This is a genomic window from Lentzea rhizosphaerae (assembly GCF_042649515.1).
Classification (GTDB): domain Bacteria; phylum Actinomycetota; class Actinomycetes; order Mycobacteriales; family Pseudonocardiaceae; genus Lentzea; species Lentzea aerocolonigenes.
The window spans coordinates 232,743-290,099 of record NZ_JBHRZI010000057.1 but is presented as its reverse complement, the minus strand read 5'-3'; the positions used below and the strand labels follow the sequence as shown (position 1 = coordinate 290,099).

Annotated in this window: 45 protein-coding genes and 1 tRNA gene (2 of these 46 running past the window's edge); 20 read left to right on the top strand and 26 right to left on the bottom strand. The window is 68.5% G+C overall.

The features are described from left to right. On the bottom strand, nt 1-42 hold the 5' end (the start) of the coding sequence (locus ACFOWZ_RS45925) for a DoxX family membrane protein (RefSeq protein ID WP_382380677.1). 387 nt of this gene lie to the left of the window's left edge; 42 of the gene's 429 nt are visible here — the first part of the coding sequence; the start codon lies at nt 40-42; the stop codon falls past the left edge of the window. A 220-nt stretch (nt 43-262) separates the two neighbouring features. On the opposite strand from ACFOWZ_RS45925, the gene radA reads away from it, so the two are divergent. From radA to ACFOWZ_RS45910, 3 genes are all read left to right on the top strand, one after another. After that, on the top strand, nt 263-1,648 hold the full coding sequence (gene radA / locus ACFOWZ_RS45920; RefSeq protein WP_382380675.1) for a DNA repair protein RadA: 1,386 nt from the start codon (nt 263-265) through the stop codon (nt 1,646-1,648). Between the two features lie 138 nt (nt 1,649-1,786). Continuing rightward, a complete protein-coding gene (locus ACFOWZ_RS45915) occupies nt 1,787-2,344 on the top strand; it encodes a hypothetical protein (RefSeq protein ID WP_382380673.1) in 558 nt (185 codons plus the stop codon). Then, the gene (locus ACFOWZ_RS45910; RefSeq protein ID WP_382380671.1) at nt 2,317-2,850 is read left to right on the top strand and encodes a hypothetical protein; all 534 of its coding nucleotides are present in this window, start codon (nt 2,317-2,319) and stop codon (nt 2,848-2,850) included. The genes ACFOWZ_RS45915 and ACFOWZ_RS45910 overlap by 28 nt, the downstream gene beginning before the upstream one ends. A 64-nt stretch (nt 2,851-2,914) precedes the next feature. Here ACFOWZ_RS45910 and otsB read toward each other — a convergent pair whose 3' ends face one another. The 3 genes from otsB to ACFOWZ_RS45895 all read right to left on the bottom strand — a co-directional run bounded on the left by otsB (nt 2,915) and on the right by ACFOWZ_RS45895 (nt 8,342). After that, a complete protein-coding gene (gene otsB, locus ACFOWZ_RS45905) occupies nt 2,915-5,446 on the bottom strand; it encodes a trehalose-phosphatase (RefSeq protein ID WP_382380669.1) in 2,532 nt (843 codons plus the stop codon). A 45-nt stretch (nt 5,447-5,491) separates the two neighbouring features. Then, a complete protein-coding gene (locus ACFOWZ_RS45900) occupies nt 5,492-6,925 on the bottom strand; it encodes an alpha,alpha-trehalose-phosphate synthase (UDP-forming) (RefSeq protein ID WP_382381308.1) in 1,434 nt (477 codons plus the stop codon). A 70-nt stretch (nt 6,926-6,995) separates the two neighbouring features. Beyond that, nucleotides 6,996-8,342 carry a threonine/serine exporter family protein gene (locus ACFOWZ_RS45895; protein ID WP_382380667.1) on the bottom strand — a complete coding sequence of 449 codons (1,347 nt, stop codon included), beginning with the start codon at nt 8,340-8,342 and terminating at the stop codon, nt 6,996-6,998. Nucleotides 8,343-8,602: 260 nt separating this feature from the next. Between ACFOWZ_RS45895 and ACFOWZ_RS45890 the strand changes: the two genes are divergently transcribed. Continuing rightward, a tRNA-Thr gene (locus tag ACFOWZ_RS45890) sits at nt 8,603-8,675 on the top strand. 62 nt (nt 8,676-8,737) lie between these two features. Here the strand turns inward: ACFOWZ_RS45890 and ACFOWZ_RS45885 are convergent. Next, nucleotides 8,738-10,414, bottom strand: a complete 1,677-nt coding sequence (locus ACFOWZ_RS45885) for a hypothetical protein (RefSeq protein WP_382380665.1) — start codon at nt 10,412-10,414, stop codon at nt 8,738-8,740. Between the two features lie 40 nt (nt 10,415-10,454). On the opposite strand from ACFOWZ_RS45885, the gene mgrA reads away from it, so the two are divergent. Beyond that, complete coding sequence (gene mgrA / locus ACFOWZ_RS45880) at nt 10,455-11,483, top strand: L-glyceraldehyde 3-phosphate reductase (RefSeq protein ID WP_382380663.1); 1,029 nt, start codon at nt 10,455-10,457, stop codon at nt 11,481-11,483. A gap of 127 nt (nt 11,484-11,610) precedes the next feature. Here the strand turns inward: mgrA and ACFOWZ_RS45875 are convergent, their stop codons facing one another. Together ACFOWZ_RS45875 and ACFOWZ_RS45870 are read right to left on the bottom strand one after the other, a co-directional pair. Beyond that, nucleotides 11,611-13,008, bottom strand: coding sequence for a sensor histidine kinase (locus ACFOWZ_RS45875; protein ID WP_382380661.1), 1,398 nt, complete (start codon nt 13,006-13,008; stop codon nt 11,611-11,613). Beyond that, nucleotides 13,005-13,721 carry a response regulator transcription factor gene (locus tag ACFOWZ_RS45870; protein ID WP_382380659.1) on the bottom strand — a complete coding sequence of 239 codons (717 nt, stop codon included), beginning with the start codon at nt 13,719-13,721 and terminating at the stop codon, nt 13,005-13,007. The genes ACFOWZ_RS45875 and ACFOWZ_RS45870 overlap by 4 nt, the downstream gene beginning before the upstream one ends. A 117-nt stretch (nt 13,722-13,838) precedes the next feature. Here ACFOWZ_RS45870 and ACFOWZ_RS45865 point away from each other — a divergent pair, with 117 nt between their 5' ends. From ACFOWZ_RS45865 to ACFOWZ_RS45855, 3 genes are read left to right on the top strand one after another with little or no spacing between them, the layout of a single operon-like run. Beyond that, complete coding sequence (locus ACFOWZ_RS45865; protein ID WP_382380657.1) at nt 13,839-15,197, top strand: ferredoxin reductase family protein; 1,359 nt, start codon at nt 13,839-13,841, stop codon at nt 15,195-15,197. Nucleotides 15,198-15,209: 12 nt separating this feature from the next. Beyond that, the gene (locus ACFOWZ_RS45860) at nt 15,210-15,704 is read left to right on the top strand and encodes an FMN-binding protein (RefSeq protein ID WP_382380655.1); all 495 of its coding nucleotides are present in this window, start codon (nt 15,210-15,212) and stop codon (nt 15,702-15,704) included. A 2-nt stretch (nt 15,705-15,706) separates the two neighbouring features. Then, a complete protein-coding gene (locus ACFOWZ_RS45855) occupies nt 15,707-16,447 on the top strand; it encodes an FAD:protein FMN transferase (protein WP_382380653.1) in 741 nt (246 codons plus the stop codon). A gap of 170 nt (nt 16,448-16,617) precedes the next feature. On the opposite strand, the gene ACFOWZ_RS45850 is transcribed toward ACFOWZ_RS45855, so the two are convergent. Beyond that, nucleotides 16,618-18,129, bottom strand: a complete 1,512-nt coding sequence (locus ACFOWZ_RS45850; RefSeq protein WP_382380651.1) for a purine-cytosine permease family protein — start codon at nt 18,127-18,129, stop codon at nt 16,618-16,620. Nucleotides 18,130-18,318: 189 nt separating this feature from the next. Continuing rightward, nucleotides 18,319-19,353, bottom strand: coding sequence for an ADP-ribosylglycohydrolase family protein (locus ACFOWZ_RS45845; RefSeq protein ID WP_382380649.1), 1,035 nt, complete (start codon nt 19,351-19,353; stop codon nt 18,319-18,321). A 102-nt stretch (nt 19,354-19,455) separates the two neighbouring features. On the opposite strand from ACFOWZ_RS45845, the gene ACFOWZ_RS45840 reads away from it, so the two are divergent. Then, entirely contained in the window at nt 19,456-22,221 is a 2,766-nt protein-coding gene (locus ACFOWZ_RS45840) for an AfsR/SARP family transcriptional regulator (RefSeq protein ID WP_382380647.1), read from the top strand. A gap of 141 nt (nt 22,222-22,362) precedes the next feature. Here the strand turns inward: ACFOWZ_RS45840 and ACFOWZ_RS45835 are convergent, their stop codons facing one another. Continuing rightward, entirely contained in the window at nt 22,363-23,127 is a 765-nt protein-coding gene (locus ACFOWZ_RS45835; protein WP_382380645.1) for an SGNH/GDSL hydrolase family protein, read from the bottom strand. Nucleotides 23,128-23,431: 304 nt separating this feature from the next. Between ACFOWZ_RS45835 and ACFOWZ_RS45830 the strand changes: the two genes are divergently transcribed. Beyond that, nucleotides 23,432-23,746, top strand: coding sequence for a hypothetical protein (locus ACFOWZ_RS45830; RefSeq protein WP_382380643.1), 315 nt, complete (start codon nt 23,432-23,434; stop codon nt 23,744-23,746). Here the strand turns inward: ACFOWZ_RS45830 and ACFOWZ_RS45825 are convergent. The 7 genes from ACFOWZ_RS45825 to ACFOWZ_RS45795 all read right to left on the bottom strand — a co-directional run bounded on the left by ACFOWZ_RS45825 (nt 23,743) and on the right by ACFOWZ_RS45795 (nt 34,995). Beyond that, nucleotides 23,743-27,732, bottom strand: coding sequence for a DUF4082 domain-containing protein (locus tag ACFOWZ_RS45825; protein ID WP_382380641.1), 3,990 nt, complete (start codon nt 27,730-27,732; stop codon nt 23,743-23,745). The genes ACFOWZ_RS45830 and ACFOWZ_RS45825 overlap by 4 nt on opposite strands. A gap of 339 nt (nt 27,733-28,071) precedes the next feature. Continuing rightward, complete coding sequence (locus ACFOWZ_RS45820) at nt 28,072-29,085, bottom strand: N-acetylglucosamine kinase (protein WP_382380639.1); 1,014 nt, start codon at nt 29,083-29,085, stop codon at nt 28,072-28,074. A 5-nt stretch (nt 29,086-29,090) separates the two neighbouring features. Next, nucleotides 29,091-30,359: a 6-phospho-beta-glucosidase gene (locus ACFOWZ_RS45815; protein WP_382380637.1), complete on the bottom strand. Its 1,269-nt coding sequence runs from the start codon at nt 30,357-30,359 to the stop codon at nt 29,091-29,093. Between the two features lie 205 nt (nt 30,360-30,564). Beyond that, complete coding sequence (locus ACFOWZ_RS45810) at nt 30,565-31,458, bottom strand: carbohydrate ABC transporter permease (protein ID WP_382380635.1); 894 nt, start codon at nt 31,456-31,458, stop codon at nt 30,565-30,567. Beyond that, the gene (locus ACFOWZ_RS45805; RefSeq protein ID WP_382380633.1) at nt 31,455-32,429 is read right to left on the bottom strand and encodes a carbohydrate ABC transporter permease; all 975 of its coding nucleotides are present in this window, start codon (nt 32,427-32,429) and stop codon (nt 31,455-31,457) included. The genes ACFOWZ_RS45810 and ACFOWZ_RS45805 overlap by 4 nt, the downstream gene beginning before the upstream one ends. Nucleotides 32,430-32,441: 12 nt before the next feature. Continuing rightward, a complete protein-coding gene (locus ACFOWZ_RS45800; RefSeq protein ID WP_382380631.1) occupies nt 32,442-33,767 on the bottom strand; it encodes an ABC transporter substrate-binding protein in 1,326 nt (441 codons plus the stop codon). A gap of 16 nt (nt 33,768-33,783) precedes the next feature. After that, on the bottom strand, nt 33,784-34,995 hold the full coding sequence (locus ACFOWZ_RS45795) for an ROK family transcriptional regulator (RefSeq protein ID WP_382380629.1): 1,212 nt from the start codon (nt 34,993-34,995) through the stop codon (nt 33,784-33,786). 126 nt (nt 34,996-35,121) lie between these two features. Between ACFOWZ_RS45795 and ACFOWZ_RS45790 the strand changes: the two genes are divergently transcribed. Then, nucleotides 35,122-35,766, top strand: a complete 645-nt coding sequence (locus ACFOWZ_RS45790) for a DUF3159 domain-containing protein (protein WP_382380627.1) — start codon at nt 35,122-35,124, stop codon at nt 35,764-35,766. Here the strand turns inward: ACFOWZ_RS45790 and ACFOWZ_RS45785 are convergent. From ACFOWZ_RS45785 to ACFOWZ_RS45770, 4 genes are all read right to left on the bottom strand, one after another. Next, nucleotides 35,763-36,260 carry a DUF3558 domain-containing protein gene (locus ACFOWZ_RS45785; protein WP_382380625.1) on the bottom strand — a complete coding sequence of 166 codons (498 nt, stop codon included), beginning with the start codon at nt 36,258-36,260 and terminating at the stop codon, nt 35,763-35,765. The two genes, ACFOWZ_RS45790 and ACFOWZ_RS45785, sit on opposite strands and share 4 nt — an antisense overlap. Further along, nucleotides 36,257-36,448: a DUF397 domain-containing protein gene (locus tag ACFOWZ_RS45780; protein ID WP_382380623.1), complete on the bottom strand. Its 192-nt coding sequence runs from the start codon at nt 36,446-36,448 to the stop codon at nt 36,257-36,259. Before ACFOWZ_RS45780 ends, ACFOWZ_RS45785 begins: the two co-directional genes overlap by 4 nt. Then, on the bottom strand, nt 36,445-37,281 hold the full coding sequence (locus tag ACFOWZ_RS45775; RefSeq protein WP_382380621.1) for a helix-turn-helix domain-containing protein: 837 nt from the start codon (nt 37,279-37,281) through the stop codon (nt 36,445-36,447). Before ACFOWZ_RS45775 ends, ACFOWZ_RS45780 begins: the two co-directional genes overlap by 4 nt. Before the next feature lie 89 nt (nt 37,282-37,370). Beyond that, complete coding sequence (locus tag ACFOWZ_RS45770; RefSeq protein ID WP_382380619.1) at nt 37,371-38,609, bottom strand: hypothetical protein; 1,239 nt, start codon at nt 38,607-38,609, stop codon at nt 37,371-37,373. A gap of 61 nt (nt 38,610-38,670) precedes the next feature. On the opposite strand from ACFOWZ_RS45770, the gene ACFOWZ_RS45765 reads away from it, so the two are divergent. From ACFOWZ_RS45765 to ACFOWZ_RS45755, 3 genes are all read left to right on the top strand, one after another. Continuing rightward, a complete protein-coding gene (locus tag ACFOWZ_RS45765; RefSeq protein ID WP_382380617.1) occupies nt 38,671-41,889 on the top strand; it encodes a DEAD/DEAH box helicase in 3,219 nt (1,072 codons plus the stop codon). An 899-nt stretch (nt 41,890-42,788) separates the two neighbouring features. Continuing rightward, nucleotides 42,789-43,037, top strand: coding sequence for a hypothetical protein (locus tag ACFOWZ_RS45760; RefSeq protein WP_382380615.1), 249 nt, complete (start codon nt 42,789-42,791; stop codon nt 43,035-43,037). A gap of 25 nt (nt 43,038-43,062) precedes the next feature. Then, entirely contained in the window at nt 43,063-43,749 is a 687-nt protein-coding gene (locus ACFOWZ_RS45755) for an HNH endonuclease (protein ID WP_382380613.1), read from the top strand. Nucleotides 43,750-43,758: 9 nt separating this feature from the next. Here ACFOWZ_RS45755 and ACFOWZ_RS45750 read toward each other — a convergent pair whose 3' ends face one another. Genes ACFOWZ_RS45750 through ACFOWZ_RS45740 form a run of 3 tightly spaced genes read right to left on the bottom strand, consistent with a single transcriptional unit; the run spans nt 43,759 to nt 46,968 of the window. Then, nucleotides 43,759-45,099, bottom strand: a complete 1,341-nt coding sequence (locus ACFOWZ_RS45750) for a class I adenylate-forming enzyme family protein (protein ID WP_382380611.1) — start codon at nt 45,097-45,099, stop codon at nt 43,759-43,761. A gap of 1 nt (nt 45,100) precedes the next feature. Continuing rightward, nucleotides 45,101-46,174, bottom strand: coding sequence for a 3-dehydroquinate synthase II family protein (locus tag ACFOWZ_RS45745; protein WP_382380609.1), 1,074 nt, complete (start codon nt 46,172-46,174; stop codon nt 45,101-45,103). Then, a complete protein-coding gene (locus ACFOWZ_RS45740) occupies nt 46,171-46,968 on the bottom strand; it encodes a 2-amino-3,7-dideoxy-D-threo-hept-6-ulosonate synthase (RefSeq protein ID WP_382380607.1) in 798 nt (265 codons plus the stop codon). The genes ACFOWZ_RS45745 and ACFOWZ_RS45740 overlap by 4 nt, the downstream gene beginning before the upstream one ends. 206 nt (nt 46,969-47,174) lie before the next feature. Here ACFOWZ_RS45740 and ACFOWZ_RS45735 point away from each other — a divergent pair, with 206 nt between their 5' ends. Then, a complete protein-coding gene (locus ACFOWZ_RS45735) occupies nt 47,175-48,083 on the top strand; it encodes a LysR family transcriptional regulator (protein WP_382381306.1) in 909 nt (302 codons plus the stop codon). A gap of 85 nt (nt 48,084-48,168) precedes the next feature. Here the strand turns inward: ACFOWZ_RS45735 and ACFOWZ_RS45730 are convergent, their stop codons facing one another. Then, complete coding sequence (locus ACFOWZ_RS45730; protein ID WP_382380605.1) at nt 48,169-49,086, bottom strand: N-acetylglucosamine kinase; 918 nt, start codon at nt 49,084-49,086, stop codon at nt 48,169-48,171. A gap of 51 nt (nt 49,087-49,137) precedes the next feature. Next, complete coding sequence (locus ACFOWZ_RS45725) at nt 49,138-51,657, bottom strand: S8 family serine peptidase (RefSeq protein ID WP_382380603.1); 2,520 nt, start codon at nt 51,655-51,657, stop codon at nt 49,138-49,140. Between the two features lie 409 nt (nt 51,658-52,066). On the opposite strand from ACFOWZ_RS45725, the gene ACFOWZ_RS45720 reads away from it, so the two are divergent. The 5 genes in view from ACFOWZ_RS45720 to ACFOWZ_RS45700 are tightly spaced (at most 14 nt apart) and all read left to right on the top strand, a layout consistent with a single transcriptional unit that may run on beyond the window. Further along, entirely contained in the window at nt 52,067-52,921 is an 855-nt protein-coding gene (locus ACFOWZ_RS45720) for a fumarylacetoacetate hydrolase family protein (protein ID WP_382380601.1), read from the top strand. A gap of 2 nt (nt 52,922-52,923) precedes the next feature. Continuing rightward, the gene (locus ACFOWZ_RS45715; protein ID WP_382380599.1) at nt 52,924-54,234 is read left to right on the top strand and encodes an enolase C-terminal domain-like protein; all 1,311 of its coding nucleotides are present in this window, start codon (nt 52,924-52,926) and stop codon (nt 54,232-54,234) included. Continuing rightward, entirely contained in the window at nt 54,227-54,979 is a 753-nt protein-coding gene (locus ACFOWZ_RS45710; RefSeq protein WP_382380597.1) for an SDR family NAD(P)-dependent oxidoreductase, read from the top strand. Before ACFOWZ_RS45715 ends, ACFOWZ_RS45710 begins: the two co-directional genes overlap by 8 nt. Before the next feature lie 14 nt (nt 54,980-54,993). Then, a complete protein-coding gene (locus ACFOWZ_RS45705) occupies nt 54,994-56,028 on the top strand; it encodes a sugar ABC transporter substrate-binding protein (RefSeq protein WP_382380595.1) in 1,035 nt (344 codons plus the stop codon). Beyond that, nucleotides 56,028-57,357 carry the 5' portion of a sugar ABC transporter ATP-binding protein gene (locus ACFOWZ_RS45700; protein ID WP_382380593.1) on the top strand. 173 nt of this gene lie beyond the right edge of the window, so only the first 1,330 of its 1,503 coding nucleotides appear in the window; its start codon is at nt 56,028-56,030; its stop codon lies off the right edge, out of view. The genes ACFOWZ_RS45705 and ACFOWZ_RS45700 overlap by 1 nt, the downstream gene beginning before the upstream one ends.

The window sequence follows — 57,357 nt, the reverse complement described above, 5'->3', positions numbered from 1 at the left end:
GAGGGCGAACTTGCGGGTCTGGGTCGCGGTTGCGGTGGTCACTGTGTCCTCCAGGCTGTCGTGTCCTTCCACTGATGCGTCGAACGGGCTGCGGGGTGGATCGACAATCTGCCGAGAAAAATCTTGGAAAGTTTCTGGTCGTGGTCTGACCTGGCCGGAGATCGCGAGTTCGTGTCGGATGACCGACTTGAAGACGATCTCGCCGCCGTCTGCGAAGCAGCGGCCATCAGAACTGTCGGTGGTGTCCTCTAACGTTCGCGTCGTGGCGAAGACAGCGCGGCCGATCTTCCGGTGTGCCGAGTGCGGGCACGAGCTGGCGAAGTGGTTCGGCCGCTGCCCCGAATGTCAGGCGTGGGGCAGCATCGAGGAACGCGGCACCGCGTCGGTGACGCGCGTCGTGGCCGGCGCGCCCACGTCGGCGGCCCGGCCGATCGGCGAGGTCGACATCGAGTCGGCGCGGGCGCTGTCGACGGGCGTCGGTGAGTTCGACCGCGTGCTGGGCGGCGGACTCGTGCCGGGTGCCGTCGTGCTGCTGGCGGGCGAGCCGGGCGTCGGCAAGTCGACGTTGCTGCTCGAGACCGCGCACCGCTGGGCCGAGTCGCACGGGCGCTGCCTCTACGTCACGGGCGAGGAGTCGGCGGGCCAGGTGCGGCTGCGCGCCGAACGCACCGGCAACCTCCACCCCGAGATGTACCTGGCGGCCGAGAGCGAGCTCAGCGCGTTGCTGGGCCAGGTCGACCAGGTGAAGCCGTCGATGCTGATCGTCGACTCCGTGCAGACCATGTCGACGGTGAGCGTCGTGGGCACGCCCGGCGGCGTCACGCAGGTGCGAACCGTCGCGTCGGGCCTGATCGCGATGGCCAAGGAACGCGGTCTGCCGGTAGTGCTGGTCGGCCACGTGACCAAGGACGGATCCGTTGCGGGACCACGAGTCCTGGAGCACCTGGTCGACGTCGTGCTGCAGTTCGAGGGCGACCGCCACTCGTCGCTGAGGCTGCTGCGCGGCATCAAGAACCGGTACGGCGCTGCGGACGAGGTGGGCTGCTTCGAGCTGCGCGACGACGGCATCGTGGGCGTGCCGGACCCGTCGGGCCTGTTCCTCACGCGCCGCGAGAAGGCCGTCGAGGGCACCTGTGTGACGGTGATCGTCGAAGGCAAGCGGCCGATGCTGGGCGAGGTGCAGGCCTTGGTGGCCAAGACGAACCTCCCCGCACCCCGCCGCGCCGTCAGCGGCCTCGACTCCGCACGGATCTCGATGGCGCTGGCCGTGCTGGAGAAGCGCGGCAAGGTCAACCTGTTCCAGAAGGACGTCTTCACCGCGACCGTGGGCGGCATGCGACTCGTGGAACCCGCCGCCGACCTGGCCGTGGTGCTGGCGGTGGCCTCGGCGGAACGGGAGATCGCCCTGCCCGCGGACCTGGTGGTGCTCGGCGAGGTGGGCCTCGCCGGCGAGATCCGCCGGGTCAACGGCGTCGGCAAGCGGCTCACCGAGGCGGCCAGGCTGGGCTTCAAGAAGGCGCTGGTGCCACCGGACCACGGCCCGCTGCCGGACGGGGTGCGGGCGCTGGTGGCGAACGACCTGGTGTCGGCGTTGGAGGTGCTGGGGCTGAACCGGCGGATGCGGGCGGTCAAGAACGAGGACGAGTGAGCTGCTGTGTCGTGCAGTCGCGCTGGTGTCCGGTACCGCGCGATCATGTGGCCGCGCTGATACCCGGCGAGGCGCGCAGCGATGCCCCAGGTGCTGCGGAGGCTGTGGGCTTGACCCGGCGGATGCGCGTGAACGCCGATGACTGAGCTGCTGCGTCGTGCCGCCTCGCTCGTGCCCGCCGACGCCCGCAGCGATGCCGGGTGTTCCGCCGCGGACATCCTTGAGTACCTCGACCAGGACGAGTGGGAGTTCGCGCTCGACCTCCTCGGCGACTTCGACGGCATCGCCTGGCAGACCCCGGAGTACTGGAAGCTGCTGGCGGCCGCGGCAGAAGAGTTGTACCTGCCGTCCAAGTGGTTCCACTGGCGCGAGGCCGAGACGCGGAACGGTCTGATCCGCGTCGATCTCCAGCTGGTGCCCGGCGCGCGGAAGATGCCGATCTCCGGCGCGGGCGTGCTGCGGCCGTTGTGGGACGTGGGTGGCGGTGACCTGCGGACGGCCGTGATGTGGGTCGAGTCGAAGCCCGAGCTGGAACCTGGCGGGCGGGCGGTGGTGAGGCTGCTGCCGCTGTCGCCGGAAGCGTGGCGGCATCTCAAAAAAGGGGACGTGCTCACCATGCACGAGGCGCCGCCCGTGGCCGGTGAGGCGACCGTGATCCAATATCACGGGTGTTGGGGAGACACGACCGCGAGATAGGCGAGTTGTTGCGGTTCGCCGCGCGCATGGTGCCGGCGGAGGTGCAGAGCGAGGACGTGCTCGACCACCTCGACCACGAGGAGTGGGAGCTGGTGCTCGACCTGCTGGGTGAGTTCGACGGCAACACCTGGCAGACGCCGCGTTACTGGGCCCTGCTGGCCGAGGCGGCGGTTCAGATGGAGGCGGACGAGGCCTGGTTCCAGTGGCGGTGCGTGGAGTCGATCCAAGGGCTGCTGCGGGTCGAGCTGGTGCTGTCGCGTGACGCGGAACCGTTGCAGGCCAGGGGAGAGCGGCCCACTTGGGACCTGACGGGCAACGACCGGCGGGTGGCTGCGCTGTGGATCGAGTCCAAGCCCGTGCTGGGGCCTGGGGAGCGCGCTACGGCACGGTTGCGGCCGTTCGTGCCGCCGGCGTGGGTGCACCTCTTCAAAGGCGACGTGATCGCGCTGGAGGGCAGTTCGCCGGGCACCGCGAAGATCATCGAACGCGTCCCGCCGCGTCCCTGAAACGTCACGCGGGGGCCCCACATTTCCTCCAGGGAAACGCGGGGCCCCCGCGTGACAGGAAAATTTACTGCGAGAGCAGCTGGGCGCAGCGGATCAGGCCCAGGTGCGAGTACGCCTGCGGGTGGTTGCCCAACGAGCGCTCCGCCACCGGGTCGTACTCCTCGGGCAGCAGGCCGGTGGGGCCCGCGGCCGCGACGATCTGGCCGAACAGCTCCTCGGCCTCGGTGCGGCGGCCGGTCAGCAGGTAGGCCTCGATCATCCACGCCGCGCACAGGTGGAAGCCGCCCTCGTCGCCCGGCAGGCCGTCGTCGCGGTGGTAGCGGTACACGGTCGAGCCGGACCGCAGCTCCGCCTCGATGGCGGTCACCGTCGACTGGAAGCGCTCGTCGGTCGGGTCGATCAACCCGGACAGGCCGACGAACAGGGACGCCGCGTCCAGGTCGTCGCCGTCGTAGGCCGTCGTGAACGACTGGACCTCGTCGTTCCAGCCGTTCTTCAGCACGTCCGTGGCGATCGTGTCGCGCAACGGCACCCACGACGGGTCCAGCTCGCGGCCGAACTGCTCGCCGAGCTTGATCGCGCGGTCGATGGTCAGCCAGCACATGACCTTCGAGTACACGTGGTGGCGCGGTGCGTGCCGCTCCTCCCAGATGCCGTGGTCGGGCTCGTGCCAGCGCCGTGAGACGGCCTCGGCCATCGCCTGGACCATCGCCCAGTCGTGGTCCGACAACGAGCCGCGCGCGGACGCCAGCTGCACGACCAGGTCGACGACCGGGCCGAACACGTCGAGCTGCACCTGCTGGTTCGCGAGGTTGCCGACGCGGACCGGACGCGAACCCGCGTAGCCCGGCAGCGTGTCGATCACGGCCTCGGCGCCGAGCTGGGTGCCGTGCAGCGTGTACAGCGGGTGCAGGCGCTCCGGGCCCGGGATGGTCTCCAGGACGCCGTGCAGCCACGCCAGGAAGCCGTCGGCCTCCGCGAACGAGCCCACGGACACCAGGGCGGCGGCGGTCATCGCGCCGTCGCGCAGCCAGCAGTAGCGGTAGTCCCAGTTGCGGACGCCGCCGAGCTCTTCCGGCAGCGACGTCGTGGCCGCGGCCATGATCGAGCCGGAGTCCTTGTGCACCAGGCCGCGCAGCGTCAACGCCGAACGCAGCACCAGGTCCGTCTGGACCGTCGGCAAACGGAGGCCCGCCGCCCAGTCCGACCAGTAGCCGGCCGCGCGGTCACGGCGCACCGACTCCGGAGAGGCGTGCTCGGAGATGTCGTCGGTGCCGCAACGCAGCTCCAGCAACACCGGCGCACCCTCGCGCGGACGCACGACAGCGCGTGCGGTCTCCTGCACGCCGTCGGAGGTGATCTCCCAGTCGACGCCCGGCGACCGCAGCACCATCGGGTCCGAGGTGCCGACGACGCGCAGGCCGTCGCGCTCGCGGATGAAGCGCACCGGCACCTGGCCGAACTCCGGCCGCGGCGCGAACGTGATCACCGCGTTGGTCGAGCCGGAGATCCGGCGCACCAGGTCCGTGCGGTGCGAGGCGAGGTCGTGCTCCAGGTAGTCGGTGACCAGGAGCCGCGACCAGCGGGTCTCGACGATCATCGTGCCCGGCAGGTAGCGCTGGCCCAGCGGCAGCGAACCGTGCTCCGGCTTGATCGAGAAGTGGCCCGCGGCCGGACCGCCCAGCAGGTCCGCGAAGATCGCGGCCGAGTCCGGTTCCGGGTGGCACAGCCAGTTGACCTTGGCGTCCGGCGTGACCAGCGCGACCGAACGCTCGTTCGCGAGCATGGTCAGCCGCTCGATCGGCACGGCCTGGTCGCCGTGCAGCCACGCCCGGCGCTCCTCCAGGAGGAACGCCAGCACCGTGGCGACGTCGGCCGGGTCGTTCACGTAGTGCTCGGCGAGCGACTCGCCGGCACCGACGCGGATGCCCAGGTCGGGGCCGGACAGGCGGGCGAACGCCTTCTCGTCCGTCACGTCGTCGCCCAGGAAGATCGCCGCGGTGGCGCCGACCTGGTGACGCAGGATGTCGAGGGCGTGGCCCTTGTCGGTCTCGACGACGGCGAGCTCGATGACGGCCTTGCCCTCGGTGACCTGCACACCTTCCCAGGTGCACGGGCCGGAGCGGACGGCGTCGAGCACCGCTTCGCCGACGGCCTCGCTCACGGCACGGCGCACGTGCACCGCGACCGACGCGGGCTTGACCTCGAGGTGCACGCCCTCGCGGCCGTCGACGATCTCTTCGAGCTCGGCCTCGATGCGCCGCAGCAACGCCTTGGCGCCTGCGTCGAGCGCGTGGACGAAGCCGACGTCGAACTCGGAGCCGTGCGAGCCCACCAGGTGGACCTCGCCCGGCAGGCGGGAAAGGGTGGCCAGATCGCGCAGCGCACGGCCGGAGATCACGGCTGAGGTGGTCTCGTGCAGGCTCGCGAGCGAACGCAGCGCGTTCACGGACTCGGGCAGCGGGCGGGCCTGCTCCGGGTCGCTCACGATCGGCGCGAGTGTTCCGTCGTAGTCGCTGGCGACCAGAAGTCGCGGGGTGCGGGCGATCTGGCAGATGGCTCTGCGCAGTTCGGCGGGGAGGGCCTCGGCGGTCAACGCCCCTCCTGGAGCACTCGTCGGGTCAATGGGATCTGAAAGGATTCAGACCGAGGTCTGCGTGCCCAACGCCTCCAGGAACGACCTCGCCCAGCGGTCGACGTCGTGGGTGAGGACTTGGCGGCGCAGCGCGCGCATCCTACGGCGGCCTTCAGCAGGATCGATGTCGAGGGCGGCCTGCAGAGCGTTCTTGACACCGTCCAGATCATGGGGGTTCACCAGGAACGCACTGGTCAGTTCTGCGGCAGCGCCGGCGAACTCGCTGAGCACCAGAGCTCCACCAAGATCATATCGGCAGGCCACGTACTCCTTGCACACGAGGTTCATTCCGTCCCGAACAGGCGTGACGACCATGACGTCCGCCGCGCTCATGAACGCGACGAGCTCCTCGCGGTTCACCGACTGGTGCAGGTAGTGCACGACGGGCTTGCCGACCCGGCCGAACTCGCCGTTGATCCGGCCGACGGACTGCTCGATGTCCTGGCGCATCGTCTTGTAGTGGTCGACGCGCTCACGGCTGGGCGTGGCGAGCTGGACCATCGTGACGTCCTCCGGGTCCACGCGTCCGTCCGCGATCAGCTCGTACAGAGCGCGGATCCGGACGTCGATGCCCTTCGTGTAGTCGAGACGGTCCACGCCCAGCAGGATGCGCTTCGGGTTGCCCAGGTCCTCTCGAATCTGCCTCGCGCGGGCCTGCGTCTCCTTGCGTCGCGCCACCGCGTCGAGGCCCGCGCTGTCGATCGAGATCGGGAACGCGCCCACGCGCACGGTGCGGTCGCCGACCTGCACGACACCGGGCCGGGTGCGGACGCCGACGGTGCCGCGGCTCGGCTCCAGGCCGACCAGGCGCCGGGCCAGCCAGAGGAAGTTCTGCGCGCCACCGGGCCGGTGGAAGCCCACCAGGTCGGCGCCGAGCAGGCCGCGGATGATCTCCGTGCGCCACGGGAGCTGCATGAACAGCTCGACCGGCGGGAACGGGATGTGCAGGAAGAAGCCGATCTTGAGGTCGGGCCGCTGCTCGCGCAGCATCGCCGGGACGAGCTGCAGCTGGTAGTCCTGCACCCACACGGTCGCGCCCTGGGCGGCGACCTTCGCGGTCGCGTCGGCGAACCGCTGGTTGACCCGCACGTAGGAGTTCCACCAGTGCCGGTGGAACGCGGGCTGCGCGACGACGTCGTGGTAGAGCGGCCACAGCGTGCCGTTGGAGAAGCCCTCGTAGTAGTCCTCGACCTCTTTCGCGGACAGCTCGACCGGGTGCAGCAGCAGGCCGTCGTCCTCGAACGGAGCGACCTCGGCGTCGGCCACACCCGGCCAGCCGACCCACGCGCCGCTGTGTGAGCGGAGGAACGGTTCGAGCGCGCTCACCAACCCGCCGGGGCTGTGCTTCCACCGTTCTGTTCCGTCGGGCAAGCGCTCCAGGTCAACCGGCAGCCGGTTGGCCACGACTACGAATTCCGCCCCGTTCTCGCCAATGTCCATGCTCACAAACACCGAGGCTAGTGCGGACGCGTGTCCGGGGCGTGTCGTGTAACCCCCGTCACAGCCAGGTTCACTCCAACCGACGCTTGGTGGGTTTGAGCGGCCCGGACATGCGCGGACCAGCGAACTTCCGCTCCAGGCGACCCAGTCCGGTGCGCACCGGCTGGGCCAGGTACTCGCCGAACACCACCCCTCCGGCCAGGGCGAGAGCAATACCACTCGCGAACACCAAAGTGCTCAAACCGGCCGGATCGCCCTCCGCGGTGAGCTGGAACAGCCCCCGGTAGGTGGTCCAGCCGGGCAGCAGCGGCACGACCCCTGCCTGCACGACGACCAGCGTCGGGATGCGCAACCGGCGGGTCATGGTCGCGCCGCCGAACCCGGTGATCGCGGCGGCGACGGCGGACCCGAGCAGCGCGTCGAGACCGAACGAGGTCACCAGGCCGTAGGCGGCGGTGCCGATCGCGCCGGAGATGGCGGCGGCGACGAGCGCACGGGGCCGGGCGTAGCAGGCGAGCGCGAAGAACGCGCTGGTCGCCGCACCGGCCGCGAACTGCATCGGCACCGCGGAGATCAACGGTGGCAGCGGGTCGGTCAGCTTGATCTGGAGTCCGAAGTGGACGGCCGTGCGGATGGCGAGCGCGACGCCCGCGATCAGACCGGCGCTGAGCAGCACGGTCTCGACGGTGCGGCCGGCGGCGGTGACGTTGTAGCCGGAGATCGCGTCCTGCACGGTGCTGACCAGGGCGAGCCCGGAGAGCAGCACGACGATGCCGACGGCGACCAGCAGGCTCGGGCGGACGTTGGGCAGCAGTCCGGTGGCGAACACGGTGAGCGCGGCGCCCGTGGCGAGCGCACCGCCGACGACCTGCTGGAAGAAGAAGGGCAGCGCACGGCGGTTGAGGATCCGGCCAACCCGGTCGATCACGGCGGTGACGACCCCGGCGGTGATCGCGAGCTCCAGCCCGCCGCCGACGAGGAACGCGACGGCCGCGGCCATGCCCGCCCAGGCGACGGTGGCGACCCAGCGCGGGTACGGGTGCTTGGCCGTGGTGATGTTCTCGAGCTCGGCGTGCGCGTCCTCGATGGGCCCGAGGTTCCGCACGAGGTGCTCGACGGCGGCCAGCCGCGTGTAGTCGAGACTGCGCTGCCGGACGACCCGGACCGCGGTGATCGGCGGCGCGTCCGTCCCCCTGTGACAGGAAACGCTGATGGAGGTGTAGATCACGTCGACTTCCGTGTGCGGAAGTCCATAGCTCTCGGTAACGGAAAGAATCGTCGCTGTCACGTCGGCCGCACCGGCCCCACTGGCCATTTGGACCTCGCCGATCTTCAGTGCGAGATCGAGTACCAGGTGAACAGTGGTGTCGTCGGGCAGCGCGGGGCCGTGCAGGTTGTTCGTGGAAATCTCGTGCACCTCCGTCGTGTGATCGTGAGGAGTCCTTCGACTGTTGCTGTGTCGTCGACCACCTCCGATCGGGCGACCCGAAAAGGAGGACATGATCACTGTCTGTTGGTTACCCTCCTGACCTGGTCAAGGCGGCCTGCCGGGCGCTTTGAGCCACTCAGTTGGTTGGTCCGACTCCGGTCGGAGCAATCCGATCACACTGAGAGCAGACCGTTCGCCGCAGGTAGCACCCGCAACGGGCGCTTACCATGTTCGCGAACACGAGCCAGGCCGGCGTAGCTCAATTGGCAGAGCACTCGCCTTGTAAGCGAAAGGTTAGGGGTTCGATTCCCCTCGCCGGCTCTTCAACAACGAGGGTTCGCCCAGGTGGGCGGGCCCTCGTCGTCATTCGGTGTGACAGCTCGTCATGTTTTGCGAACGAGTCCGGTGAACCCCGCGACGCTCAACGTGGCGAACGACCACCCGAGGATCTGCACGACCCAGCCTGCTCCGGTCGCCCACTGCCCGGCTGGTCCGTTCGCCAGTTCGCATCTCGGTGTGCCGCCGAGCTTCACGAGCGGGATCGCGAGGTCCGCCGCAAGACTGATTCTGTTCACAGATGAACAGGAGTCCGCTGGGCGGTCCTTGGCCGGGGTGAGGCCGTTGTTCTCACCGGCTGTCCACACCAGACCGATCGCGAGCAGGAACGTGATCAGCAGTCCCGCCACGGCCCTGGACGGCTTGTAGCCGTAGCCGAGGGTGGCGCCGAGGAACCAGTGCCAGAGCTTGTTGCCGGGGTCGCCGCGGTGGCGGAGGTCTTTCTGCTGGGCGATCAGGACCTTGCGGGCGGTGTGCTCGTGCCCGGCGGCGCGGTGGACGGCGGCGAGTTGTTGGTAGGGCTGGGCTTCGTACCTGAACGTGTGATCTCGCAGCATGGTGAGCCAGGCGCCGGTGTCGGCGGGAGGTTCGGGGTAGGTCAGGCCGTTCACCGACGCCGCGAACATCGGGTCGCTGATCAGCTTCGTGACGTCGAGCCGGAGCGCCCGGCCGACTCGCGTGCTGAACAGGTCGGCAGACAGTCCCCGGCCGTGGTTGACGATCTTCTCGGGGCGGAGGGTGGCCTCGCCACCGACATCGGTGTCGCTCACCTCCACTGCGGGGAACGGGCTCGAGGCCTCGACGCGCTCTCCGCCGATCAGCAGGTTGCCGTCGACGGACGCCCGGTGCACGGAAACGGCCTGACCGCCCCGGCTGCGGACCGACCCCTCGATCACGAGGGCGCCGCCCAGTCTCGCGTTGGTGATTCGAATCGTGGAGTCCGCGCTGTTCGACAGAGCGTCGAAGTCCCCGAAGAGGCCGATGCCGGCGCGGATGTGCGCGCCGTCGGCACACAGGGCGTTGCCCGCATCACTGCGCAGCACGGTGCCGATCATGTTCAGCCCTCGTGTCGTCGCGTCGACGAAGGTCACCGCATCGCCTTCACCACCTGCCCGCAGAAAGGCGTCGTGGAGCCGGACCATGCCGCCGATCTGCGCGCCGTTGAGGTTGAGCGCGGTACCGACGGCATCGACGACCGCGTCGTTGAGGATCAGGTCGATGCCGATCTCGCAGCTGTCGAGCCAGCACCCGACTCCTTCAGCGGCGATGAACACGCCGGACATCCACACGTCGCGGCTGATCCTCATGCTTCCGCCGGAGAGCGCCCCGAGGCTGCTTCCCTGGAGCAGCAGTGGGCCGTCGATCCTCGCGTTGTCCAGGTCCAGGACACCGGTGCAACGGGCGTCCCGCATGGCGAAATAGCTGGTGCGCAGGCCTTCGGCGTTGATACCGGGCAACGTCGAGTCGTCGAGCGACAGCCCTGGCAGGTCCGTGTGGAACAGCGACAGCGGCTCTTCGAAGAAGCAGTTGTCCAGCAACAACGGTGAGGACGACTGGAAGAAGTCGAGAGCGAGCTGGCCAGTGATCCGGGCGCCGCCCACCTGGAGCCCGACCGGGCCGAGGTCTCCCGTCTGCAACAGACGGTGGATCGACTCGGCGCGCACCACGTTGTTCCCACGACGTGAGAGGTCGAGGACTTCGCCCGCCTCAGCAGCGCGTTTCATGTCCTGCTCTGTCTCACTAGGACGTGACATCGTGTGCACCATGTCCTACCTCGCGGATAGCGCGCGCTACGACCAGATGACGTACCGGCGGACGGGTCGCAGCGGTCTCAAGCTGCCGGCCATCTCGCTCGGTCTGTGGCACAACTTCGGCGGCGACCGGCCGTACGAGCTGGGTCGCGGGATCGCGCGCAGGGCGTTCGACCTCGGTGTCACGCACTTCGACCTCGCCAACAACTACGGTCCGCCGTACGGCTCGGCGGAGGTCACGTTCGGGCAGATCCTGTCCGATGATCTCAGGCCGTACCGCGACGAGCTGGTGATTTCGACGAAGGCGGGCTACGACATGTGGCCGGGGCCGTACGGGGAGTGGGGCAGCCGCAAGTACCTGCTGAGCTCGCTCGACCAGTCGCTGACGCGGATGGGGCTCGACTACGTCGACATCTTCTACTCGCACCGGTTCGACCCCGAGACGCCGCTCGAGGAGACGATGGGCGCGCTGGTCAGCGCGGTGCAGCAGGGCAAGGCGCTCTACGTCGGCATCTCGTCGTACTCGCCCGCCAAGACGCGTGAGGCGGCTGAGCTGCTGCGGTCCGCAGGTGTGCCGCTGCTGATCCACCAGCCGTCGTACTCGATGCTGAACCGCTGGATCGAGCCGGAGCTGCTGGACACGTTGGAGGAGGTCGGCGCGGGCTGCATCGCGTTCTCGCCGCTCGCGCAGGGCATGCTGACCGACCGGTACCTCAACGGCATTCCGGAGGGTTCGCGCGCGTCGCAGGGCAAGTCGCTGTCGACGGACCTGCTGACCGAGGAGAACCTCGGCCGCATCCGGGCGCTGAACGAGATCGCGAAGTCCCGCGGGCAGTCGCTGGCCCAGCTCGCGCTGACGTGGACCATCCGCGACCCGCGCGTCACGTCGGCGTTGATCGGCGCGTCGTCGGTGGGGCAGCTGGAGCAGAACCTCGCGGCGTTGCAGGCGCCGCCGCTGACCGACGACGAGCTCGCCGAGATCGACAAGTACGCCGTCGAGTCGGGCATCGACCTCTGGGCGACGAGCTCGCAGGCCGAGTAGCGAAGTGCACGCGGGGAGCTTTCGTTCGCACTGAGCGCACGCAAGGGCCCCGCGTGCCGTCAGGCGGAAAGTACGCGGGGAGCTTTCGTACTTTCCTGGAGGACGCGAGGGCCCCGCGTGCGGTCAGCTAAGCGTGGCGGGGGAGGCGGATCGTGAAGGTTGTCGAGCCGGGGCGGCTGGAGACGGCGATCGTGCCGCCGTGGGCGTGGACCAGCGACTGGACGACCGCGAGGCCGAGGCCGCTGCCACCGCGCTGACGGGTTCGCGAGTCGTCCACGCGGTAGAACCTGTCGAAGATCCGGGCCTGGTCCGCCTCCGGGATGCCGGGTCCGGTGTCGCTCACCTTCACGACCGCCCAGTCGCCCGACGCCGTCACCTGCACCGACACCGAGGTGCCCGCCGGGGTGTGCACGGCGGCGTTGGTCAGCAGGTTGTCGAGCACCTGCCGCAGCCTGGTCGGGTCCGCGGTCATGGTCACCGTGTCGGCGTCCACCTCCAGCGAGTGCGACGGGCGCGCGGCCCGGAACGCGTCCGCTGCCGCCTCCGCGATCACTGCCAGGTCGAGTTCCTCGGGGCGCAGCGGTGGTTCGGACTCGGCGGAGTCCAGGCGGGCCAGCAACAACAGGTCGTCGAGCAGCACGCTCATCCGCGACGCCTCCGACCGCAGCTTCTCCAGGTGCTTCTCGCGTTCACCCGGCTCGTTGGCCGCCGCGTACCGGAACAGGTCGGCGTAACCGCGCAACGACGTCAACGGCGTGCGCAGCTCGTGTGAGGCGTCGGCGATGAACCGCCGGAGGCGTTGCTCTGCTGCTGTGCGTGCGGCCAAAGAAGAGTCGATGTGCGCGAGCATCGTGTTGAACGCCTCGCGCAGCTCTTCGACCTCGACGCCGCCGCCCTTGCCGTCCACGCGCACGGCGAGATGGGCGGAGTCGGTCAGGTCGTGTGACGAGATGCCGTGGGCGGTGTCGGCCATGTTCGACAACGGCTTGAGACCCTTGCGGATCAGCGCCTGGCCGCCGACGACCAGGACCACCAGCGCGGCCAGGATCGCGATCACCCCGACCGTGATCAGCTGCGAGAGCGTGCTGTCCCTGTCGGCCATCGGAGCCGCGCTGACCAGCACGATCTCGTTGGCCTTGATCGGGCACGCGCGGAGCCGGAACTTGCCCTCGCCGCGCAGGTACTCGGTCTCGAACTGCTCGGTGACCAACGCCCTCTTCGCGATGGCGTCGAACTCCTCGCGGTCCTCCGGTTGCGGCTGCTCGCCCGGCTGGGCGCGCAGAGCACCGTCCTCCATCTTGTAGACGACGGCGAACCAGGTCGGCGGGAGCTTGGTGACCTTGTAGTAGTACTCGACGTCGTGCGCCGCGCCGGTCTGGCTGATCGCCATCTGGTCGTCGAGCCGGTTGTCGAGGAACGTCTTCATCGACGCGAAGGTGACCGCGCCGACGATCGCGAACACGGCGAGCACCAGCGCGCCGAGACCAAGGGTGAGCCTCGTGCCGAGGCGGAGCTGCCTCCTCATTCCGCTGCTCGGCGGAGCACGTACCCCACACCGCGCACGGTGTGGATCAACGGCTCGTGGCCGTCGTCGAGCTTGCGGCGCAGGTGGGAGATGACGAGCTCGACCACGTTGGATCGGCCGCCGAAGTCGTACTCCCACACGTGGTCGAGGATCTGCGCCTTCGTGAGCACGGCCGGTGAGCGGCGCATCAGGTAGCGCAGCAGCTCGTACTCGGTCGGGGTGAGGGTGACGAGCTTGCCGCCGCGCCGGACCTCGCGCGTGTCCTCGTCCATCAGCAGGTCGGAGACCTTCAGCACGGAACGCTTCCACGACGGACCCGTGGAGCGGCGCAACACGGCCCGAAGGCGCGCCATCAGCTCTTCGACGGAGAACGGTTTCACGAGGTAGTCGTCGCCGCCCCGCGTGAGACCCGCCACACGGTCCGCGGTGCCGTCACGAGCCGTCAGGAACACCACGGGCACCATCGCCCCGGCCGCGCGCATTCGATCAAGAACGGTGAATCCGTCCAGGTCAGGCAGCATGAGGTCGAGCACGACGATGTCCGGCTGGAACTCGGCGGCTTCTCTGAGCGCGTCCTCGCCGCTGAGGGCTGTGGCGGCCTGCCAGCCCTCGTACCGGGCGACCGTCGCGACCAGGTCAGCGATGTGCGGCTCGTCGTCCACGACGAGCAATCGAACCGAGTTCCCCTTGTCCACGTGCTCATGGTGCGTCACCTGGTGCTCCGCCCGCTCGATCGACAGGAAGTCGACAGCCCGTGCAAAGCGGAGCCACAGCTGGAGCACCAAGGATCGAGAAAGACCGACAGAGACCGCCTGACCGAGGAGCCCGCCGTGACGACCACCCTGCAGCAGACCGCGCGACCGGCCGCGGCCGGCCGCGCGACGCCGCACAAGGTGCTGGCCAAAGCCGGCCTCTACGCGTTCCTCCTGGCCAACGCGGCTTTCGTGACCTACCTCTTCAACGCGGCGGGCGTCGGGTCGAACAAGCTCGTCAACTTCGGCAGGCTCGCCGGCCTCTACGGCGCGCTCGCGATGGCGTTCCAGCTCCTGCTGGTCGCGCGCCTGCCGTGGCTCGACCGCCGGCTCGGCATGGACAAGTTGACGTCGTGGCACCGCTGGGTCGGCTTCACGATCTTCTGGATGCTGGTCGGGCACCTGGTCCTGATCGCGTTCGGCAACGCGGGCGACGACGGTCCGATCGCCGAGGTCATCAGGCAGGCGACCGAGCTGGAGGGCATCCTCCGCGCGCTGGTGGCGTGGGTGATCATCATGGTCGTCGGTGTGGTCTCCGCCCGTTTCGCGCGGCGTCGCATGGCCTACGAGACCTGGCATTTCATCCACCTGTACACCTACATCGCGATCTTCCTCGCGTTCACGCACCAGATCGTCGTCGGCAGCACGTTCCGCAAGTCCGCGCTCGCGACCGGGTACTGGTGGGGGCTCTGGGCGTTCGCGATCGGGTCCGTCGTGATCGGACGGCTGGTGCTCCCGTTCTGGCGGAACTGGCGCCACCAGTTCCGGGTCGCCGCGGTCGTGCCGGAGGCGCACAACGTCGTCTCCGTCTACATCGAGGGCAAGGACCTGGACCGGCTCGGCGCCAAGGCCGGTCAGTTCTTCCTGTGGCGTTTCCTGACCAAGGACCGCTGGTGGCAGGCCAACCCGTTCTCGCTGTCCGCAGCGCCGAACGGCAAGTACCTGCGGCTCACCGCGAAGGCGCTCGGCGAGGGCAGCGCGGACGTCCGCAACATCAAGGTCGGCACCCGTGTGTTCGCCGAGGGCCCGTACGGCGCCTTCACGACCATGCACCAGACCAGGCCGAACGCGCTCCTCGTCGCGGGTGGTGTCGGCGTCACGCCGATCCGCGCGCTGCTGGAGGAGATCAAGGGTCACGTCGTGGTGCTGTACCGGGTGAGCGACCCGAGGGAAGCCGTGCTGCTGCGCGAGCTCGAAGGCCTCGCCCAGGCCAAGGGCGCGGTGCTGCGGCTGGTCACCGGTTCCTCGAAGACCATCACCGCGAACGGGCCGTTGCTCGGGCCGGACAACATCGCCGCGCTCGTGCCGGACGTGGAGGACCGCGACGTCTTCATCTGCGGCCCGAACGGCATGACCGACGCCGTGGTGCAGAGCCTGTCCGAACTGGGAGTGCCCAGCAACCAGATCCACGCCGAGCGCTTCGCGCTGGCCAACTGAGAGGGCGACGACGTGAAGAGGGCAATTCCCGTTCTGGCGCTGAGCGTCGCCGGCCTCGTGCCGGTGTGGCTGTACTCGCCGGGCGCGGCGCACGAGGGCGAGATCAACGAGGCCGCCGCCGCGCCGGAAACCCAGCAGCAGAAGCAAACCCCGGCTCCGCAGACGACCGCGCCCAAGACGACCGGGTCCGCGCCCAAGGCGAACGGAACCGCGCCGACGACCCAACAGCAGCAACAGCAGCAGGCCCAGACCAGGAACGTGTCCGGTCCCGCGGTGAACACGTCCGAAGGCACCGTGCAGGTGCAGGTGACGCTGCAGGGCAACAAGATCACCGACGTGAAGGCGTTGCGGGCACCGAACAGCAACCCGACCAGGATGGCGCTGCCGCTCCTGCGGGAGTCGGCGTTGAAGGCGCAGAGCGCGGACATCGACACGGTGTCCGGCGCGACGGCGACCTCCGAGGGCTACAAGCAGTCGCTGCAGGCGGCCCTCGACGGGGCGAAGTAGCCATGCCGGTGCGGCGCGTCGAGCACATCATGGGCCTGCCGATCTCGGTGGACCTGCGTGACGGGGACGCCGCACTGGCCGAGCGCGCGTTCGCGTCGCTGAGGCAGGCGGACGCCCAGTTCTCGCCGTTCAAGCCGGACAGCGAGGTGTCCAGACTGGACCGGGGTGAGCTCACCAGGGAAGAGCTCACCCCGGACCTGGTCGAGGTGCTCTCGCTGTGCGACTGGTACGAGGACTCCACGGGCGGCGCGTTCACGGCGCGGGTACCGGGACGCGGACTCGACCCGTGCGCGGTGGTGAAGGGCTGGGCCGTGCAACGCGCCGCGGACATCCTGCGGGAGGGTGGCGCGTCGTCGTACTGCCTCAACGCGGGGGGCGACGTCGTCACGGCCGGTGAGCCCGAACCCGGAAAGCCTTGGCGCGTGGGCGTTCGGCATCCCGACCTCGCCGACCAGGTCTGCGTCGTGCTCGGCGTGCGGGACGGAGCCGTTGCCACGTCGGCGTTGTACGAACGCGGGCAGCACATCCTGGACGGCCGTACCGGTCAGCCGGTGACGGGAATCCTGTCCGTCACGGTTTTCTCCGACGACCTCGCGATCGCGGACACCACTGCCACAGCGGCATTCGCGCTGGGCAGGGACGGGATCGAGTGGGCTGCGTCGCAAGAGGACTGCGAGGTCTTCATCGTCGACGAAGATCGCAAAGTCTTTTCGAGCCCTGGACTTCCGGTACACATCTGTTAACATGCCCGCCCAACGGAGCTTGACTCCGCGGCACGTTTCTCGTTGATCAAGAGCTGGATCGGAGCTCGCGCTCGGGGCAAGTCCCGGCCTGCTGTCGACCAACTACTCGTGCGAGAGAGCCTGTCGGTGCGCGAATTCGGGAGCGCGCACCGACAGGCTCTTTCTGTTTCCTACGCCGGAACCGGTACAGCAGGGCTGGTGATCGGCAGGACCGGGACGTCCGCGGCGCGCACCAGCCGTGGCCCGTCGGGGCCGTAGACCGCGCGAGGCTCCGGGAAGACGAGGAGCAGCGCCAGGAACAGCACGGCGGCGACGGCGATCGACAGCGGCAGGCTGACGTCCACACCGCCGGCGAGACCGCCCAGCGGCCCGACGAACTGGCCGGGGATGTTGGTGAACAGCACGCCCACGACCGCCGCGACCCACCACGCCGTCATGCCGCGCCAGTTCCAGCCGTGCGCGAACCAGTACCGGCCACCGCGCTGACGCCGGTTGAACACCTGCAACGCCTCCGGGTCGTACCAGCCGCGCCGGGTGAACAGGCCGAGCATCATCACGACCATCCACGGCGTGGTGCACGTGATGATCAGCGTGGCGAACGTCGAGATGCTGCGCACCAGGTCGAACCCGAAGCGGCCGACGAAGATGAACACGACGGCGAGCGCGCCGACGAGCACCGTCGCCTGCACGCGGGACAGCCGCGGGAACACCGAGGAGAAGTCCAGGCCGGTGCCGTAGAGCGCGGTCGTCCCGGTGGACATCCCGCCGATCAGCGCGAGCAGGCAGACCGGCAGGAAGAACCACTGCGGCGCGATCGCGAGGAGCCCGCCGACGAAGTCCTGTCTCTCCAAATAGGACGGTGCGGCGGACGCGATGATGCTGGCGGTGGCCAGGCCGAACACGAACGGTACGAGCGTGGCGACCTGGGACAGGAACGCGGCGGCGACGACCTTGCGGTGCGGGGTGCTCGCCGGGATGTAGCGCGACCAGTCACCGAGGAAGGCGCCGAACGACACCGGGTTGGCCAGCACGATCAGCGCGGACCCGATGAAAGCCGGCCAGAACGCGTCCTGGGCGATCGTGCCGGCGTACGACGGGTCGAAGTCACCCGCGAAGGCCACGACGCCGAGCACGAAGAGCGCCGTCGCCGAGACGACCGCGATCTTGTTGACGAAGAGCATGAACCGGAACCCGTAGGTGCACACGACGAGCACCAGGCCGGCGAACACCGCGTACGCGATCGCGTAGGAGAGCGTGCTGCGAGGCACCCCGAACAACCGGTGCGCACCGCCGACCAGAGCGTCGCCGGAGCTCCACACCGCGAGCGAGAAGAACGCCACCGCGGTCAGCAGCGAGAGGAACGAGCCGACGATCCGGCCGTGCACGCCCAGGTGCGCCGACGACGACACCGCGTTGTTCGTGCCGTTGATCGGTCCGAAGATCGCCATCGGGCAGAGGATCAGCGCCCCGGCGAGCACTCCGAGCAGCGTCGCGGCCAGGCCCTGCCAGAAGGACAGTCCGAACAGGATCGGGAACGCCCCCAGCACGCAGGTGGAGAACGTGTTGGCGCCACCGAAGGCCAGCCGGAACAGGTCGAACGGGGTCGCCGTGCGTTCTGCGTCGGGGATCCGTTCGATGCCGTTGGTCTCGACCCGGGTGAGCGGCGGCGGTTGCTCGACCATGAGATCTCCTTGCAGGTCAACGGCTGGTGCCGCCGACGCTACAAACCCACGAGTGACCCAGACCACTGGACGTTTCGCCCAATCTCGCCCACCCAGTTGTGCAAACCATCCTGCCGCTGAGTGCACGCGGGGAGCTTTCGTACTCTCCTGGCGCACGAAAGGGCCCCGCGTGCGGTCAGCAGCAGGGGGTTAGGCGTAGCGGTCCTCGTTGAAGTCGAGGTTCACGGCGGAGGCGCCCAGGTCGCGGCCCATCGCGTCCAGCACGTCCACCAGCTCCAGGCTGCTCAGCCAGTCCCGCGGTAGCGCCTCGGTGCCGTGCAACGCGCCGAGCACGTTGCCGGTCAACGCCGCCGTGGCGTCACTGCCGCCGGAGTGGTTGGCAGCAGCGCGCATCGCGTCCACGAACTGCGACGGCTTCGGGTGCGTCAGCACGGTGTAGACCGCGATCGCCAACGCCTCCGGACCGGTCCAGCCGCTGCCGAGCCGGTCGACGCGCACGGACGACTCGCCGTCGTGCTCCTCCGCCAGCACCACGGCCCGCGTCAGCACCGTCGCCGTGTACGTGTCGTCGCGCAGCACCCGGCCGATGACCTGGTCGATGGCTTCGCGCACCGGCCTGCCCTTCACCGCGAGCAGGTGGATCAGCAACGCCAGCGCGCCGCCGGAGACCCAGCCGCCCGTGCCGCCGTGCGTCAACGCGGCGAACCGGCAGCCCAGGTCGTATGCGATCGCCGCGGACGGTGCGAAGCCCGCCGGTGCGGTGCGCGTGACGCCGTTGCAGCCCGACGACTCGTTGTGCGGTTCCTGCGGTGTGGACATGGTGTCCGCGGCCAGCGCGCGCAGGCACGTCAAACCCGGCGAACGGCTCTCATACAGCCGTTCGTCTGCGAGCAGGCCCACCGCGCCCCGTTCCGGGGCCGGCTGCTGCTGGGTGACCAACCAGCGCCGGTAGCTGTGCCACACCATCTCCGACGGTTCCCACTCACCGGTCCGCTTCCCGCGCACCCACGCGCGGAGGTAGCCGTCGGCGGTGAAGAGCGTCAGCTGGGTGTCGTCGGTGAACAGCGCGGGCTTCGGTGGTGCGACAACGCCCTCGGGGCCGTGTTCGCGCTGGATGTCGGCCCAGCCGAGGTACTGCACAGGAGCGCCGAGCGCATCACCGAGAGCGCCGCCGAGGAGGCACCCGGCGCCGCGGTCAACCACGGAGTCACGATCTCGCGGCACGCGTGAACAGTAGCGTCCCGCGAACTTGAACCGCACTTGTATCTGAGACGGCCCCTCCCGCACCTGTTGAAGTGACGAGGTCAGCGCAGGAGAGGGAGGGGCATGCGGAGCAAAACCGGACTCGAGTTCGGCGTGCTCGGTCCACTCCAGGTGCTCGCGGACGGCAGGCTGATCCAGCTCGGCCGCCGCGGCATGCGCGGACTGCTCGCCATGCTGGTCGTCGAGGCGAACCGGCCGGTCTCGATCGACCAGATCGTCGACGCGTTGTGGACGGACGCGCCGCCCGCCACCGCGCGGACGATCGTGCACGGATACGTCTCGCGGTTGCGCAAGATGCTGGAGGAGGCCGACCCGACGGGCTCGGCGACGATCCGCACGACACCGACCGGGTACCAGCTGGCCGTTGATCCGTGGCGTCTCGACCTGCACCGCGCGCGGCAGCTCGTGACGTCTTCTCGCGGCAAGCCCGCCGCCATCCGGGCGGGCTTGCTGCGCGAGGCGCTGGGGCTGTGGCGCGGGCCGGTGCTCGCCGACGTGCCGGGCGACCCGATGACCTCCGACCTGGAGGAGCTGCGGCTGTCGGCGCTGGAGGAGCGCATCGACGCCGAACTGGAGCTGGGCCGGCACCTGGAGCTCGTGGGCGAGCTGCGAGGGCTCTGCACCGAGTACCCGTTCCGCGAACGGCTGGTCGCGCACAGCATGCGCGCGCTGTACCGGTCGGGTCAGCGCGCCGACGCTCTGGAAGCCTACCAACGGTTCCAGCGCCGCGCGGCGGACGAGCTGGGCATCGATCCCGGCCCACAGCTGCGGTTGCTGCACGAACAGGTGCTGCGCGACGACCCGGCGCTGAGCGTGATCGGTTCCGTCGAAGCCCGTCCCGTCGCACCGCGTGCGGGGATCGTGGCACCGGCGCTGCTGCCCGCCTCCGCCACCCGTCTGTTCGGCCGGGACGACGACCTGTCGTGGCTCGACGGCGTCTGCGCGGCCAGGAACCTGCTCGCGACGACGGTGGCCGTGCTGACAGGGGCGCCCGGTGTCGGCAAGAGCGCCCTCGCGATCACGTGGGGGCACGAGCACTCCGAGATGTTCCAGCACGGCGTGCTGTTCGCGTCGCTCGGCGACACGGAGCCCGGTGAGGTGCTGACCAGGTTCCTGGTGGCGCTGGGCGTTCCCGCGGACGGGGTGCCGGTCGCGCTGGACGACCGGGTCGGGCTGTACCGGTCGTTGCTCAACCGCCGCCGCGTGCTCGTGGTGCTCGACGACGCGACGGGCTTCGAGCAGGTGCAGCCGTTGCTGCCGCCGGGTTCCGGGTCGGTGGTGCTCGTGACGTCGCGCAGCCAGATGGAACGTCTCGTCGTCACGAACAGCGCCCGCGTGCGCAAGCTGGGCCCGTTGGACGAGGGGGCCGCGCGCGAACTGCTCGACGACGTGCTGGGCAAGCCGTTGTCCGAGGAGGACCCCATGGCCGCCCGCAAGCTCGCCGAGCTGTGCGGTGGCCTGCCGCTGGCGCTGCGGGTGGCCGCGGCGAAGCTGGTGATCAGTCCGGAGTGGACGGTCGAGGAGCTCGTGGGCGAGCTGGCCGACGACGGGCAGCGGATGCGTGGCCTGGACCTACCTGAGGCAGGCGTGGGAGTGTCGAGGGCGCTGGACCTGTCGACCCGCGACCTGCCGTCCGATCTCGGTGAGGTCTTCCAGTCCGTCGGCATGGCGCCCGGCCGGTGGATGTCGTCGCACGCCGTCGCCGCGCTGACCCGCACGCACGTCGAGTCGGCGCGCGACCGCCTGGCGCAGCTCGTCGAGGTGAACCTGCTCGTCGAGCCGTGGCCGGACGGGTTCACGATGCACGAGCTGGTGCGCCTGTACGTGCGGGGAGCGGGCCGGGCGGACAAGGACTCGTTGCGGCGCCTGGTGAACTACTACCTCGTCGCGTGCGACCACGTCCGCCGCGCCATCCGACCGGCGCGTGACGGACTGGACTTCGCGTTGGGGGACAACGGGTCCACGTCGCTGCCGCCGTTCGGCGACCCGGTGGCGTGGTTCGACGAGGAGTGGCCCAACGTCGTCGCGATCGTGCACGCGGCCGCCGAAGCGGGCCTGCACGACCAGGTGTGGCAGCTCGTGAGGCTGTTGCACCCCTATGCGACCGTGCGCGCGCTCACCGGGGAGTGGGTCGCACTGGTCGGGTTCGGCCTGGCCGCGGCCGAGGTGACGGGGAGCCGCCTCGGTCAGATCCTGATGCTGGACACGACCTACACGACGAACGCCAGGCTCGGACGCCCCGTCCTGCTGCCCGACGCTCGCCGCGCGCACCGGCTCGCGACCGAGCTGGGTGAGCGCCAGTATCTGGTGCTGACGCTCGCCCAACTCGCCGACGTCCTGTTCCGGCTGGAGCACCACGACGAGGCGCTGCTGCACTTCTGGGAGTCGGTGCAGCTCGCGCAGCAGTCCGGTGACGTCGTCGGCGAGGGCCACGGGCTGAACAACGTGGCACAGGTCGAACAGGCCCGCGGCCGCGTGGAAGTGGCGCTGCAGCACCAAGCTCACGCCGTCGAGGTGTACCGGCGCTCAGGCGACCAGGTCGCGCTCGTCCGCGGTCTCGCCAACCTCGCCGAGCTGTACCTGCAGGCCGGTTCGCTGGACCAGGCGGAGTCGCTCGCACGGCAGGTCGTGGACCAGGCTGCCGCGGCCGAGATGACCTACCTCGAAGGTTTTGGCCGCCAGGTGCTCGGCGGAGTGTTGCTCCGGCGGGCGGAATGGGTTGCTGCGGCAGCGGAATTGACCGAGGCGCTGCGGCTGTACGCGCAGGTCAACTCGGCCCGTGCGGTCGAGGTGCGTGCGGCACTGGATTCGCTGTCGTCCGAGGTTTAGCGGACGTTTAGTCGTCTGGTCCCAAAACATGGGAACGTTGAACTAGCAGCCGCCGAGTGGGGGATTACCGAGGGGGTAAGGCGACTGCGTTCGGAGGGTCCGACCGGCATTCGGGGGAGAGTGCCGGTCGGACCCTTCACCTCACCCGAAGTTCTCTTCGGTGCAGCGCGCCAACGGCAACAGCTCCGGCCGCTTCGGCGCCATCCCGTCGCCCATCGACTCACCCCGCAGCGTGCGTCCGATCCACGGCACGACGTGCTCGCGCGCCCACTTGAGGTCGGCCTTGCGCTGGGTGACCCAGTCCGTCTGCTCCAACGCCGGCCACGGCTCGTTCCACGAGTGGTCGTCGCTGAGTCCGAGCACCTGGTAGGCCTTGAGCGCGACCCGCTGGTGCCCCTCGGGCGACAGGTGCAGCCGGTCCTCGCTCCACGCGCGCTTGTCGTGCAGCACGTGCATGGACCACAGGTCGACCATCCGGCAGTGGTAGCGCTCGGCGATCGACCACAGGTGGCTGTTGTAGATGGCGATCTTGCCCCGCAGGCTCCGCAGCAGAGGGGTGGACCGCGTGTCGAAGCCGGTGAAGATGACGACGTCGGACCCGGCGGCGCGGAGGTCGGCGACCGCGACCTCGTAGACCTCGGCCAGCGCGTCCGGGTCGCTGTTCGGCAGCATGATGTCGTTGCCGCCCCCGCAGAACGTCACCAGGTCCGGTTTGAGCGAGATCGCGAGCGGCACCTGGTCGTCGATGATCTCCTGGAGCATCTTGCCCCTGATCGCGAGGTTGGCGTACCTGAACTCCGGCGCCTGTGCGGCCATCAAGCCCGCGAGCCGGTCCGCCCAGCCGACGTAGGTGTCGCCAGGGCCCGGATCGTCCATGCCTTCAGTGAAGCTGTCCCCCAGGGACACGAGACTGTTCCATCGCAGCAGCACAACATCCCCCTAACTTCCACGTGCCCGCGGCTCCCGTTCGCAGGCGACTGGTCAGCATGCACAACCAGGCGCTGGTTACGCCACCGTCGGTTACGGCATCGTAGGTTTTGTCGCTGTGGGTGACGATTCTTTTACCACTCGATCGAGCGAAGCTTGAAGGCGTTCCAGGGGATTTGTCCCACTCGGCCGCTAACTTCTGCCGGTGCGTTCTGGTTTGCCGCTTCCCTCACTTTCTCTGGGTGTCGCGCTCGTCACAATCGGGGTGCTGGCCGGTGTGGCCATGAGCACCGGTGTGGTCCCCGTTCCCGGCCCTTCCGACGCCTCGCCGAGCGAGCCGGAGGTGGCGAACATCGGCGGTGATCAGCCGCCGATGGAGTTCACGCCGGTGCCGTCCGCGGTGAAGGTCGCGCCGGTGCGTCCGTCCTCCACCCGGCCGGCGGTGACGCCGCCGCCGCACTCGAACCCCGTGGTGACACCGGAGGCCGTGCAGGCCCCGACGAGCACGGCGGGCACGACGGTGGTGCCGTCCGTGTCGCTGCCGTCGCTCTCGTCGTCGGCCGCGACCTCCGCTGAGTCGAGCGTGCCGGTTCCCTAGCTCGGTTCGAAGACCACGTCGACCCAGTAGTTGGAGTTCGCGTAGGTGTTCGAGGGAAAGCCGGAACCGTAGGCGAACACGCCGTTCTGCTCCGCCGGGGCGATCAGCGTCGGCGAGGTGACCGGACCAGCCGTGAAGTACCCGACGTTCACGGCGTAGTGGCCCGTTGTGGTCGTGTAGGACGCGGTGTAGGTCTGGCCCGCGGTGACGGTCACCGGCTGGGCGAAGGTCAACGTCTGCCAGCCCGTGGCGGTCTCGTTGGTGAACGTGCCGGTCGCGAGACGCTGACCGGAGGAGTTCCACAGCGACCCGGTGTGGGTGCCGGTGTTGCCCGCGCCCTTGTAGAACCGCACGCCGGTGATCTGGCCGGAACGCGTCGGCGAGAACCGGATGCCGAGCTCGTAGGCGTTGCTGTCGTCCGCGGACGTCTTGGCGGGCACGGTCGCCGTGCTGAACAACGAGCACGGGCAGGCAGGCGTCGTCGTGGTGGTGAAGGCCCAGTCGAGCGGTGGGTCGCCGCTCGCGTCGCCCAGGTCCAGGTGCGCCTGGTAGCGCGTGCCCGGTGCGAGCGGACCGGCTGGTTGCCAGGTCACGGTCTTCCGGTCGGCCGACAGCGAAACCGTGCCGGTCAGCCGGTCACCTCTGGGGTCGGTCAGCCAGATCTGGGCGGAGCCGGCCGAGACCGGTCCGCTGAACGTCGCCGTCAGCGGCGCCGTCAGGCCCGCGTTCGTCGTGCCGGCGCCCGGCGAGCGGTGCGTCAGCGTCGGCGGCGGTGGTGGGGCTTCACCGTCCCCGTCGGTGGCGCTGCGGTAGATGACGTCGACCCAGTAGTTCGCGGCGTTGTACGACGAGGTCGGGAAGCCGCCGCCGTAGCGGTAGACGCCGTTGCCGCCGTCCGTGCCGTTCGGCAAGGCGTGCAACGACTTGTAGCCCGCGCCCTGGCCGTTGAAGTAGCCGGAGCTGACCGAGTACCTGCCGTTCGGGGCGTGGTACGACACGACGTAGGTGGTGTTCGGCTGCACCGTGATCGGTGAGGCGAACAGCAGCTTCTGCCAGCCGGACGAGGTCTCCGCGGTGAACGTGCCGGTCGCGAGCTGCTGACCGGTCGAGGACCACAGGGTTCCGGTGTGGGTGCCGGTGTTGCCCGCGCCCTTGTAGAACCGGACGCCGTGGACCTGGCCCCTGGCGTCGAAGCGGACCTTGGTGCCGACCTCGACCTGGTTGGTGTCACCGGAGTCCGCGACGGCCGGGGCGGTGAAGTCGTCCCAGATCGTGCACGGGCACGCCGCCGGACGTGGCGAACCGGTGGTGAACTTCCAGGTGGTCGCCGCGGACAGGTTGCCGGCGGCGTCCGCGGCACGCACCGACGCGCTGTAGGTCGTCGCTGCGGCCAACGGAGCCGCCGGTGTGAACGTGGCCGTGTGCGCGTCCGCGGACAACGAGGTCGTGCCGGAGATGGCGCCGTTCGGACCGGTGACGGTGAACTGCACGGAGTTCGGCGTCACCGCCTCGTCGAACGTGCCCGACACCGTCGTGGTCAGTGCGACCGAACCGGCGTCCGGGAGGGGTGAACTGGTCGTCCTGACCGGTGCGCGGGTGTCCGAGCCGGGATCCGGCGCCCACACCACGTCGACCCAGTAGTTGGTGTGGTTGAACGTGCTGTTCGGGAAGCCGCCGCCGTAGCGGAAGACGCCGTTCGGTCCGTCCACATCGGACGCGAGGCCGGTCAGCGGTTCCAGCAGTTTGTTCCTGCGGAAGAAGTACTCGGAGTCGTAGGAGAACCGTCCGGTCGGGGTGAAGTACGAGACGACGTAGGTGGTGTTCGCCCGCACCGCCACCGGGGCCGCGAACAGCAGGGTCTGCCAGCCGTTCGCCGTCTCGCCGGTGAACGTGCCGGTGGCCAGCTGCTCACCGCTGCTCGACCAGAGCGAACCGGTGTGCGTCCCGGTGTTGCCGTCGCCCTTGTGGAACCGCACTCCCCGCACGTAGCCGGAAGTGGTGGCACGGAACTTCATGCCGAGTTCCAGCGCGGAGTTGTCGGCCGCCGAGGCGACCGCCGGTGTGTCGGCGGAGCTGAAGACACCGCACGGGCACACCCGCGAGGCCACGCCGGGGTCCGCGCCGATCGGTGCGGAGAGGTTGGCCGAGTCGTCGACGGCGCGAACCCGCAGACGTGCCGGGCCCGACTGCGCGGGCGTGTAGGTGTAGCTCCAGGTCGTCTGCCCGGCCTGCCACGTCGCCGGGTGCCAGCGGGTCCCGCCGTCGGTGGACACCTCGACCCCCGCGACCTGGCCGGCGGCGTCGACCACCGTGCCGGAGAACGTGTACGGCTGGCCGACGGTCGACTGCCCCGGCACCGAGGTCATCGACACGCCGGGCGGCGCGGTGTCGGTGCTCGGGGTCGCCGCGGTCAGGCCCGGTTGCAGCGAGGCCGGGAGAACGCCCATGTCCGCCAGGAAGTTGACGGTGGCCTGCTTCATCCGGACGTCGGACGTCGGCGTGGTGGTGCGGTACGCGTGCTCGTCGTCGACGCCCCACGCCCACTGCACCGTCCCGGCGGCGAACACGAGCGATCCGCTGGAGTGCCGGTAGTAGGTGATCGCGTGCGTCTTGGTTCCGGAGCCGTACTCGTCGCCGTGGTTCTTCAGCACGAAGTAGCCCTGCATGTCGACCGTCGTGCGCGAGAGCTGCGCGACGCCCGCGGGCTGGAAGCCGTTGTCCTCCACGCTGTTCCACTCGTAGCCCAGCGTGCCGGGCTTGAACGAGTACGTGGCACCGGACGCCAGCGACTGCAGGTCGGTGTGGCGCCAGAGCCGCATCTTCCCGTACGCGGCCGGCACCTGCAGCGCGTCGTCGCGGCGGCCGTTGACGGTGAAGAGGTTGCCCAGCAAGGCGTTCTCGGGGCGGCCACCGTCCTGCGGCGGGCTGTACCGCGGGTCGCGCCACGTGCCGGTCCAGTCGCTCAGCCCGTCGCTCTGGGTGCCCTTGGTCTCCTTGAAGCAGGCGATCGTGCGCCAGTCGGTTCGCGAGGAGTCGATGCCGGGTTCCCAGCGGGTCTTCCAGAAGAACTCGTTGCCGGTGAGGAACGCCATGTGCACACCGGCGTCACGGGCGGCCTCGATGTTGGCGCGCTGTTCGTTCGACCAGTACTCGGGGTGCCCGACCGGCATGAACACGCGGTGGTTCTTGATGAGCTGGCCGCGGCGCGCCGTGTCGACGTCGGTCGTGTAGCTCACGTCGTACCCGTTCGCCTCCAGGAAGCGCAGCATCGGGTACTCGGCGTTGAAGACGAAGTTCTCGTCGCCGCCACCGCCGGTGATCGGGCGGTTGTAGCTCACCTTGTACGCCGAACCGCCCTGTCCGGGACCGTCGCCGTAGTAGAGGCTGTTGCCGCCGTAACGGTTGTAGGCCACCCACGTCGCGTCGGCCGTCTGGAAGAGGATCTTGGACCGGGAGGCGTCGTCCCGCACGACGAACACGATCTCGTTCTGGGCACCGGTGTCGGTGCGCCGGACACGGGCGTAGTAGATGCCGGACACCGCGTCGGACGGCACGTCCCAGCTCACCGAGACCGCCCAGTTGCCGCAGTCGATGAGCGCGGTCGGCGTGTCCCGCAGGCAGGACGGCTGGGTCTGGGGCGTGTCGCGGCCGATCTGGCCGACCAGCCGGGCACCGAGGCCGCCGTACCAGCCCATCCGGTAGATGTCGATCGTGTAGGCCGGCGCGGAGGTCAGCACCTTGAAGTTGACGCGACCGCCCGGTGTGCTGCTGATGTCGGTGGTGAAGCCGACGATCGAGTTGTCCCGCGAGGGCACCAGCCAGCCGGGCGTACCGGGTTTGGTGTTCTCGCACAGGACCGCGTTGGTCACCGGTGCGTCGCACGGAGCCGCGTTGGCCGCGGCGGGTGCGGAGGCGAGGACGAAGGGAAGGACCACACCCGCACCGACCGCGAAGGACAACATCGTGCGGGACAACCGTCTCAACACACTACGGACCTTAGTAGTGCTCACGCTCTCACCCATGCTCCGGTCTACGAAGCACGGCGACGTGCGGCTCACACCGGACGCAGGGCATTACCCGAACGTTATCCGCGGAAGGTCGTTCGTCAAACGGGAAACCCCCGCAGCGGCCTCGGCGCGTGAGGTCGCTGCGGGGGCCGGTGGGACCCTTTCCGAGGGGGAGCGCCGCCGCCGATCAGCTCCCCCTCGGAAAGGGGTTGGGTCCACTGCCCGGGACGCCGCCGCCGATCTGCCCCGAGCAGTGGGGTTTGGGACCGTCTCAGGGGGCGCCGCCGCCGATCTACCCCCTGAGACGGGGCTTTCACCTCACCCGCTGGCCGCCACGTCGAGGGCGGCGGCCGGCAGGTGGTCGTCGTAGGCCGAGCGCAGCCTCAGCTCTGCGCCCGGCGAGGCTCCGATGAAGTCGAGTCCGGCCAGCGCGGCACCCACCACGGGAGGCACGTCCACCACGCGGACCTGGGCGAGTGGTGCGGCTGCCAGCACCTTCTCGCGGACCGGGCCCACCACGACCTCGCCCGTGTTGGTCAGAACACCGCCGCCGAGGACCACGTCCACCGGCTCGTCCATCAGGTCGAGCTTGCGCAACGAGACCGTCGAAAGCAGCACGATCTCCTCGACCAGACGGTCGATCTGGGCCAGGGCAACGGCATCACCGCGGGCGGCGACGTCGAAGACCAGCGGGCAGAGGGCGTGCGGGTCGAGCGCGATCTCCTCGAAGTGGATCTTCTCGACCACGCTGAAGATGGACGTCTCGCCGTAGTGCTCCAGCAGGGCGCCCAGCAGCTCGGTCGGCTGGCCGCGGCCGTCCTCGGCGCGCACTGCGTGCCACAGGGCGTCGTTGCCGAGCTGCCCGCCGCCGCCCCAGTCGCCCGAAATGGCGCCCAGAGCGGGAAAGCGGTGCGTGCGGCCGTCGTGGGCCACACCGACGGCGTTGATGCCGGCGCCGCACACCACGGCCACACCCACGCCGGACGTGGTTCCGGCGCGCAGCAACGCGAACGTGTCGTTGCCGACGAACGTCGTCGTGGACCAGTTCCGCTCGGTGATCGCCCGCGTCAGGTCCTCCTCCTCGCGGGGCAGGTCGGCCCCCGCGAGGAAAGCGGCCGTGTGCGCGGCGATCGGCTCGTCGGGGGACAGTCCCGCCTGAGCTGCGGCCTCGCGTGCCAGTGCCTCGAACACGTCGAGCCCGCGCTGCATGCCCACGGTCTGCGGCGGGGCACCGGGCCCGCGCACCTGCGCGAGCACCTTGCCGTCCGCGTCCACCAGGAGCACCGCGGTCTTGCTGTTCCCGCCGTCGATGGCGAGGACCCGGTCCGTCATTGTTGTCAGGCTCCCTTCACCCACGGCAGCAGATCGCGGTTCTGCGCGATCAGCTCGTCGGCCAGCTGGTCCGCGATGGCGTGCTGGCCGATCAGCGGGTGGGCGAGCAGTGCGTTCGCCACTCGGTCGCGACCACCGTGGATCGCGGCTTCCAGCGCCAGGTACTCGTACGCGGTCACGTGCGAGATCAGGCCGGAGATGGTCGGCTCCACCGGGCGCACCGGCAGTGCGACGCCACCCTTGGAGTCCACAGTGGACGAAACCTCGATCACGGCGTCGTCGGGCAGGAACGGCAGCGAACCGTTGTTCTGCACGTTCACCACGTGCTTCTCGGCACCGGCGCCACCCGTCAACGCGTGCACGAGCTGCACGGCTGCCTCCGAGTAGTACGCGCCACCGCGCTGCGAGAGCTGCTCGGGCTTCGTCACGACCGACGGGTCGCCGTAGATGTCGAGCAGCTCCTTCTCGACCGCCGCGACGACCTCGGCGCGCGGCGGCTCGTTGCGCTGCTTCTTCACGACGGCGTCGTGGTTGTAGAAGTAGTTCAGGTAGTACGACGGCACCATGTTCAGGCGCTGGATCAGCGACGCGTCGATGCCGACGTGCTTCGAGAGGCCCTCGAGGTGCTGCGAGAGCAGCTCCGGCAGCCGGTCCACGCCGTCGACGTACACGCCGCGTTCCCACGTGAGGTGGTTCAGGCCGACGTGCTCCAGCTCCACAGTGGACGGATCGACGCCCAGCAGGCCGGACGTCCAGCGCTGGAACGTGATCGCCACGTTGCACAGGCCGATCGCCTTGTGCCCAGCCTGGAGCAACGCCCGAGTCACGATGCCGACCGGGTTCGTGAAGTTCACGATCCACGTGTCCGGGCCAGCGAGCTCCCGGACCGTCTCCGCGATGTCCAGGACCACCGGCACGGTCCGCAGAGCCTTCGCGAGGCCTCCCGCGCCGGTGGTCTCCTGGCCGACGCACCCGCAGGTCAACGGGAACGTCTCGTCCGAAGCGCGGGCCTTCTGACCACCCACGCGCAACTGCAGCAGCACCGCGGACGCGCCCTCGACACCGTCTTCGAGCGACGTGGTGGTGCGCGCCTTCGCCGGGTGACCCGCGTGCTGGAGCAGGCGCTGGCTGAACGGACCGACGAGAGAGAGGCGGTGCTCGTCCGGGTCGACCAGGACGATCTCGTCCACCGCCAGGCTGGTGCGACGGCCGGCGATGCCGTCGATCAGCTCCGGCGTGTAGGTGGACCCGCCACCGACGACGGTGAGTTTCATCTGAAGTCCTCCGAGCAGATCCCGTCCGTCAGGGCGGGGATGAATCGAACCTCTGCGGAACAGGGCGCGGATCGCTGGTTCGCCGCCAAGGCGCGATGAAGGGAACCTTCATGGCGAACTTGCGTGGCGTGCAAGTTCGGGATGAAGGGAACCTTCATCGACCCCACGTGGATGAAGGTTCCCTTCATCAAGATCAACGAGGGGGTCACCCCTTGACCCCCGTGAACGTGATTCCCTTGACGAACGACTTCTGGGCGAAGACGAAGAGGACGACGGCCGGGATCATCGTCAGGAACGTCACCGCCATCGACGAGTTCCACTGGACGATGTGCATGCCCTTGAACGTCGCCAGCGCCAGCGACAACGTCCACTGGTCCTTCACCTCGCCCGTGTAGAGCAACGGGCCGAAGTAGTCGTTCCAGGTGAAGAGGAAGCAGAACAGCGCGGTGGCCGCGATGCCCGGCTTGGCCATCGGCACGATGATCCGCACCAGCGCCTGGAACTCCGAGCAGCCGTCGACGCGGGCAGCGTCCACGTAGGACTGCGGGATCGTGAGCATGAACTGGCGCAGGAGGAAGATGCTGAACGCGTCGAAGAGGAAGTACGGCACGATCAACGGCCACAGCGTGCCCGTCAGGCCCAGCGACGACCACGTGTCGTACAGCGGCACGGCCACGACCTGCGGCGGCAGCATCATCGCGCCGATGACGAGGATGAACGCCACGTTCCGGCCGCGCCACTGCAGTTTCGCCAACGCGTAGGCGGCGGGGATCGACGAGATCAGCATGCCCGCGGTGGCGAGCAGCGAGTACGTGAGGCTGTTGACGAGGTACTGGAAGAGCGGGGCCTTGTCGAAGACCTCGACGAAGTTCTCCCAGTGCCACTCCGTCGGCCACAGGTTCGAGGTGAACGCCTGGTCGTCCGACATCACCGCGGTGAGGAAGACGAACACGACGGGTGTGGCGAACATCAGGCCGAGCGCGAGGCCGAGGGCGTGCGTGGCGACCCAGTTGAGGAAGCCGCCGACGTTGCGCTTGCGGCGCGGCTGTTCCGGTTCCCAGGCGATGTCGGCCGGTGGTTTGGCCAGCGTGGCGGTCATGCTCCCGGACCCCCTTCCTCGGCGCTGGAGTTTTTGCGCATCCGCTGGACCAGCACGATGGTGACGGCGAACGAGATGATGAACAGGACCGTGGCCATCGCGGCCGCGTAGCCCATGTCGAAGTAGCGGAAGCCTTGCGTGTACAGGTAAACCGGGAACGTCAGCGTCGAGTTGTCCGGATATCCCAGGTATTTGGTCGATCCCGTCGCGTCCGCTGCTCCCGAGCCGGCCGACCCCGCGACGACCGCCTGCGTGAAGAGCTGCAACGCGAGGATCACCGAGTTCACGATGCCGAAGAGCAGCACCGGGGAGATCGTCGGCAACGTGACGTGCCACCAGCGCCGGATCGGGCCGGCGCCGTCGAGCTCCGCCGCCTCGTACTGCTCCTGCGGAACGTCGAGGATCGCGGCCAGGATGATGATCATCAGGTCGCCCGAGATCCACAGCATGATCGCGGTGATGCCGGGCTTGGCCCACGCCGGGTCGGAGAACCACAGCGGCGAGTCGACGCCGAACCAGCCGAGGATGCTGTCCACCGGGCCGCCGTTGGGGCGCAACACCATGAAGAACACCAGCGTTGCGGCCACCGGCGGCGCCAGCGACGGCAGGTAGCAGAGCGTGCGGATCAATCCGACGCCAGACTTCAGACGAGCGATGACCGATGCCACGCCCAGCGCGAAGACCGTTCGCGCGATCGTGAGCACCACGACGAACCACAAGGTGTTCGTGATCGCCTTGGTGAGCAAGGGATCCTTGAACATGAACTCGTAGTTGGCGAGGCCGTTGAACTCCGGCGCGTTGATCAGGTCGTACTTCGTGAAGCTGAAGATGACCGTGGCGACCAGCGGATAACCGAAGAACAGGACGAAGCCGATGATTGCCGGGGCCATGAACCCGAGCACGGCGAGACGGTGGCGGGCACGTGCCCGCCCCCTGCCGGGGGCGGGACGGGCGCCGAGCGTGGCGGTCATCTCAGGGATTCCCTACTTGCCGCTCTTGGCGATCTGGTCGTCGATGTTCTTGTCGACTTCCTTGAGACCGGCTGCGAGGTCCGGGACCTTGCCGGAGGTGTACGACACCGCGAAGTCCGTGACTGCCTTGATGTGCGCGTCACCGATCGGGGTGACCGGGTTGCCCTTGAGCTTGTCGCTCTTGGCCAGGTCGATGAACGTCTTGAACTGCTCGTCGACTTCCAGCTTCGGGCTCTCCATGGCGGCCTTGGTGCTCGGCACGTTCTTGATGGCGTTGGACAGGTCGACGATCGTGTCGGTGTCGAACGACAGGTGCTTGATCAGCTCCCACGCGGCGCCGGGGTTCTTGGCGCCCTTGGGAATGCCCATGATCGTGCCGGTGGTGAAGGCCGTGCCGTAGTCGGCGGGCTTCCAGGTCGGGAACGGAGCCGTGCCGAACTTGATCTGCGGCGCCTGGGCCTTGAGGAAGGCGGTGCGGTACTCGCCGTCCATCATGATCGCGACCTTGCCCTGGTGGAACGCGTGGTCAGCCGAGTACTCCTGGCCGAGACCGGCGCGGAAGCGCTCCAGCGCGTCGAAGCCGTAGAAGTCCACGAGCTTCTTCTGGAACGTCATCATCTCGGTGAAACCGGGCGAGGACGCGAGCGCCGACTTGCCGTCCTTCTCCCACTCCGCGCCGAACGACGGAGCCAGGATGGTCGGGCGGTTGGCGTAGAAACCCATGGTGGGCAGGTAACCCGCGACCTCGATGTCGCCGTTCGGCGCCTTCTTGGTCAGCTTCTTCGCAACCTCGAACAGCTCGTCCAGCGACTTCGGCGGGGCCGAGACGCCGGCCTCGCTGAACATGCCGGTGTTGTAGTACATGGCGTAGACGTCGGTGAGCATGGGCATCGCACAGCGGTTGCCCTTGTACTCGGTGTACTCCCGCACCGCGGGGGAGATCTGGTTCAGGTCGACCTTGTCGCGGTCGATGTAGGCCTTCAGCGGCTGGAACGCGCCGGAAGAGCAGAACTGGCCGATGTTGTCGGTGGTGAACGACAGCGCGACGTCAGGCGTGTTGCCCGACCGGATGCCCGCGGTGATCTTGTCGTCGTCCTGCGAGCCCTCGTGCTTGATCTCGATGTTCGGGAACTTCTTGTTGAACGTCTTGAGGGCCTTCGTGACCTCTTCCAACTCGCGGTCGGAGTAGTTGCTCCAGACCGTGAGGGTGAGCTTGTCGTCCTTGCCAGGAGCGGCGGCGGCGTCGGAATTGGCGCCGCCACCCTTGCCCGCCGCACATGCGGTGAGGGTCAGCGCTGCGGCGACACAGAGCAAGGCAGCACGGGTGTGCTTGCGCATGTGCACTCCTTCTCGATCAACGTGGGGACCCGGCGACCACTGGGCCGCGGAATGGAGCCGTGGTGGCTGCCGGCAGGCCGAACACCTGCTCGCGTGCGACGGCCAGGGCCGAGTGCAGTGCGCCGCTGCGCACCGGCTTCCCGGTCACCAGGGCCAGTTGGAGAGGTGTCCTCGGCACCACCAGTTGCCGCAGTTCCGCGGCAACGAGGTCGTTCAGCGTGGTTCCCCCTGCCTGGGCGATGTCGCCGGACAGGAGGATGAGTTCCGGGTCGAGCACCGCGACGACGCTGGCCACGCCCGTGGCGATGCGCCTCGCGAGATCGACCATGAACTCCCTGCCCGCCGGGCCCGCGGCCAACGCCTTGCGCACGGCACCGTGACCGTTGCGTGCGGAGAGCCCGTGAGCCTTGGCGAGCTTGCAGATCGACGCGTTGCTGAGCAGCTCACCGAACGTGCCGCCGGCGCGGTCCGTGTCGGTGTCGGCGGCCGCGCGGTCGGGGATCATCAGCCCGTCGATCTCGCCCGCACCACCGGAAGCGCCCTTCAGCAGCACTCCGTTGATCACGACGGCGGCACCGACGAGGTCAGCGGGCCAGATGACGACGAAGTCGCGCACCTGCGTGGCCCGTCCCGCGACCATCTCCTCCAGCGCGACCAGGTTGACGTCGTTCTCGACGCTCACCGAGGTCGCGAGCTGCTCCCGCAACCGGCCGGGAACGTCGAAGCCGCTCCAGCCGGGCAGATGTGGTGCGTAGGCGAGCTCGCCGTTCGCGGGATTCACCGCTCCCGGACAGCCCACCACGACGTGCAGCAACTGGTCGGCGGTCAGTCCCGCCTGCCCGCACGCCTTGCCGACCGCGCTCACGAACGCCTCGAGCACGCCGTGCTTCGCGGGCATCGGGGCCTTGTGCTCGGTGAGCACGGCACCGGAGATGTCCGCGATCGCGATGTCGACGGTCTCGGGGGTGAGGTCGACAGCGGCGATGTGCGCAAGGGTTCCGTTGACCGACCACAGCTGGGCACGAGGCCCGCGTCCGCCGCCGCGCAGTCCGTTGCGGACCACGGTGTCGGCGGTTTCCAGCCGGGTGAGCAGCTGTGCGGTCGCCGGCTTGGAGAGGCCGATCAGGCCCTCCAACTCCGACCTGGTCAGCGGCCCGTTGCGCAGCAAAGCCTCGATGGCTGCGCGGTCGTTGATCTCCCGCAGCAGTCGTGGGCTTCCGGCACGCATTAGGTCCGCTCCTGTCTGTTAACTTTCCAGACGATTTCCGCAGACGGTAGTGACCTGGTTCACCGGGGTCAATCCCCGATACGGGTCCGTTACCTGACTTAGGTTCACCTAAGGCAATCTGGAAGCATGACCGACGTGCGCCAGGAGTCGCTCGCATCACTGCTCGGAGGCCGGGGCGGCGCCCTCGACGCCTCCCTGCCTCCACTGGCGTTCGTCGCAGGCTGGCTGCTCTGGGGTCACTCCATCGGCGCGGGCGCCGTGGCCGCCGTCCTGTGCGGAGTGGTGATCGGTGTCGTGCGCTTCGTACGCGGCGAGAAACCCCGTGCGGTCGTGTTGTCCGTGCTGCTGGTGGTGGCCGCCGCTCTGGTGGCGCTCTACACCGGCCGTGTCGAGGACTTCTTCCTCATCCAGCTGCTGTCCAACGTGGCCTCGGCCCTGGCGTGGGCGGGCTCGATCGCGGTGCGCTGGCCGTTGCTCGGCGTGGTGGTGGGGACGCTCCTCGGGCAGAAGACCCGGTGGCGGCGCGATCCTGCCCTTTTGCGCGCGTACTCAGTCGCGTCGTGGGCGTGGGTCGGGCAGTACGTGCTGCGGGTGGCCGTGTTCACGCCGTTGTGGCTCGACGCGCAGGTCGTCTGGCTGGCCACGGTCCGTGCGCTGCTGTCGTGGCCGTTGCAGATCGTCTGCATCCTGGTGTCGGGGTGGCTGCTGCGGCGTGCGCTGCCGTCGGGCCATCCCGGGTTCCGGCACCCGCAGGTGCCGGAGCAGGCTTAGGCCTTCAGCTTCCCGACGACCCGTCCGGCGAGCTTCTCGCTGAGTTCGCAGACGATCGGGTATTCGGGTTCTGCCCGGAAGTTGGTGGTGATGCGCACTTCGACGGCAGCCCCGTCCGACGCGCTGATGGTGGTGTCGCAGGTTCCCTGGCCATCGCCGACGTTGCTGACGAAAGCCGGGTATCCGGCGACCTCCGTCTCCCGGAACGTCTTGCCCTTGCCGGCCTTCTCCTTCAGCGCGTCGAACGTCTTCTTCGTCGAGAAGGTGATGATGTAAGCGGGCCGCGTCATGGCCACCGGATCCCAGAAGCAGGACGGCCCCTGCGAATTGTCCTTCAGCTCGGGGGTCTTGAACTCGTCCTCGGAATTGAGTTCGTTGCCGGTGAACAGCCGGCACGGATCGTCCACGAACTTGCTCAGGTCGAGGTCGGACGAGGTGGAGCAGCCGGAAACGACAGCCGCGGTCGTCAGCAGGATCAGAGCATTGAGCTTCACAGTTCCCGTAGACGATCACGGGAGGGCAGCGGTTCCGTCGTCAGACGAAACAGGAACGCCGACCACGCTTCCGCCGACACGGGGAGGTAGGTCGCGGGGGCCTTGCTGTCGCGGATGCCGACGCTCCGGCCCACTTCGACGCAGTTGTTGCCACTGCCGCTGTAGCTGCTCTTGCGCCAGGCGGTCATTGGAGCCCCTCCAAGATGTTGTCGATCACCGCCCTCGATTCTTCCTCACTCAGGGCGACGGCGGCGAGAGCCGCAAGGATGTCGTCGTGGGCCTTGATGGTGTCGGCGTCGTCGAAGAACAAGCAGTAGTTGACGCTCTCGACGTAGACGACGGTCGGGTACTTCGGGAACTTCATCATCCGGAAATCGCCGGCCGTTCCCGCGTGCATGCCCGCTGAACGAGGAACGATCCGCAGGCTGATGTACTTCCGCACGGACATCCTGAGCAGATGGGCCAACTGCTCGCGCCACACCTCCAGGCTGCCGACCTGAAGCCAGAGGGCGTGCTCGTGGATGAGGAAGGTGAACTGCCGTCCGGGTCGCAGGATGTTCGCGCGTGCCGCTCTCGCGGCGGCAACTGCCGGCACCTTCTCGGCCTCGATCAACGTCGAGTGCTCGGTGACGACGTAGGCGTATTCGGGAATCTGCAGGAGGCCAGGCACAAGAGTCAGCGACCAGTCGGTGATCTCCTCGGCATCCCGCTCCTGGTCGATCAAGGTGCGCACCTGGTCAGGCACGCCGTCCTCTGGGATCTGAAGCCAGGCCTTGCCGGACTCCCTGAACAGCTCCAGCAGGTGTTCGCGCTCTTCGGTAGTGGCCTGGCAATAGGCGAGCAGCAGCACCACTTCCTGCTCGCTCACACCTCCCTTGCCGAGCGTCAGGTCGGAGATCTTGGCTTCCTGCCAGCCGAGCAGTTCGGCGAGCCTGCGGTGGGTGAGCCCGGTGCGCGCGATGACGGCACGAACACCGGCACCGAACTCACGCCCCACCACACTGGACGATCTTTTGGGCATGCCGGAAAGCTAAGCCTGGTATGGCTTTGCGCTCCATCGTTTCCGGCCAAATCTGCCTGAAGGTGGGAGCCATGGAGCGGCTCCATGTTTCACGATCTTGCTTTGAAGGCTGCCTTCCTGGCTGCTTTCGCGATCTTCTTGTCCGGGTGCTCCTCGCCGATCATCGTGAGCGCGTCCCACACTTCCGGGTGCGGGAGACGCCACATCGCGTCGAACATGTCCCGCACCAGCTCGGGCGGTGCTCCCGGCGGGAACGCGTTCTCGACCTCGCCCGTCGCCGCCACCAGGTCCGTGAGGAGCCACGCCGCGTCGGCGATGTCCACTTCCTCGCCCGCAAGTTCGGTCTTGGCGTACGGCCGCAGCTCGGGCACGTCCATCGCCGACCGCCACAGCGACTCGGTGCCCAGTTCGTTGGACCTGATCAGATGGACGGCGAACATCCGCTCGAAGGCATCGCCGAGCGACGCTGCGGAGATCAGCTCCTGCGCTGCCTGCTCAGGAGTACGCAGCGCGAGCCAGGCCCGGGACTCGTCGGCGTTCTCCTCCTCACTGAGCGAGGCACCGGCGCGGAGAAGATCGGCCGCGGTCATCTGTTCGACCGGCGGCAGCACGCCGATGTCGACGCCCAGCGCCACATACCGTTCGCGCATGCCCCACAACGCGAGTGGGGTGAGCGTGACGGTGTCGTCAGCGATGTGCACGGCACCGAGCTCGCGCAGCCGCTCCAGGAGCGCGGGAACGGGGTCACCGACCGCCTTGAAGAGGTCCTCGTCCAGCTCCTCGGTCAGCGCGCCCTCGACGAGTTCGCTCAACTCGTTGCGGGACAAGCCGTTTCCACCCGCCAGAAAGAGCGCGAAGATCATGGCGGGGCCGGCAGGACCGAAGTCCGGATCGGTTTCCGGATCGAGGTCGCCGTCGTACCAGACCGATTCGGCGAGCACGAACTCGAACGCGACGTCCCACAGGCCGACCACGTCGTCGTCGCTGCCGTCCGGCCACTCGTCGAGTCCGTCGCCAGGCCGCGCCTCGTCGTCGGTCAGCTCGATGAAGTCGAGATCCTCGGCGAGATCCCACAGCATCTCGAACTCGCTGTCGGAAAAGCCGAGCGCTTTCACAGCGGCGGCGGTGTCGGCGGTGCTGAGGCCACCGTCCTCGACGACAACTTCGCGACCGTCCAGCCAGGTCGCCGCTCGGCGCGCCTTGGTGAGCAAGTCGCTGGTGCGTGCCTGCGCTGCCAGCGTCGCCAAGTCCGGCAGGCGGATCGGCGGCAGTTCGTCCGGCAGGCCGAGTTCGCTGGGATCCGGTGCGGGCATGAACTCGTCGTCCATTCGGCAAAGCTACTCCGCTGCACCGACAGAACTGTCGGTGCCCGCTGCTACGTTTGCCCGCATGCGTGTGACCACCGTCCAGCTCGATGTCCGGGATGTCGAGTACGCCATGGGCAGGACCACCTTCGACCGGGGTTCCGACTATGCGCGGCAGGGCCGTGTGCAGCGTTTCGGCTGGGATGGCGCGGAGTCCGCGCTCTACGGGACGGTGCTCGGGCGGGGTGGCGTCTACCAGACGTCGGTGTACTTCGACCGCCTCCGCGACTACTTCCAGTTCGCGCACGGTGAGTGCAGCTGCCCGGTAGGACTCAACTGCAAGCACGTGGCCGCGTTGGTGGTCGCGGCCACGCAGTCCGAGCAGCCACGCAGGAAGTCGTCGAAAGTCACGTGGGACCGGTCGCTGGAGGCACTGCTCGACGGCGGGCAGGAGGTCGACGCCGGCGTGCCGCTGGCGATCGAGTTGACGCTGGCCCAGTCGAACGCCCGCACCGGGCCCGGCTACTCGTTGACCGCACGGATGGTGCGGCCCGGCAAGAACGGCGGCTGGGTCGGCAGCGGCCTCAACTGGAATCAGCTGGGCTACTACGGTCGTGACCACCGGCCGTCGCACCTGCGGCTGCTGCGCGAGTTCTACGCGATGTACCAGTCGGGCAGCACCGGCCACGGCTACTACGCCGAGAAGACGCTCAACCTGCTGTCGTTCGAGTCCGAGAAGCTGTGGCCGCTGCTCGACGAGGCCCGCGAGCTCGGGCTCGGTCTGGTGCACGCGCGTAAGGGCCTGGGAGACGTGGCTCGCCCCGCTGTCGCATGGCTGAACCTGGATGTCACCGGAAGTGGCACGAAGCACGTGGTCGATCCGGTGCTCACCGTCGACGAGTTCGAGCAGGAGATCGAACCGCTCTGCTTCATCGGCTCCGCTGGGCACGGGCTGGTGTACGTCGATCGGGAGCAGGTGCAGGCAGACAACGACTGCCGCTGCTGGCAGTTTCGGCTCGCGCGGCTGGCCAAACCCGCACCCGCCCAGCTGCAACGGTTGGTGCTGGACAAGAAGCGGCTGGAGATTCCGAAGAACGGGCGCACCAGGTTCCGCGACGAGTTCTACCCGCGACTGCGGCACCTCGCGCCGGTGACCTCGTCGGACGGCGCCTTCACGCCCCCGGAGATCTCCGGGCCCACCCTGGTTCTGCGCGCGGCGCACGAGGCGGGCCACGCCCTGGACGTCGACTGGGAATGGGAGTACCAGGTCGGCGACTCCTCGTTCCGGGCGCCGTTGGGTGAACTCGATCCGGATGACGGCCACCGCGATCTCGCCGCGGAACGTGCACTGCTCGCCTCGGTCGAGCAGCACGTGCCGTCGCCAGGGCCCAAGCGTCTCGCGGGCACCGACACGATGCGGTTCGTCACCGAGGTGTTGCCGTTGCTGGTGGACCTGCCGGGGGTGGAGGTCGAGGCCAGCGGCAAACAGCTCGCCTACCGCGAGGTCAGCGACACCGTCGAGATCGGTGTGTCCACCGGTGAGGTGGCGGGGGAGACCGACTGGTTCGATCTCGGGATCACCATCAGCGCGGACGGCCGCACGGTCCCGTTCCTCGACGTGTTCCTCTCCCTGAACCGGGGCGAGACGCATCTGTTGCTCCCGGACGGCGCCTACTTCTCGCTGGAGAAGCCACAGCTTCGATCGTTGGCCGCGCTCATCGAGGAAGCGCGGGCACTGCAGGACGGCTCCGCCGGCGAATCCCTGCGGATCAGCCGCTTCCAGGCCGGCCTGTGGGAGGAGCTCGCCGAGCTCGGTGTCGTGCAAAGCCAGGCAGAAGCGTGGCAACGGCAGGTCGAGGGACTGCTGTCGATCGACTCGCTCCGCGCGACCGAGGTGCCGGAGTCACTCGACGCGCGCCTTCGTCCGTACCAGATGGACGGTTTCGGCTGGCTCGCCTTTCTCTGGGAGGCCCGGTTCGGCGGCATCCTCGCTGACGACATGGGACTCGGCAAGACCGTGCAGACGCTGGCGTTGATCTGCCAGGCAAGGGAAACCACTCCGGACGGCGCGCCGTTCCTCATCGTCGCACCCACCAGCGTCGTGTCGAACTGGGCCACGGAGTCGGCGCGGTTCGCTCCGGGGCTGAACGTCCGGGCGATCGGGGAGACGACGAAGAAGCTCGGCCTGACGCTGGACGAGGCCGTCGCGGGCGCGGACGTGGTCGTCACCTCGTACGCGTTGTTCCGGCTCGACTTCGACGCCTACTCGGCGCTGCCGTGGTCCGGTCTCGTGCTGGACGAGGCACAGTTCGCCAAGAACCACCAGTCGAAGGTCCACCAGTGCGCGCGCCTGCTGCCGGCACCGTTCAAACTAGCGATCACCGGTACGCCGATGGAGAACAACCTCATGGAGCTGTGGTCGCTGTTGTCGATCACCGCGCCGGGGCTGTTCCCCAGCCCGACGAGGTTCCGGGAGTTCTACGCCCTGCCGATCGAGAAGCACGGCGACACCGACCGGCTGGCCCAGTTGCGGCGCCGGATCAAGCCGCTGATCAAACGGCGCACCAAGGAACAGGTCGCCGCGGACCTGCCTGCCAAGCAGGAACAGGTGCTGGAGGTCGAACTGCACCCGAAGCACCGCAAGCTCTACCAGACCCAGCTCCAGCGGGAACGGCAGAAGGTGCTGGGACTTGTCGACGACCTGAACAAGAACAGGTTCACGATCCTGCAGTCGCTGACCCTGTTGCGGCAGCTGAGCCTGCACGCCGGGCTGGTCGACGAGAAGCACGACGCCCTGCCGTGCAGCAAGATCGACGCGCTGATCGAACAGCTGACCGACGTGATCGACGGCGGACACCGCGCCCTGGTCTTCAGCCAGTTCACCGGATTCCTGGACAGGGTGCGGACCGCTCTCGACGCGGCCGGAGTCGAGTACTGCTACCTGGACGGCAAGACGCGCGGGCGAGCCGCTGTGCTGAAGAGGTTCAAGGAAGGCACCGCGCCGGTGTTCCTCATCAGCCTCAAGGCCGGTGGCTTCGGGCTCAACCTCACCGAAGCGGACTACTGCTTCCTGCTCGACCCGTGGTGGAACCCGGCGACCGAGGCCCAGGCGGTCGACCGGACCCACCGCATCGGACAAAGCCGCAACGTCATGGTCTACCGCCTCGTCGCCAAGGACACCATCGAGGAGAAGGTCATGGCGCTCAAGGCGCGCAAGGCCGAGCTGTTCGCCAACGTCATCGACGAGGGCAACGTGTTCGGCGCGAGCCTCGACGCCGACGACATCCGCGGCCTGTTCGCCTGAGGCCTACTAAGCACCAGGCCAAAACTCCTGTCCGTAACGTTGCTCCCCAGGCCCGTTTGGCGCGAACGTGACATTGGGGCCGATAGATGGCCCGAACGTGCTTTTCGCGCCAAACAGGAGCAGTCGCGGACAGGACTCTTGGCAGCCCGCTAAGACTATGCAGTTCGGCGACCGAGTGGACATGTATGTCTCGCAGGTGAAGCTGAGGAACATCAAAGGGTTCCACGGCGCCCGTGAGGTGGGCCTGACGCTCACTCGCCCGGACGGCTCACACGCCGGATGGACTGTCATCGCGGCGAAACGGTTCTGGAAAGTCCACCCTGCTGCAGGCGATCGCGTTCACACTCAGTGGTCCTTGCGTTGTTTTCGCCTTCATGCAGAGCTTTGAGAACTGGATGACGCATGGCGCAGATGCCGCTTTGACAGATCTGCAGATTACTCGAGACCCGGAATTCGACTCTTTTCTAGAGGTTCCGGACCAGGTTGCTCGCCTGGCGCTCAGCTGGGCAGGGAGGTTCTCTGAGAATCGATTCAGAAATCATGCTCGACGGCCCGTGGAACATTGAGTCGAGCGGGTGGATGTGCGTCGCATATGGACCGTTCCGTCGGCTCACGGGGGCAGCCGGCAACGCGATCGGGCGGATGTCACAAATCTCCAGCTTGTTCAACGAAGACTCCTCACCCGCGGAGGGTGTCAGCTGGCTGATCCGGCAGCGTCTTCGAGCGCTCGAAGGTGAGCCGGGTGCTGATGATCTGAAACAAGCCGCACTACGCCTGTTGAGCGATGGCCTGCTCCCTGATGGCCACAAGGTTGATGACGTCACCTCGGACGGCCTTTGGGTCACCTGTGGCGGCAGCAGGTTTCCGTTGCGTGAGACCAGGATCTGTATGAACGGGTCGTGTACGGCAGTGGCGACGATGCCGTTCTCACCGAGCTGTTCGGTCTCGACTCGCCCTACTCTGAGCGAGCTGACAAGTTGCGCGCGCGACTCGTCGACCTGGAAGTCAAGGCGCTCGCCGGAACGGCGGACGAACAGGAAGTCCGGCAGTACAAGGAGCTTCGGGAGAAGCTCACGAGTTCGCTGACGGCCCGAGTGGACGAGGTGGCGGCTCGTTTGCGGACGCACGATCAGGATCTATCGAGCTGATCTTGATCCACGTCTTGGCACTCGGATGGCCGAGAAGACGGAAAAGATCAGATTGGCGCTGCCGGACACGCGATACCAGACGGCTCGCAGGTCCTGGGACAACTCGACGATCCGGAGGCCCCTCCGAGCAGTCCTCGGTCAGATGGCTGCTGGCTTTGAGACGTGCATGTACTGCGGGGAAAGTCGTGGCACCGATGTCGACCACTTCGAGCCCGTCGCCCGCAACCCGCTGCGCACCTTCGACTGGCTCAACCACCTCCTTGCCTGTTCAGGCTGCAACAGCCATCAAAAAGGCGAACGGTTCCCGGTCGACGACGACGGTGACCCGCTGCTGATCGATCCGAGCTCCGAAGACCCGTTCGACCATCTGCTGCTGACGCTGTCCCTCGGTGTGTACCGCCCACTGACCCCAAAGGGGCAGGCGACGATCGATGTGTGTGGACTCAACGAACGCGGGTTGCCGAAGGGTCGTATGCACGCTCGAAAGGTGGTTGGGCTCGCTCTGCGCGAGTGGGATCGTGCGCGGGCGCGCAACCGCTCCGACGAAATGCGGGAACAGGTTCAAACCGTGCAGGACCAGCCGTTCGCGGACGTGTGTCAATCCATGCTGCGGCAGGCGTTCAGTCCAGGTGCCGACGTTGTGTTCAGCGACTCTCCGGATCTTCTTGCGCTCCTGCGCAGGGATGACCTGCGCGCGGCGCTGCTGAGGTGATCTGGGGCGTCAAGTGTCGGCGAGCACGTCGGGGTTGCGGATCAGTTTGCCGCTGGACGTCCTTGGCAACGCGTCCACGACGTGGATGTGCGCCGGGAGCTTGAACTCGGCGAGCCTTTCCGCACACCACTCCGAGAGCGCCTGAGCGGTGAGCGTGTCGCTGGAAGTCCCCACGTACGCGTGGATTTCCGCGGGACCGACGGCGACGGCTTCGGTCACCAACGGGTGGGCGCGCAGGGCGTGTTCGACCTCGGTGAGGTCAACCTTGTTGCCGCGTACCACGACCAGCGAGTCGGCGCGGCCGAGCAGCCGGAGCTCGCCGTCCTCGGTGAACTCGCCGCGGTCGCCGGTGCGGAACCAGCCGTCGGCGAACCGCGCGGGGTCGTTGTCGGACAGGTACGGCGTTTCCGGTAGCGCCACCTCGACCAGTCCGTCGCTCACGCGTGCCGTGACGCCGGGCATCAGCGGGCCGACCGACGGACGGACCGTGCCGTTCACCGCCATCGTCAGCGCGCCTGTCTCGGTGGTGCCGAAGCATTCGCCGACAGGGAAACCGTAAACGGCGGCGAACCTGTCGGCCACGTCCTGCGGCATCAGCTCGCCGCCCGCGAACGCGCCGCGGACCGTCCGCAAGGCGCCGCGGTCGGGGGAGGAGGCCAGCAGGTCGAAGTGGAACGGCAGGCCGGTGATGAAGTCGACCTCGTGCGTCCGTGCCTGGCGCAGGATCGCTTCTGCGGCAGGCCTTTCCGCGAACACCAGGTGCACGCCGGTCGCGAGCGAGTGCAGCAGGCCGCCGATCAGGCCGAAGCTGTGGGCGGGGGAGTTGAGCAGCAGCAGGCGTTCTCCCGGCGCGACCATGCCGCCGGACTTGGTGAACCGGTCCACCTCGTCGAGGAGGGAGGCGGTGCTGCGTCCGATCACCTTCGGTCGTCCGGTCGAGCCGGAGCTGAACTGGACGAGCGGGTGCGCGGTCGGTGCGGGATCACCGCCCGCCGGTTCGAGCTCCAGCTGGTACCGCTCCTGGAAGCAGGTCGCGGGATTTCCCTTCTGGCGCAGGAAGAACTCGGGACGGGTCAGCTCGCACAGCACGTCGACCTCGGCCGGCCGCAACCGGTGGTCGATCGAGATCACCTGGGCGCCGAGGCTCCACAGCGCCAGCACCGCTTCGAACTGGCTGAAGCTCGGTGGCACCTGGACCGCGACCGTGCTGCCTTCCCTCACGCGAGCGAACTGCACGGCCAGAGCAGCGACATCGGCGCGCATATCGCCGTGTGTCACCGTGTTCTCGTAGGTGAAGATCGGCACGTCAGCAGCGTGGCGGTGCAACAGATCGGTGATGAACTCACGCATGTCACAACTCCTTGCAGAACTCGCCGATCGGGAGGCCCACGTGCCGTTGCTCCGGCGCGACGTACCCGAGGAGTTCGTCGCCGGGGCGCAGCTCGGTCACGTTGAGGACCTTGCCGCCGGGGCCGAGCACGCGGACGTGCCAGTCGTCCTGCACCATCAGGTGCACCTCGACGCCTTCCGGCGAGCGCGCGGTGATGGTGAGCATCGGGCGTGACTCGAGCTTGGCCCTGCCGACGGTGAGCTCGCGGGTGCGGCCGTCGGCGCGGACGGCGAGGACCTTGCTGCCCGACCGCAGTTCCGAGAGGTAGTTGGTGCGGTTCGCCGGTCCGAGCACGTAGGAGTGCAGTGCGCCCGCGTTGACCCGGAACGGTCGCGTCGGCATGTACGGCAACGGATGCGTTTCGCTGCAACAAAGAACGAAGCCGGAGGAGAAGGACCCGACGAGGATTCCTTCGTCCTCCTGGAAGTGCGAGGCGGTGTCGACGCACACGCGGTCGCCGAGGCCGTTGTGGGTGAGGGCTTCGACGGTGAGCGTGGTCAGGGTCAGCGGCGGGGACGTGACTTCCAGCAGCCTGGCCAGTTTGAACACGTCGGTCGCGTCCTGCGGGGCCATCAGCACGCCGTCGGAGCCGTGTTCCAGGACCTCCAGGACGATCGCGGCCTCGACGAGGTCGGCCACGACGGTGACGAGCTCGCCGGGTGCCCCGTCGGCGGCGGCGATCACGATCTCCAGCGGGATCTTCGTCGGGTCGGTGAACGCGACGACGGTGTGGTCGAGCCGTTCCGCCGCGGCACAGGCCAGTTTGAGCGTGCGGTCGTCGCTGACCTGGACGAAGGCGGAGCTGGACGGCAGCCGGTCGAGCTGGTCCTGGTCGTGCACCGCTACCGTGACGAGGTGGGGGCTGTCGACGTGCTCCTCGGTGAGCAGCACGCGGGTGATCGTCGGGGGCAGGTCGTCGAGCAGCGCGGGGTCGTCGGACACGACTCCGCTGATCCGGCTGTGCACCGCCGCGTCGATCACGGCGGTCCGGTGCGCTTCCGGCACGATTCTGAGGTCGATCCAGGCGAACTTCACCGGTTCTCCAAGGTGGCGGTCAGTGCGCGGATGAGGCTTTCGTCGGTGGGCGCGTGCACGATCGAGGTCAGCTCCGCGACCAGTTGCATCGGTGTCGGCGAGGTGAAGACCCGGCGTCCCACGGCGAGTCCCGAGCAGCCGGTCGCCATGGCGGTGCGGGCGTGGTCGGCGAGGTCGTGGGCGGATTTCGGACCGCCCGCGACGAGCACCGGGATCGGGCAGCTGGCGACCACCCGAGCCATTTCTTCCGCCGGGGCGGCCAGGTTCGTCTTGACGATGTCCGCGCCGAGGTCCGCCGCGATGTTGACGACGTGCGCGAGGACGGCCGGATCCTGGGCGTTGCCGACGCGCGGTCCCCGTGCGTAGATCATCGCGACGAGCGGGACGTTCCACGAGTCGCACGCGGCCGCGACCGTGCCCAGGTCACTGAGCTGGCGCGACTCCGTGTCAGAGCCGATGTTCACGTGCACGCTCACCGCGTCGGCGCCGAGCCGCAGCGCCTCGTCGACCTCGCCGACGAGCACCTTGGCGTTGGCGTCGGCCATGTGCACGGTGCCCGCACTCAGGTGGACGATCAACGCACATCCGCCGAGCACAGCCGGATCTATCGTGCGCACACGTCCTTTGTGGACGATGACGGCGTCGGCCCCGCCCTGCACGACGGCACGGATGAGGTCGTCCCACCGGTCGCGCGGTACCACGGGACCGTCCGAAACGCTGTGGTCCAACGGTACGAAGAGGTACTTGTCGTCCTGCGGACTGGAAAGCCGTCGCAGCCGCAACGCTTTCCTCATGGCGTTCACACCCCCTGGATCGTTCTGATGTCCACAGCAGGGTGGTCTAGTCCGCGCGCACGGCGGCAGGTGTGACGTACCGATAATTCCCGAGTTATCGGCCTGATAGAGCAATCGTGCTTACAACGGCGACTGTGCGTCATCTGGTGACACCCACGTGGCCGAGTTTGTGGCTCCCCAACTTGTCCTAGGCTTCCTCGGTGCGAATGGATCTGAGACATCTGCACGTGGTCCTGACCGTGGCGCGAGCCGGCAGCATCAGCCGGGCCGCCTCCCAGATGAAGATCGCTCAAGCCGGGCTGACGGCCCAGGTCAGACGGATCGAGGCGAGTCTCGGTGGTCCCTTGTTCCTGCGCCGCACCGCCGGCGTCGAGCTGACCGAGCTGGGCCGTCACGTCGTGGTGCGGGCCCAGGACCTGGTCGACAGGTTCGACGACCTGCTCGTCACCTCGCACAAGCTGGCAGACCGCGGCGACTCGGGGATCCGGCTGGGAGGCGTGGCGGGCTCACCGACCGCGCTGCTCGTCGAGGTGGTCAGGGAGACGTTGCCGGGCCTGCCGCAGACCACGCACGTCGAGCACGGCGCCCACGCGGTCCTGGAGCTGGTGCGCACGGGCGAGCTCGACCTCGCGCTGGTGGTGGAGTTCCCGCACAGCCCGTTGAGGTTCCCGGACGAAGTCGGCTTTCGCCGCGTGGCAACCGAACGGATGCTGATCGGCGTGCCGCTGGGCCACCGGTTGTCCGGCCGCAGCGAGGTGCTGCTGTCCGAGCTGGCCGGCGAGGAGTGGGTCGTCCCGGACGAGAAGAACGGCGGACGGCTCAACCTCGACCTGGCCTGCGAGGCCGTCGGCTTCACGCCGCGCTGCGCACACTTCGGCGTCGACCCGGTGGTCGCGGCGGACCTGGTGCGGTCGACCGGTGCCGTGGCGGGCTTCTTCCCCGGCCACGACCTGCCCGGCGTGCTGCTCAAGCCGATCATCGGCAACCCGTTGCACCGGCGGATCACGCTGGTGTGGAACGCCGACGCGGCCGAGCACGTGGAGGACGTGCACGCCGGACTGCTGCGCGCGTACCACGAGAGGAAGCCGGACTCGGGCCGCCTCCTGGCGTCGTAACCCGACCCCGGGTTTTTGGCGCGAAAAGCACGTTCGGGCCATCTATCGGCCCGAACGTGCTTTTCGCGCCAAAAAATGAGGGTGCTTAGGCCGGGCGCGGAGCCGTGGGGCCCAGCACGTCGACGGCTGCCAGCCACGCCGCGCCCGCTGCCCCTTCCGTCGCCATGATCACCTGGGCGTTGCACCGGGTGAGCAGCTCCTGCTTCAGGTGCGTGCCCACCGGCGTCTTGATCAGGCTGCCCACCAGCACGATCGGTGACGTGTCGGACGGCTTGCGCACCGCGGACGCCGTGTCCGCGAGCAGGCGGGCGGCGGAGGCGACGATCGTCAGCGCCTCGGGATCGCCGTGGTGGTAGGCCGAACTGACGAGCGGGGCGAACTGCGCCAGCCTGATCGGTGGCTGCGCGTTGACCGCGTTGATCAGCTGGCTGCGGTTGCGCGCGCCGGCCGCGGTGAGGACCGCGGTGGCCAGGCCTTCCAGGGGCGCGTCGAGGTCGAGCAGCCTCAACGTCGCCCGCACGGCCTCGCGGCCCAGCCAGAACGCCGAACCGTCATCACCGATCAGCCAGCCGTAGCCGCCGGACTGGGCGACCATGCGATGGCCGGCGATGCGGCCCGCGATGGAACCGGTGCCCGCCACCAGAACCGTGCCGTCGGGGCACGACGTGCCGGTGGCGAACGCAGCCTCGCAGTCGGTGATCACCCGCATCGGGCAGTGCAGGCCCGCGCGTTCCCAGGCGTCCTGGAAGAGCGCGGAGACGGCCGGGTCCGCCAGTTTCGAGGCTCCGGCCATGCCGAGGACGCCGCTGCGGACCTTGCGGGAGTCCAGACCGTCCAACGCCTCCCCGAGCGCCTCGCCGATGTGGGCCGCGGCGACGGTGGGCGGGTGCGAGTTCGGGTTCGCGCCGCCCGCCAGGCCCTGGCCGAGGCGGGCGCCGTCCAGATCGAGCACCAACGCCCTGGTTGAGGTGCCGCCAGCGTCGAGTCCCACGACCAGATCCATAAAAGCCGAGTATGCCGAGAGACGCTCACCTAAGGCACGCCCAACCGGGTGTCACCTGGTCAGTGCACGGTTACCCGTTGCGTTGTGGTGGAAGAACACCAACGATCCAGAAGGAACTTGATCACCCGGACGTACCACTGTGGACAGTGCAGGCACGATCAAGCTGTAGTCGAACACCGCCGGACGGGCCACGTCGACGAGCTCGTCGGGGTCGGCGGGCGCGGTGTAGCGGCTCTGCACTCCGACGGTGTAGGTCACCGGGCCGGACGGCAACAAAGCACGCGAAACCGGCAGAACGACGACGTCGCTGTCGAAGAGGTTCGTGTCCACGGAACCGTCGTGGCCGTTCAGCGGCTGCTCGTCCACGATCTCGTCAGTGCCGGCGACGACGGTGCGGGCGAACCAGATGTCTGCGGTCACCTCGTCGTCGGCGTTGGTCTGCTTGACCGCCGTCGTCACGAAGTTCTTGCCGCCCACCGAGAACCGCACCTCGGGCTGGGTGTTGCTGCCGATGTTCGCCCAGGTGCTCCAGGTCGCGACGCCGAACGCCAGCAGGTCCGGGGTCGCCGTCGCGCCCACGTACCGCAGGTCGCCGCCGCGAGCCGTGCGGTTGACCGCGCAGTCGTCCTGCACGGCGGGTCCGCAGTCGGGCAGGCGGTCCGAGTGCGCGCCGAGCTGCAGCACGGTCATGCGGGCCTGGTAGTCCGGCTGGTCGAGGCCGTGACCGGCGACGCGACCGGCGGCCACCGTCAGCCGTGAGACCGGCTTCGGGGCCGCGTACACGGGCACCTGCAGCGACCGGTCGCCCGAGAACACCACCAGTCCGGACGCCTCCGCGAGGAACTGGCGTCCCTCGTCGAGTGAGACCGTGGGGTCGGGGTTCTTGCGCAACGCGGAGGGGTTCGCAATCCGCAGCTGCACGGTCACCGACGCCGACCCTCCCGGCGGCAGCACCACGTACGGTGCCGTGACCTGGAACGACACGCCGGGGACGGCGGTGAGCGGCTCGTAGTGCGCGTTCAGGCGGACGGTTTTCGTCCCCTTGTTCAACAATCGGATCGTTCGATTGTTCAACAATGGAGCGCTCACCTCGACCGTGCCGAACGACGCGTCACCCAGCGCCAGGACGTCGGTGGACAACGCCGCGAGCCCGTCGACCCGGCCCGAACCGACCCGCATCGGGGCTTCCCGCACACCGTCGGCGGACCGGACGACCCCGGAGGCGGTGTTCGTCAGCGCGGCCTTGATCTCCGCGACCGTCCACTTCGGATGGACCTCGCGCAGCAGGGCGGCGATGCCGGCCACGTGCGGCGACGCCATCGAGGTACCGCCCATCGACACGCCGTCCGACGCCGTCCCGGAAGCGGCGGAGAAGATCGTGTCACCCGGCGCGGCCAGCGAGATCGACGAACGGGACCGCGACGAGGACGGTGTGATCGTGTCCTCGATCGAGGGCTCGACCGACGGCACCGCGACCTTCAGTGCCGAGGTCAGGTGCACCGTCAGCGTTCCGGCGTCCAGAGCCGGTCGCAACGCCTGGGAGGCGCTCGAAGTCAGCTGGAACACCGGGATGTGGGCGTTCCCGGCGATCTTCGCCGCGAACACGGGCAACGACGACGGCAGCAACACCCCGGCCGCTCCCGCCTTCCACGCGTTGTCCGTGCGGGCGCCGGAACCGCAGGCGCGAGTGGCATCGTCGTCGTCCCACTCCAGCCAGACGATCTTCCCGTTCAACGACTCGGAAATCGGCCGGCAACCATCCACATTGGATGACAGCTTCACCACGGGTGCCGTCAGGTCCAACGGCCCCTTGTAGTTCAGGCTGTACTGGCCAGGCCACTGACGACCGCCGGACTCCAGCCCGTCCAGCATCGAGAACGCGTCACGGCTGTTCGCCACGGAGATGGCGTCGGGGGCGTTGCCCGGCGACCCGGCCACGTCGTAGAAGTCGCCACCGTTGCCGGCCGCCGCGACCACGACCACACCGTGCTCCACGAGCTTGCGCACGAACAGCGCGTCCGGGTCGTCCGCGGCACCGAAGTCGCTGCCCAGCGACAGGTTCACCACGTCGAGCCGGTCGGAGAAGTCGCCGTCGCCGTTCGGGTCGAGAGCCCAGTCCAGCGCCTGCGCGGTCAGGTTCGTGCTGCCTTCGCAGCCGAACACCTTCAACGCGTAGAGCAGCGCGTGAGGCGCGGTCCCCGGCCCGATCTTCAGCGAGTCGAGGTCGATCGAGGAGTACGACCCGCGGTAGGTGGAGCCGTCGCGGTTCACGCCGAACCCGGCCGCGGTGCCGGCGACGTGCGTGCCGTGGCCCTCGCAGTCCAGCGGGTCGGCGTCGGGCTCTGGCAGTGAGCCGGGCTTGCCGGTGTAGGCGTCGCCCGCGAAGTCGTGCCCGCCGACGACCTTGGCGGTGGGGAACGTGCCGCCGCCGAAGTCCGCGTGCCGGTAGTCGATGCCGGTGTCGATCACGCCGATCCGCACGCCGTCGCCGAAGCGTCCGAACGACCGCCACGCCTCCGACGTCCGTGTGAGTCGGACGGCCGAGGCGTTGGTGAGCTTCTTGGGGGACATCCGATGTACTTCACGCACTTCGGGCATACGGGACAAAGAAGCCAACTGGGACTTTTGGGTCGACAAAACGACGCCCGGCACGGCGTTGGTCGTTCGCGCAACTTCCCGGCCACCGGACCGTGAGACCACGCGGGAAGCCTGCTCAGACGTCCTGTCCCGTGCTGAACGCGCCTGTGTAACGGAATTCGTTTCGACAGCAGCTGTCGAGGTCAGCTCAACGAAAACGGTTACAGGCTCGGCCGCGTTCGACGGTGCCAGCAGTGCGCCCGTGAGGACTGATGCGACCACCAAGTTCACGCTCAGCTCCTTTCAGTCATCGGACGACTTAATGGAAGGCCCTAGACGTACCTGCCCTCGCGGGGCTATACATCCGATGTCTTGATGCGGTGTGAGCAGAGGAGGAACGGCCGTGCAGCTTCTGCGCCTGGGGCCGGTCGGCGATGAACGTCCTGCAGTGAGGACCGACGACGGAACCACGTACGACCTCCTGCCGATCACGCCGGACATCGACGGGTCGTTCCTCGCGAACGACGGCGTCAACCGCGTCCGTGCGGCGCTGGAAGCCGGCGAGCTGGAGGTCCTGGACACCGAGGGGGTGCGCGTCGGACCGCCGCTCGCGCGTCCCGGCAAGGTGATCTGCATCGGCCTCAACTACCGCGACCACGCGGAGGAGACCGGCGCGGACATCCCGGGCGAGCCGGTGATGTTCCTCAAGACGCCGGACACGATCGTCGGCCCGTACGACGAGGTGCTCGTCCCGCGCCGGTCCGTGAAGACCGACTGGGAGGTCGAGCTCGGCGTCGTCATCGGGCGCACCGCTCGTTACCTCGAGTCCGAAGAGGACGCTCTGGCGTGCATCGGCGCGTACGTGCTCTCGCACGACGTCTCCGAGCGCGAGTTCCAGATCGAGCGCGGCGGGACGTGGGACAAGGGCAAGAACTGCGAGACGTTCAACCCGCTCGGTCCCTTCCTCGTGCCCGCCGACGAGATCGCCGACCCGCAGAGCCTCGAGATGCGGCTCTGGGTGAACGGCGAGATCAAGCAGAACTCGTCCACCAAGAACATGATCTTCCCGATCGCGGAGATCGTGCGCTACCTGAGCCAGTTCCTCGTACTTCGACCGGGTGACGTCATCAACACAGGTACACCCGCTGGGGTGGCGCTCGGCCAGCCGGAGCCCAAGCCGTACCTGCGCGCCGGTGACGTCGTCGAGCTGGAGATCGAAGGTCTCGGCAAGCAGCGTCAGACCCTCGGGCAGGCGTGACCATGCCCAAGATCACTTCACTCGACGTGCTGGACATCAGGTTCCCGACCTCGCGCGAGCTCGACGGCTCCGACGCGATGAACCCCGACCCGGACTACAGCGCCGCGTACGTGGTGCTGCGGACCGACGAAGGGCCGGAGGGCCACGGGCTCGCGTTCACCATCGGACGCGGCAACGACGTGCAGGCCGCCGCGATCAACTCGCTGGCGCCGCACGTGGTCGGCAAGGACGTGCCGGAGACCGCGAAAGCGCTGGGAGAGCTGTACTTCGAGCTGATCGGCGACTCGCAGCTGCGGTGGCTCGGCCCCGAGAAGGGCGTCGCGCACATGGCGATCGGCGCCGTCGTCAACGCCGCGTGGGACCTCGCCGCGCGCCGCGCCGGGTTGCCGGTCTGGCGGTTCCTCGCGCAGATGACGCCGGAGGAGATCGTCAGCCTCGTCGACTTCCGGTACCTGTCCGACGCGCTCACGCCCGACGACGCGTTGCAGATCCTGCGCGCGGTCGAGCACGGCAAGGCCGAGCGCGTGGACACCATCACCCGTGACGGCTACCCGGCCTACACGACGTCTCCCGGCTGGCTCGGCTACTCCGACGAGAAGCTCGCGAACCTCGCGCGCCAGGCACTCGCCGACGGCTTCGACATGATCAAGCTCAAGGTCGGCGGCAGCCTCGACGACGACGTCCGCAGGATGAAGCTCGCCCGCGAGGTCGTCGGCGACGACGTGCGGGTCGCGGTGGACGCGAACCAGCGCTGGGACGTCGACACGGCGGTGCGCTGGATGCGTGAGCTCGCGCCGTACGACCCGTACTGGATCGAGGAGCCCACCTCCCCGGACGACGTGCTGGCGCACCGCGCGATCGCCGACGCGCTGGCCCCGATCCGGATCGCCACCGGCGAGCACGTGCAGAACCGAGTGGTGTTCAAGCAGCTCCTCCAGGCCGGTGCGATCGACGTGTTGCAGCTCGACGCGTGCCGGGTCGCGGGCGTGAACGAGAACATCGCGATCCTGTTGCTGGCCAAGAAGTTCGGCATCCCGGTGTGCCCGCACGCCGGCGGTGTCGGCCTGTGCGAGCTGGTCAGGCACCTGTCGTTCTTCGACTACGTCGCGGTCTCCGGCGAGATCGGCAGCCGCGTGATCGAGTGGGTCGACCACCTGCACGAGCACTTCCTGGACCCGGCCGTCGTCGAGAACGGTCGTTACCTCGCGCCGACCGAGCCGGGTTTCTCCGCTCAGCTCAAGGAAGAGACGCTGTCCGACTACCGGTTCCCCGAGGGGCCTGTGTGGACGGAGCTGGAGGGTGAGGATGACTGACTTCGAAGGACTCGTCGCCGTCGTCACGGGTGGTGCGTCCGGCATCGGGCTCGCCACGGCGAACCTGCTGTCGTCGCGGGGTGCCACCGTCGTGGCGCTGGACCTCACCCCGGACGTGAAGGACCCGCTCGTCGGGATCCGCGTGGACGTGTCCGACGACGAGAGCGTCAAAGCCGCGATCGACGAGGTCGTGCAGCGGTTCGGCCGCCTCGACGTCGTCGTGAACAACGCGGGCATCGGTGCCCAGGGCGACGTCACGGCCAACGACGACGCCCAGTGGCTGAAGGTGCTGGACGTCAACGTGCTGGGCATGGTCCGCGTGTCGCGGGCCGCGCTGCCGCACCTGCGGAACTCGCCGTCCCCGGCGATCGTCAACACCTGCTCCATCGCTGCCTGGGCCGGGCTCCCGCAGCGCGCTCTCTACTCGGCCAGCAAGGGCGCGGTGTACTCGCTGACGCTCGCCATGGCCGCCGACCACGTGCGCGAAGGCATTCGCGTCAACGCGGTCGCCCCCGGCACGGCGGACACCCCGTGGGTGGGCCGCCTGCTCGACTCGGCACCCGATCCGGCCGCCGAACGAGCCGCGTTGGAGGCACGCCAGCCGCACGGCCGGCTCGTCTCCGCTGATGAGGTCGCGGGAGCCATCGCCTACCTGGCGAGCCCGCTGTCGGGATCCACCGCAGGCACGATCCTCGCTGTCGACGGTGGCATGTATGGCCTGCGCTTGCGTCCCAAGCAGTCATGAAAGGCAACTAAACGATGAAGCGTCGCAACCTCACCGCCGCGGTGTGCCTCGCGCTCGCCGGTGCACTCACACTGACCGCGTGTGGCGGTGGTGCGAGTGGCACCGGCGCCAGTGGCGTCGGCCCGATCGGCGCCGACCACCCACGCGCCGACACCGACTTCTGGAACTCGTACATCAAGTACTTCCCCGAGAAGGCGAAGGAACTCGGTGTCAACCTGCTGAACCCCACCAACTCGCAGAACAAGGTGGAGAACCTGGTCGCCAACGCCCAGTCGCTGCAGTCGCAGGGCGCCAAGGCGATCATCATGGCGCCGCAGGACACCGGTGCCATCGCGAGCACGCTGGACCGGCTCGACAAGGCCAAGATCCCCGTCGTCACCGTCGACACCCGTCCGGACAAGGGCAAGACCTACATGGTCGTGCGCGCGGACAACAAGGCGTACGGCGAGAAGGCGTGCAAGTTCCTCGGTGACAAGCTGCAGGGCAAGGGCAAGGTCGTCGAGTTCCAGGGTTCGCTGTCGTCGGTCAACGGCCGCGACCGCTCCGAGGCGTTCGCCGCCTGCATGAAGAAGGACTACCCCGGCATCACCGTGTTCGAGGAGCCGACCGAGTGGGAGGGCTCGAAGGCGTCCGCGGCCCTGCAGACCAGGCTCAACCAGCACCCGGACATCAACGGCATCTACATGCAGGCAGGCGGTGCGTTCCTCGCGCCGACGCTGCAGCTGTTGAAGCAGAAGAACCTGATCGTCCCGCCGAGCGACCCGAAGCACATCTTCATCGTCTCCAACGACGGCATCCCGGCGGAGCTGAAGGCGATCCGCGACGGTGAGATCGACGCGACCGTCTCGCAGCCGGCCGACCTCTACGCGAAGTGGGCGCTCTTCTACGCGAAGGCCGCGGTCGAGGGCAAGACGTTCTCGCCGGGCAAGACCGACCACGACTCCAACATCGTCGACGTCGGCGACGGCCGCCTGGAGGACCAGCTGCCCGCGCCGCTGATCACCAAGGAGAACGTGGACGACAAGGCGTTCTGGGGCAACCAGATCTGATGGTTGACCTGGCTTCCGTCGGCGGTGCCGACAATTTGGCGGCTGTCGCGCGTGGCGTGACGAAGAGGTTCGGGCGGACGCTCGCGTTGGACGACGTGGGCATCGAGATCCGAGCCGGTGAGTCGCACGCGCTCGTGGGCCGCAACGGCGCGGGCAAGTCGACGCTGGTCTCCGTTCTCACCGGCATGCAGGTGCCGGACGCGGGCGAGGTCAGCTTCTTCGGCGAGCCCGCGCCGTCCGTCGCCGACCGCGCGGCGTGGCGGCGTCACGTCGCGTGCGTGTACCAGAAGTCGACGGTCGTGCCCGAGCTCTCGGTCGCCGAGAACCTGTTCATCAACCGGCAGGACCTCGGCGGCGGCCTGATCAGCTGGAAGAAGCTTCGCGCCGAGGCCTCTTCGTTGCTGGAGGCCTACGACGTGGCGGTGCGGCCGGACGAGCTGGTGTCCGCGCTGACCGTCGAGCAGCGTCAGCTCGTCGAGATCGCACGGGCGTTGTCTGTCGGTTCGCGGTTCGTGATCCTCGACGAGCCGACCGCGCAGCTCGACGGCCCGGCGATCGAGCGGCTGTTCGACCGGATGAGGTCGTTGCAGGACAAGGGAGTGACGTTCCTCTTCATCTCCCACCACCTGCAGGAGGTCTACGAGGTCTGCCAGACGGTGACGGTCTACCGCGACGCGCGGCACATCGTCACCGCGCCGGTCGCGGAGATGTCGAAGCCCGACCTGATCGAGGCGATGACCGGTGAGGCCGGTGGGCTCAACGTGCCCAGCGGTGACGACAGGCCGTCGTCCTCGGATCTCGTCCTGTCGGTGTCGTCGTTGAGCGGTGAGCACTTCTCGGACATCTCGCTGTCGGCGACGCGCGGCGAGGTCATCGGGCTCGCCGGCAGCGCGTCGTCCGGCAAGCACGAGTTCGCCGAGACCGTGTACGGGCTGCGCAAGCCTTCTGCCGGGTCGATCACGGTGGACGGCTCTGCGGTGCGCGGCGGTGACGTTCCTGCCGCTCTGAAGGCCGGAATCGGCTGTGTGCCGCGGGATCGTCACCACCAGGGGCTCGTGCTGGACCTGTCGATCGCGGAGAACGCGACGATGAGCACGGCCGGCCGCTTCGTGTGGCCGTCGGCGCAACGGTCGGCGGGATCCACCGCGATCGCCTCGTACGACGTGAAGGCCTCCGGACCGGACCAGCCGGTGTCCGACCTGTCCGGCGGCAACCAGCAGAAGGTCGTGATGGCGCGGGCACTCGCCGGCGACCCGTCCGTGCTGGTGCTGATCAACCCGACCGCGGGCGTCGACGTGAAGTCCAAGGAGTCGCTGCTCGGGGTCGTCG

Excerpts from the sequence above, each read along its gene's own strand:
- ACFOWZ_RS45915 (WP_382380673.1), top strand. The coding sequence starts at position 1,787 with ATGACTGAGCTGCTGCGTCGTGCCGCCTCGCTCGTGCCCGCCGACGCC.
- ACFOWZ_RS45900 (WP_382381308.1), bottom strand. The coding sequence starts at position 6,925 with ATGGACATTGGCGAGAACGGGGCGGAATTCGTAGTCGTGGCCAACCGG.
- ACFOWZ_RS45885 (WP_382380665.1), bottom strand. The coding sequence starts at position 10,414 with ATGAAACGCGCTGCTGAGGCGGGCGAAGTCCTCGACCTCTCACGTCGT.
- mgrA (WP_382380663.1), top strand. The coding sequence starts at position 10,455 with ATGTCCTACCTCGCGGATAGCGCGCGCTACGACCAGATGACGTACCGG.
- ACFOWZ_RS45875 (WP_382380661.1), bottom strand. The coding sequence starts at position 13,008 with ATGAGGAGGCAGCTCCGCCTCGGCACGAGGCTCACCCTTGGTCTCGGC.
- ACFOWZ_RS45855 (WP_382380653.1), top strand. The coding sequence starts at position 15,707 with ATGCCGGTGCGGCGCGTCGAGCACATCATGGGCCTGCCGATCTCGGTG.
- ACFOWZ_RS45850 (WP_382380651.1), bottom strand. The coding sequence starts at position 18,129 with ATGGTCGAGCAACCGCCGCCGCTCACCCGGGTCGAGACCAACGGCATC.
- ACFOWZ_RS45840 (WP_382380647.1), top strand. The coding sequence starts at position 19,456 with ATGCGGAGCAAAACCGGACTCGAGTTCGGCGTGCTCGGTCCACTCCAG.
- ACFOWZ_RS45830 (WP_382380643.1), top strand. The coding sequence starts at position 23,432 with ATGAGCACCGGTGTGGTCCCCGTTCCCGGCCCTTCCGACGCCTCGCCG.
- ACFOWZ_RS45820 (WP_382380639.1), bottom strand. The coding sequence starts at position 29,085 with ATGACGGACCGGGTCCTCGCCATCGACGGCGGGAACAGCAAGACCGCG.
- ACFOWZ_RS45815 (WP_382380637.1), bottom strand. The coding sequence starts at position 30,359 with ATGAAACTCACCGTCGTCGGTGGCGGGTCCACCTACACGCCGGAGCTG.
- ACFOWZ_RS45810 (WP_382380635.1), bottom strand. The coding sequence starts at position 31,458 with ATGACCGCCACGCTGGCCAAACCACCGGCCGACATCGCCTGGGAACCG.
- ACFOWZ_RS45805 (WP_382380633.1), bottom strand. The coding sequence starts at position 32,429 with ATGACCGCCACGCTCGGCGCCCGTCCCGCCCCCGGCAGGGGGCGGGCA.
- ACFOWZ_RS45800 (WP_382380631.1), bottom strand. The coding sequence starts at position 33,767 with ATGCGCAAGCACACCCGTGCTGCCTTGCTCTGTGTCGCCGCAGCGCTG.
- ACFOWZ_RS45795 (WP_382380629.1), bottom strand. The coding sequence starts at position 34,995 with ATGCGTGCCGGAAGCCCACGACTGCTGCGGGAGATCAACGACCGCGCA.
- ACFOWZ_RS45790 (WP_382380627.1), top strand. The coding sequence starts at position 35,122 with ATGACCGACGTGCGCCAGGAGTCGCTCGCATCACTGCTCGGAGGCCGG.
- ACFOWZ_RS45780 (WP_382380623.1), bottom strand. The coding sequence starts at position 36,448 with ATGACCGCCTGGCGCAAGAGCAGCTACAGCGGCAGTGGCAACAACTGC.
- ACFOWZ_RS45775 (WP_382380621.1), bottom strand. The coding sequence starts at position 37,281 with ATGCCCAAAAGATCGTCCAGTGTGGTGGGGCGTGAGTTCGGTGCCGGT.
- ACFOWZ_RS45770 (WP_382380619.1), bottom strand. The coding sequence starts at position 38,609 with ATGGACGACGAGTTCATGCCCGCACCGGATCCCAGCGAACTCGGCCTG.
- ACFOWZ_RS45765 (WP_382380617.1), top strand. The coding sequence starts at position 38,671 with ATGCGTGTGACCACCGTCCAGCTCGATGTCCGGGATGTCGAGTACGCC.
- ACFOWZ_RS45755 (WP_382380613.1), top strand. The coding sequence starts at position 43,063 with ATGGCCGAGAAGACGGAAAAGATCAGATTGGCGCTGCCGGACACGCGA.
- ACFOWZ_RS45750 (WP_382380611.1), bottom strand. The coding sequence starts at position 45,099 with ATGCGTGAGTTCATCACCGATCTGTTGCACCGCCACGCTGCTGACGTG.
- ACFOWZ_RS45740 (WP_382380607.1), bottom strand. The coding sequence starts at position 46,968 with ATGAGGAAAGCGTTGCGGCTGCGACGGCTTTCCAGTCCGCAGGACGAC.
- ACFOWZ_RS45735 (WP_382381306.1), top strand. The coding sequence starts at position 47,175 with ATGGATCTGAGACATCTGCACGTGGTCCTGACCGTGGCGCGAGCCGGC.
- ACFOWZ_RS45730 (WP_382380605.1), bottom strand. The coding sequence starts at position 49,086 with ATGGATCTGGTCGTGGGACTCGACGCTGGCGGCACCTCAACCAGGGCG.
- ACFOWZ_RS45725 (WP_382380603.1), bottom strand. The coding sequence starts at position 51,657 with ATGTCCCCCAAGAAGCTCACCAACGCCTCGGCCGTCCGACTCACACGG.
- ACFOWZ_RS45715 (WP_382380599.1), top strand. The coding sequence starts at position 52,924 with ATGCCCAAGATCACTTCACTCGACGTGCTGGACATCAGGTTCCCGACC.
- ACFOWZ_RS45710 (WP_382380597.1), top strand. The coding sequence starts at position 54,227 with ATGACTGACTTCGAAGGACTCGTCGCCGTCGTCACGGGTGGTGCGTCC.
- ACFOWZ_RS45705 (WP_382380595.1), top strand. The coding sequence starts at position 54,994 with ATGAAGCGTCGCAACCTCACCGCCGCGGTGTGCCTCGCGCTCGCCGGT.